General features: G+C 59.6%; 38 protein-coding genes and 18 pseudogenes. 37 read left to right on the top strand and 19 right to left on the bottom strand.

Annotated elements, in window-relative coordinates; genetic code table 11:
* Together BFD71_RS36420 and BFD71_RS39925 are read left to right on the top strand one after the other, a co-directional pair.
* Positions 1 to 1180 (top strand): dihydrolipoyl dehydrogenase family protein (locus tag BFD71_RS36420; protein WP_069269044.1); only part of this gene is annotated, 1180 nt, incomplete at its 5' end.
* Between the two features lie 200 nt (positions 1181 to 1380).
* Positions 1381 to 1596, top strand: a pseudogene (locus BFD71_RS39925) (HTH-type transcriptional regulator ArgP); the annotation flags it as partial.
* On the opposite strand, the pseudogene BFD71_RS39920 reads toward BFD71_RS39925, so the two are convergent.
* Positions 1586 to 2008 (bottom strand): annotated as a pseudogene (locus BFD71_RS39920) (helix-turn-helix domain-containing protein); the annotation flags it as partial. The pseudogenes BFD71_RS39925 and BFD71_RS39920 sit on opposite strands and share 11 nt — an antisense overlap.
* 217 nt (positions 2009 to 2225) lie before the next feature.
* Here BFD71_RS39920 and BFD71_RS36405 point away from each other — a divergent pair.
* Positions 2226 to 2510 carry a type II toxin-antitoxin system Phd/YefM family antitoxin gene (locus BFD71_RS36405; RefSeq protein WP_069269038.1) on the top strand — a complete coding sequence of 95 codons (285 nt, stop codon included), beginning with the start codon at positions 2226 to 2228 and terminating at the stop codon, positions 2508 to 2510.
* Positions 2510 to 2848, top strand: a complete 339-nt coding sequence (locus tag BFD71_RS39915) for a type II toxin-antitoxin system RelE/ParE family toxin (RefSeq protein ID WP_083245687.1) — start codon at positions 2510 to 2512, stop codon at positions 2846 to 2848. The genes BFD71_RS36405 and BFD71_RS39915 overlap by 1 nt, the downstream gene beginning before the upstream one ends.
* A gap of 285 nt (positions 2849 to 3133) precedes the next feature.
* Here the strand turns inward: BFD71_RS39915 and BFD71_RS42535 are convergent, their stop codons facing one another.
* The 3 genes from BFD71_RS42535 to BFD71_RS36385 all read right to left on the bottom strand — a co-directional run bounded on the left by BFD71_RS42535 (position 3134) and on the right by BFD71_RS36385 (position 5167).
* Positions 3134 to 3412, bottom strand: coding sequence for a hypothetical protein (locus BFD71_RS42535; RefSeq protein ID WP_069269037.1), 279 nt, complete (start codon positions 3410 to 3412; stop codon positions 3134 to 3136).
* Between the two features lie 855 nt (positions 3413 to 4267).
* Entirely contained in the window at positions 4268 to 4606 is a 339-nt protein-coding gene (locus tag BFD71_RS36390; protein WP_069269036.1) for an integration host factor subunit alpha, read from the bottom strand.
* 132 nt (positions 4607 to 4738) lie between these two features.
* Entirely contained in the window at positions 4739 to 5167 is a 429-nt protein-coding gene (locus BFD71_RS36385) for a hypothetical protein (RefSeq protein WP_069269035.1), read from the bottom strand.
* 349 nt (positions 5168 to 5516) lie between these two features.
* Here BFD71_RS36385 and BFD71_RS42975 point away from each other — a divergent pair.
* Both BFD71_RS42975 and BFD71_RS41075 read left to right on the top strand, forming a co-directional pair.
* Positions 5517 to 5805, top strand: a pseudogene (locus BFD71_RS42975) (DDE-type integrase/transposase/recombinase); the annotation flags it as partial.
* 42 nt (positions 5806 to 5847) lie between these two features.
* Positions 5848 to 6528, top strand: a pseudogene (locus tag BFD71_RS41075) (nucleoside transporter C-terminal domain-containing protein); the annotation flags it as partial.
* 10 nt (positions 6529 to 6538) lie between these two features.
* Here BFD71_RS41075 and BFD71_RS36370 read toward each other — a convergent pair.
* Positions 6539 to 7546: pseudogene (locus BFD71_RS36370) on the bottom strand (IS630 family transposase).
* 229 nt (positions 7547 to 7775) lie between these two features.
* On the opposite strand from BFD71_RS36370, the pseudogene BFD71_RS36365 reads away from it, so the two are divergent.
* From BFD71_RS36365 to BFD71_RS36355, 3 pseudogenes are all read left to right on the top strand, one after another.
* A pseudogene (locus BFD71_RS36365) lies at positions 7776 to 8148 on the top strand (transposase); the annotation flags it as partial.
* A gap of 442 nt (positions 8149 to 8590) precedes the next feature.
* Positions 8591 to 14028 (top strand): annotated as a pseudogene (locus BFD71_RS36360) (AAA family ATPase).
* Positions 14029 to 14793: 765 nt separating this feature from the next.
* Positions 14794 to 15356 (top strand): annotated as a pseudogene (locus tag BFD71_RS36355) (IS6 family transposase); the annotation flags it as partial.
* 530 nt (positions 15357 to 15886) lie between these two features.
* On the opposite strand, the gene BFD71_RS36350 reads toward BFD71_RS36355, so the two are convergent.
* On the bottom strand, positions 15887 to 16375 hold the full coding sequence (locus tag BFD71_RS36350) for an Lrp/AsnC family transcriptional regulator (RefSeq protein WP_069269032.1): 489 nt from the start codon (positions 16373 to 16375) through the stop codon (positions 15887 to 15889).
* Between the two features lie 159 nt (positions 16376 to 16534).
* On the opposite strand from BFD71_RS36350, the gene BFD71_RS36345 reads away from it, so the two are divergent.
* From BFD71_RS36345 to BFD71_RS43105, 4 genes and pseudogenes are all read left to right on the top strand, one after another.
* Positions 16535 to 17671, top strand: coding sequence for a branched-chain amino acid ABC transporter substrate-binding protein (locus BFD71_RS36345; RefSeq protein ID WP_069269031.1), 1137 nt, complete (start codon positions 16535 to 16537; stop codon positions 17669 to 17671).
* Positions 17672 to 17868: 197 nt separating this feature from the next.
* Entirely contained in the window at positions 17869 to 19098 is a 1230-nt protein-coding gene (locus BFD71_RS36340) for a diaminopropionate ammonia-lyase (RefSeq protein ID WP_069269030.1), read from the top strand.
* Between the two features lie 34 nt (positions 19099 to 19132).
* Positions 19133 to 20296, top strand: coding sequence for a M20 aminoacylase family protein (locus BFD71_RS36335; RefSeq protein ID WP_069269029.1), 1164 nt, complete (start codon positions 19133 to 19135; stop codon positions 20294 to 20296).
* Between the two features lie 71 nt (positions 20297 to 20367).
* Positions 20368 to 20524: pseudogene (locus BFD71_RS43105) on the top strand (IS110 family transposase); the annotation flags it as partial.
* A gap of 277 nt (positions 20525 to 20801) precedes the next feature.
* Here the strand turns inward: BFD71_RS43105 and BFD71_RS36330 are convergent.
* The 8 genes and pseudogenes from BFD71_RS36330 to BFD71_RS36295 all read right to left on the bottom strand — a co-directional run bounded on the left by BFD71_RS36330 (position 20802) and on the right by BFD71_RS36295 (position 29512).
* The gene (locus tag BFD71_RS36330; RefSeq protein ID WP_069269028.1) at positions 20802 to 21800 is read right to left on the bottom strand and encodes an AraC family transcriptional regulator; all 999 of its coding nucleotides are present in this window, start codon (positions 21798 to 21800) and stop codon (positions 20802 to 20804) included.
* A gap of 96 nt (positions 21801 to 21896) precedes the next feature.
* Positions 21897 to 22937, bottom strand: a pseudogene (gene antC / locus BFD71_RS36325) (anthranilate 1,2-dioxygenase electron transfer component AntC).
* Positions 22938 to 22952: 15 nt separating this feature from the next.
* Positions 22953 to 23450, bottom strand: a complete 498-nt coding sequence (gene antB, locus BFD71_RS36320) for an anthranilate 1,2-dioxygenase small subunit (protein ID WP_069269027.1) — start codon at positions 23448 to 23450, stop codon at positions 22953 to 22955.
* A gap of 3 nt (positions 23451 to 23453) precedes the next feature.
* Positions 23454 to 23970: pseudogene (locus BFD71_RS42970) on the bottom strand (anthranilate 1,2-dioxygenase large subunit); the annotation flags it as partial.
* Between the two features lie 376 nt (positions 23971 to 24346).
* Positions 24347 to 25459 (bottom strand): cupin domain-containing protein, encoded by a 1113-nt coding sequence (locus BFD71_RS36310; protein WP_176733015.1) that lies wholly within the window; start codon positions 25457 to 25459, stop codon positions 24347 to 24349.
* 140 nt (positions 25460 to 25599) lie between these two features.
* Positions 25600 to 26745: an aminotransferase class V-fold PLP-dependent enzyme gene (locus BFD71_RS36305; protein WP_069269026.1), complete on the bottom strand. Its 1146-nt coding sequence runs from the start codon at positions 26743 to 26745 to the stop codon at positions 25600 to 25602.
* 19 nt (positions 26746 to 26764) lie between these two features.
* Positions 26765 to 28051, bottom strand: coding sequence for an MFS transporter (locus BFD71_RS36300; protein ID WP_069269025.1), 1287 nt, complete (start codon positions 28049 to 28051; stop codon positions 26765 to 26767).
* A gap of 48 nt (positions 28052 to 28099) precedes the next feature.
* A complete protein-coding gene (locus BFD71_RS36295) occupies positions 28100 to 29512 on the bottom strand; it encodes a M20 family metallopeptidase (protein WP_069269024.1) in 1413 nt (470 codons plus the stop codon).
* Positions 29513 to 29532: 20 nt separating this feature from the next.
* Between BFD71_RS36295 and BFD71_RS36290 the strand changes: the two genes are divergently transcribed.
* The 7 genes from BFD71_RS36290 to BFD71_RS36265 all read left to right on the top strand — a co-directional run bounded on the left by BFD71_RS36290 (position 29533) and on the right by BFD71_RS36265 (position 36022).
* Complete coding sequence (locus BFD71_RS36290) at positions 29533 to 30555, top strand: LysR family transcriptional regulator (protein ID WP_256095076.1); 1023 nt, start codon at positions 29533 to 29535, stop codon at positions 30553 to 30555.
* Positions 30556 to 30699: 144 nt separating this feature from the next.
* Positions 30700 to 31854, top strand: a complete 1155-nt coding sequence (locus BFD71_RS36285) for a porin (protein WP_069269022.1) — start codon at positions 30700 to 30702, stop codon at positions 31852 to 31854.
* A gap of 95 nt (positions 31855 to 31949) precedes the next feature.
* Positions 31950 to 33509 (top strand): methyl-accepting chemotaxis protein, encoded by a 1560-nt coding sequence (locus tag BFD71_RS42755; protein WP_069269021.1) that lies wholly within the window; start codon positions 31950 to 31952, stop codon positions 33507 to 33509.
* Between the two features lie 129 nt (positions 33510 to 33638).
* On the top strand, positions 33639 to 34889 hold the full coding sequence (gene kynU / locus BFD71_RS36275; RefSeq protein WP_069269020.1) for a kynureninase: 1251 nt from the start codon (positions 33639 to 33641) through the stop codon (positions 34887 to 34889).
* 300 nt (positions 34890 to 35189) lie between these two features.
* Positions 35190 to 35357 (top strand): DUF4158 domain-containing protein, encoded by a 168-nt coding sequence (locus tag BFD71_RS41065; protein ID WP_141710932.1) that lies wholly within the window; start codon positions 35190 to 35192, stop codon positions 35355 to 35357.
* Between the two features lie 29 nt (positions 35358 to 35386).
* The gene (locus BFD71_RS36270) at positions 35387 to 35596 is read left to right on the top strand and encodes a hypothetical protein (protein ID WP_141710931.1); all 210 of its coding nucleotides are present in this window, start codon (positions 35387 to 35389) and stop codon (positions 35594 to 35596) included.
* A gap of 75 nt (positions 35597 to 35671) precedes the next feature.
* The gene (locus tag BFD71_RS36265; RefSeq protein WP_141710930.1) at positions 35672 to 36022 is read left to right on the top strand and encodes a hypothetical protein; all 351 of its coding nucleotides are present in this window, start codon (positions 35672 to 35674) and stop codon (positions 36020 to 36022) included.
* Positions 36023 to 36480: 458 nt separating this feature from the next.
* Here the strand turns inward: BFD71_RS36265 and BFD71_RS36260 are convergent.
* Positions 36481 to 37146 (bottom strand): annotated as a pseudogene (locus BFD71_RS36260) (IS110 family transposase); the annotation flags it as partial.
* A 261-nt stretch (positions 37147 to 37407) separates the two neighbouring features.
* Between BFD71_RS36260 and BFD71_RS36255 the strand changes: the two are divergent.
* The 11 genes and pseudogenes from BFD71_RS36255 to BFD71_RS43100 all read left to right on the top strand — a co-directional run.
* Positions 37408 to 37632, top strand: a complete 225-nt coding sequence (locus tag BFD71_RS36255; RefSeq protein ID WP_069269017.1) for a hypothetical protein — start codon at positions 37408 to 37410, stop codon at positions 37630 to 37632.
* Between the two features lie 80 nt (positions 37633 to 37712).
* On the top strand, positions 37713 to 38228 hold the full coding sequence (locus tag BFD71_RS36250) for a transposase (RefSeq protein ID WP_069269016.1): 516 nt from the start codon (positions 37713 to 37715) through the stop codon (positions 38226 to 38228).
* Entirely contained in the window at positions 38204 to 38557 is a 354-nt protein-coding gene (tnpB, locus tag BFD71_RS36245; RefSeq protein ID WP_069269015.1) for an IS66 family insertion sequence element accessory protein TnpB, read from the top strand. The genes BFD71_RS36250 and tnpB overlap by 25 nt, the downstream gene beginning before the upstream one ends.
* A 32-nt stretch (positions 38558 to 38589) precedes the next feature.
* Complete coding sequence (gene tnpC, locus BFD71_RS36240) at positions 38590 to 40170, top strand: IS66 family transposase (protein ID WP_069269014.1); 1581 nt, start codon at positions 38590 to 38592, stop codon at positions 40168 to 40170.
* Between the two features lie 540 nt (positions 40171 to 40710).
* Positions 40711 to 41058, top strand: a complete 348-nt coding sequence (locus tag BFD71_RS36235; protein ID WP_069269013.1) for a hypothetical protein — start codon at positions 40711 to 40713, stop codon at positions 41056 to 41058.
* A gap of 870 nt (positions 41059 to 41928) precedes the next feature.
* A pseudogene (locus BFD71_RS39900) lies at positions 41929 to 42256 on the top strand (DDE-type integrase/transposase/recombinase).
* Between the two features lie 331 nt (positions 42257 to 42587).
* Positions 42588 to 43715 carry a phosphoribosyltransferase domain-containing protein gene (locus BFD71_RS36230; protein ID WP_069269012.1) on the top strand — a complete coding sequence of 376 codons (1128 nt, stop codon included), beginning with the start codon at positions 42588 to 42590 and terminating at the stop codon, positions 43713 to 43715.
* The gene (locus BFD71_RS36225; RefSeq protein ID WP_069269011.1) at positions 43705 to 44463 is read left to right on the top strand and encodes a trehalose phosphatase; all 759 of its coding nucleotides are present in this window, start codon (positions 43705 to 43707) and stop codon (positions 44461 to 44463) included. Before BFD71_RS36230 ends, BFD71_RS36225 begins: the two co-directional genes overlap by 11 nt.
* The gene (locus tag BFD71_RS36220) at positions 44456 to 45550 is read left to right on the top strand and encodes a cysteine protease StiP domain-containing protein (RefSeq protein WP_069269010.1); all 1095 of its coding nucleotides are present in this window, start codon (positions 44456 to 44458) and stop codon (positions 45548 to 45550) included. The genes BFD71_RS36225 and BFD71_RS36220 overlap by 8 nt, the downstream gene beginning before the upstream one ends.
* Positions 45551 to 45740: 190 nt before the next feature.
* A complete protein-coding gene (locus BFD71_RS36215) occupies positions 45741 to 45950 on the top strand; it encodes a hypothetical protein (protein WP_069269009.1) in 210 nt (69 codons plus the stop codon).
* Positions 45947 to 46470: pseudogene (locus BFD71_RS43100) on the top strand (ATP-binding protein); the annotation flags it as partial. The gene BFD71_RS36215 and the pseudogene BFD71_RS43100, both read left to right, overlap by 4 nt.
* 400 nt (positions 46471 to 46870) lie before the next feature.
* Here BFD71_RS43100 and BFD71_RS41855 read toward each other — a convergent pair.
* Complete coding sequence (locus BFD71_RS41855) at positions 46871 to 47287, bottom strand: hypothetical protein (protein ID WP_069269008.1); 417 nt, start codon at positions 47285 to 47287, stop codon at positions 46871 to 46873.
* Between BFD71_RS41855 and BFD71_RS42965 the strand changes: the two genes are divergently transcribed.
* The 4 genes and pseudogenes from BFD71_RS42965 to BFD71_RS43095 form a co-directional block, all read left to right on the top strand.
* Positions 47286 to 47798 carry a tyrosine-type recombinase/integrase gene (locus BFD71_RS42965; RefSeq protein WP_218108691.1) on the top strand — a complete coding sequence of 171 codons (513 nt, stop codon included), beginning with the start codon at positions 47286 to 47288 and terminating at the stop codon, positions 47796 to 47798. The two genes, BFD71_RS41855 and BFD71_RS42965, sit on opposite strands and share 2 nt — an antisense overlap.
* Positions 47795 to 48769, top strand: a complete 975-nt coding sequence (locus BFD71_RS36200) for a tyrosine-type recombinase/integrase (protein ID WP_069269007.1) — start codon at positions 47795 to 47797, stop codon at positions 48767 to 48769. The genes BFD71_RS42965 and BFD71_RS36200 overlap by 4 nt, the downstream gene beginning before the upstream one ends.
* Positions 48766 to 49794: pseudogene (locus BFD71_RS36195) on the top strand (tyrosine-type recombinase/integrase). Before BFD71_RS36200 ends, BFD71_RS36195 begins: the two are co-directional and overlap by 4 nt.
* 105 nt (positions 49795 to 49899) lie before the next feature.
* A pseudogene (locus tag BFD71_RS43095) lies at positions 49900 to 50183 on the top strand (ATP-binding protein); the annotation flags it as partial.
* 608 nt (positions 50184 to 50791) lie between these two features.
* Here BFD71_RS43095 and BFD71_RS36185 read toward each other — a convergent pair.
* From BFD71_RS36185 to BFD71_RS43090, 3 genes are all read right to left on the bottom strand, one after another.
* Complete coding sequence (locus BFD71_RS36185; protein ID WP_141710929.1) at positions 50792 to 51421, bottom strand: cytochrome b; 630 nt, start codon at positions 51419 to 51421, stop codon at positions 50792 to 50794.
* Positions 51422 to 51637: 216 nt separating this feature from the next.
* Positions 51638 to 51916, bottom strand: a complete 279-nt coding sequence (locus BFD71_RS42950) for a DDE-type integrase/transposase/recombinase (RefSeq protein WP_425469718.1) — start codon at positions 51914 to 51916, stop codon at positions 51638 to 51640.
* On the bottom strand, positions 51810 to 52271 hold the full coding sequence (locus BFD71_RS43090) for a hypothetical protein (protein WP_441830792.1): 462 nt from the start codon (positions 52269 to 52271) through the stop codon (positions 51810 to 51812). Before BFD71_RS43090 ends, BFD71_RS42950 begins: the two co-directional genes overlap by 107 nt.
* A 421-nt stretch (positions 52272 to 52692) precedes the next feature.
* Between BFD71_RS43090 and BFD71_RS43085 the strand changes: the two are divergent.
* Both BFD71_RS43085 and istA read left to right on the top strand, forming a co-directional pair.
* Positions 52693 to 53395, top strand: a pseudogene (locus BFD71_RS43085) (IS6 family transposase).
* Positions 53396 to 53912: 517 nt separating this feature from the next.
* Positions 53913 to 54797 (top strand): annotated as a pseudogene (istA, locus tag BFD71_RS36170) (IS21 family transposase); the annotation flags it as partial.

Genomic DNA, 54797 nt, shown 5'->3' with positions numbered 1-54797 from the left:
CAAGTTGCGCGACTTCAAGTCGGGCGTCGTCAAGAAGCTGACGGGCGGCCTCGCCGGCATGGCGAAGGCGCGCAAGGTCGAAGTCGTGACGGGCGTGGGCGCGTTCCTCGATCCGAACCACATGGAAGTGGTGGGCGAGAACGGCAAGAAGATCGTCAAGTTCAAGCAGGCGATCATCGCTGCGGGTTCGCAGGCCGTGAAACTGCCGTTCATGCCGGAAGATCCGCGCGTGGTCGATTCGACCGGCGCGCTGGAACTGCGTCAGATTCCGCAGGAGATGCTGGTGATCGGCGGCGGCATCATCGGTCTGGAAATGGCCACCGTCTACGCGACGCTCGGCGCGCAGATCGACGTCGTGGAAATGCTCGACGGTCTGATGGCCGGTGCGGACCGCGACCTCGTGAAGGTCTGGGAGAAGTACAACGCGAAGCGCTTCGCGAACGTCATGCTCAAGACCAGGACCACGAACGCCGAGGCGAAGGACGACGGCATCTATGTGTCGTTCGAGGGCGAAAAGGCGCCGGCCGAGCCGCAACGCTACGACCTCGTGCTGGTCGCCGTGGGCCGCTCGCCCAACGGCAAGAAGATCGGCGCGGACAAGGCGGGCGTAGCGGTGACGGACCGCGGCTTCATCGAAGTCGACAAGCAGATGCGCACCAACGTGCCGCACATCTTCGCGATCGGCGACGTGGTCGGCCAACCGATGCTCGCGCACAAGGCCGTGCATGAAGGCCACGTGGCGGCGGAAGCGGCGCACGGCGAGAAGGCGTACTTCGACGCGCTGCAGATTCCTTCGGTGGCCTACACCGATCCGGAAGTGGCGTGGGCCGGCAAGACCGAAGACCAGTGCAAGGCCGAAGGCATCAAGTACGGCAAGGCGGTGTTCCCGTGGGCCGCTTCGGGCCGCGCGATCGCCAACGGCCGCGACGAGGGCTTCACGAAGCTGATCTTCGACGAAGAGACGCATCGCGTGATCGGCGGCGGCATCGTCGGCCTGAACGCGGGCGACCTCATCAGCGAAGTCTGCCTCGCGGTGGAAATGGGCGCGGATGCGACCGACATCGGCAAGACGATTCACCCGCACCCGACGCTGGGCGAGTCAATCGGCATGGCCGCCGAGCTGTACGAGGGCGTCTGCACCGATGTGCCGCCGAAGCGCGGAAACGCAAGTCCCAAGTAAGTCTAGGTCTTGGTGGCGCTATCAACCGCGTGTTAACGACTGTTGATCTTCAGGGGCGCAGTACCGTCGCCGTCGAAATGATGGAGGAACTTATGGCGATTTCGGGAGTGTCGTTGAGACGTATGGTCCAGGACTGGCTGGCACCCGACCCGAGGAGAGGATTTCGAGTCAGCCATTACGGACGGTACGGGACGTTATGTTTCGCGCACGAATATTTCGCCGGTGGCCTGACCTTGCCGGGCGCGCTCAAGGCCACCGCCATCCTGTTTGACCGGAAGGACGCCCTGCATGACGTGTTCTTCCGTTCACATTTCGGTGTGACGGTCGGCCGGTACCCGAGGCACTATTTTCCTTCGCCGGTGGCGTTGCTCAATGCGATCCTAGACGATCTCGGCTATGGGCTGGTGCACGCCGTGCCCTTGGCTGATACACCTTCGGTGGCCGCTGCCGGCGAGGCACCCACAGTCCGGCGTCCGTCATGAGCTTCCTCACCGTTTCCTTCGCGAGCCGCAGGCCGTGGCATTCCCACAGCTTCTCGGCAGCCAGCGTCGGTCCAAAATCGGCATAGCGCTCACGGATGATGGTCAGCGCGCGCAACGCCAGGCCTTCGTCGAGCTTGCGGTTGCCTGGCCGTCCGCGTCGGCCCGAAGCCACACCGGCTGGTCCGTGCTCGCGATACCGGAGCACCAGCCGCTCGACCTGGCGCACGCTCAGGCCCAGCCGTTCAGCAGCGCGCCCAGGCTTCAAACCGGTTTCGGCCACCGCCTGGATCATCTTGAGTCGGTCTAGCTCTCGCATCGTTAGTGTCACCAGTTCGCCTGGTCGCATCGCCGGCTCCGTAGTTCGCACGAGCCGCCCAGCATGCCAGTGGTCAAAAACGCGACATCTGTAAATAGCCAGAACACGACATTAGGATATAGCTGCCACACATAAAACTGCGATAATGTTAATTATGTTAAATACGCCGGCTGCCAGCCTCGTAGCCGGTTGCGATGTGACCGATAACGGTCTATATTTAGTCCTATTAGACCCAACGGAGCGCCCCATGCACCTCGCCGATCACGTCAAGCCGATCAGCTACCTCAAAAGCGAAGCCGCCCAGATCGTCAAGGACCTCACCGACTCGGGAGAGCCGCTCATCATCACGCAGAACGGTGAAGCAAAACTCGTGGTCCAGGACGTGCGAACCTACGACGCGACCCAGCAGACCATCGCGCTGCTGAAGATCCTGGCCATCGGCCAGAAGCATATCGAGCGCGACGACCATGTCGACGGCGACGAATTCTTCGGGGAGCTCAACGAACTCGACCGCCAGGAAAAACTTCGCTGATGCCGGCCTCGCCGCTGAAGTACCGCGTCCTGCCGACCGCGCGGATCGGCATCGACGAGCTGAGAAGTTACATTGTCCGAACCTTCGGATGGGAGACCTGGCGTCAGACATCGGCGCAGATTCAGGAAACCATCACGCAGATTCGCCAGTATCCCAACAGTGGCCATATTCCTGCCGAACTCGAAGGCTTCGTCGATGAGCGTTTCCGGCAGGCCCTATGCGGCAGGAACCGGATCATCTACCAGGTGCGGGACGACACGGTTTTCATTCACCTCGTGGTCGATACGCGACGCGACCTGCCGGCCCTGCTCCAGAGGATCGTCCTTCGACTCATGTGAGCGTCAGGATGACGCAACAATTATCCGCCGGTGACGGCAATGACGACATCTTCGTCCTCCTGCCTTCCTGTAGATTATTGTGACCGTACCGGAATGCGGGAGCCCGGCCAGCGAGCCGGGGTTGTAGCGCAGTAGTGCCCGGGCGGACGCGGGATTCCTAATGGCCGTCGTTATCAGTTATCCCTCTTTGCCGCGGTGCAGCCCAGCGCCCTATTTTCGTTGCCTTTTCTTGCACCTGATATGCGCGACTGCCGTCGCGGTAGTCGTCATTCGGGACACCAGTATTCAGCCTCCGTCTTGCGGCATTGCGGAATCCGTCGCGGCGAACACTGGCCTGGGAACTCCGTCCCTGGCATCGCCGCCTGCGTTAGCCCCGGGTGCGCGATTTCGCCGCTCAACGCTGTCCGGATGCAGCACGTCGAGGACTGGCCGCCCCCTTTCCGTCAGGTGCGCGCGACGCCTGCCCACGGAGCCGTGTTCCAGCATCACCAGTTGCCGTTCGAGGAGCGCGTCCAGTTCGGCGCGGTTCATGTCGAGCTGATCCGCTGCGTGGCGAACCAGCATCAGGGTTGCAAATTCGTGTGGACTGAGCGTTGACTTCTCCCGTCAAGAATGGAACCGTGAACCGGGGCACGGTGCGGAAAAAAGAAACTTGCTGAATAGCCGACGCGGGCATTGCTACCCTGCAGAGGGGCGTCTTCACCCGGATGATTCCTGTCGCCTCGTTGATCTCCTTGCCCGTCGCCGGATTGCGTGCCAATTCCATCCGCTGGGCGATCAAAACAACGGGACTGGTTGACTGAGCCCCGTCCCTCAAAGGCTGTCTCGCGCCGCCGTCAGGGTGCCTTGCCTGTTTTCCCACCGACTTCTCCCGTTTTTTATGAAGGCTCTCCATCTTCCCTTCGTGCGCCTCCACTTGAAAACGTCACGTTCCTGTACTGTGGCCGAAAACCGGCCGGGATGTACTTGCCTGTCCTGACAGGGGCGGTGCAATACGTTCGCATTTCTGGGGGGGAGTTTCACGCGCCGAAGCAGTGGCGATCAGTCTTCAGTGCGCCTGCCGGGTCATGCCTTCAGCCAAGGGCGGCGTTGCGCGTGCGCGCCACCCCCGCTGCCTTGCTGGGTAAGACCCGATGGCCTCAGGCGTGCTGCCGCCCAGCATCACCGAAGCGAACGTGCCGTCGCGGTACACCATGAGTGCGTGCGCTGTGGCACCCGGCCTGCCCGGTACGCTTCCACGAGCCCAAGGTAGCGCTCAAGCGTGGCGCCGAGCTCAGACGGGTTTCGTCCGGCTGCCAGTCATTGATGCTGCCCCACCACCGGGTCGTTGCACCGTCAATGAACGCGATCACCCACACAACGGTTCGCCTCAGCACGGGGCTGCCCGAATCAGCGCGACCTGGGGGGATCTTTCATTCTTCATGCGTCATCCCGCTCCACGCGCGCCTGCAGCTGCGCGCTGGCGCGAAACTTTACGATGCGGCGTGCCGCAATGGGCGCAGCGACGCCGGTCTGCGGATTGCGTCCGGGGCGCGGTGGCTTGTCACGCAACGCAAAGACCCCGAACCCGGCAAGCTTGACCGTTTCGCCGGCAGCCAGCGTGGCGCGTAGGGTCTCGAAAAACGCCTCGATCATTTCAGTCGCCTCCTCCCGGCTTAGCCCCGCACGATCACACAGCGCCGCGATCAGATCAGCTTTCCTGAACGTGCGAGTGCGCGCCGCGTCGGCCGTCCGCATGACGGGCCAGTCGCGCTTCATCGACTTGCTTCGGACTTGAGTTGGCCCGGCCGCGCCGGACGGCTCATTCGCTCCGGCTCGGGCTGAGCGAGCAGTGGATTGGCTGCATGCCCGGGGCGACTTGAAGACAAAACCCCGCGGAACCCATCGCTGCTACTTCGTGCCTGCACTGCAGCAATAGGCGAGCAGGAATGTAGGAATCCCGGGCGTCTCTGCCACGATCGTGCGGATGTCCTTGTTGAGCTTGGCCATCGCTGCGGACACATAGTCGGGAGCCGGCAACTTGTCCGTATTGAAGTCGTGGACAGCCACAACAATGGCCTTGTTGTCTGCCGTCATGGGGTGGGCAAGAGCCCGATCTTGTTCCGAAAACCTTTGCTCGCGCATTGCGACAGCACCGACTCGCCCCACGCAACAGCCGTGGGTGCCTGACATCACGTGAATTGTATGCCCGTCGCCCTTTAGCCCCGCAGCGATCTCCTCAACAGCCGCCGCGACGTCCCTTACGTTGCATTCTCCATGGAACCCCCAAATTTGCACAGCACCAAGGGTGTCATCGGTAATTTTTGCGAGCTCTGCCATATAAATTTACGAAGGAGATATTGGAAACGCGATGTGATGCACCGCCTAACATCAGCAAGGTGCCGAACCATTCCTGAGCAGCTAGTGGCTCAACGACCATACCTGATCCTACTGATTTAAGAGGTGCCGCCCACTACTCTGAATCAATCTTTCAACCGTTGGCGAGCCCGCTTGGTTACCGCACACTGCCCGCGCGAGATAAAAGTTTCGCCTCCTAGGGGGAGAGACACAAGACAATTAACATCAAAATAATTGATATGCAGTTCAGCCAGAACAAACTGTGTGGAGCAGCAGTTTTTTTCATGCGGCCCAGTGCAAACATTTCCACTGGCCGCCCCGGCAAGAGCTGGCGGTGGACGAGACGTACGCCAAGGTGCGTGGCCAGTGGAAATACCTTTATCGCGCTGCGGACAAGGCCGGAAAGACGGTGGATTTCCCAAATACCTGAACAACGTTGTCGAACAGGACCATCGCTCCATCAAACGGATTGTCAAACCCATGATGGGCTTCAAGGATTTTCGTTGCGCCCGCATCATCCTGCCTGGCATCGAGTGATGCATATGATCAGGAAGGGGCAGATGAAAGCCGCTGGGATCCAGTTGACTGCTGCCGAGCAATTTTATTCGCTGGCCATGTAAGTAATCCTCATCATATCGGGGCTTTCTCGTCCCGCCAACCTGATCGCGACAGAGCCTCTGATCGCGGCGTCTTTCATGGCGGGACCGGGCGGTATTCTTTTCGGGAAGATAATCTGCCCGGTTACCGAGATGAATCACAATGAAGTCGACTCACTGGAGTTCGATAAGAAGCTAGCTGCCAACGTCATCGATGCAGTTGCCGCGGGCGGTGCTGTTGGCGTGAAGATCGCAATGCACGTGGCGGCGATGCTGATCACTTTCATTGGTCTCATTGCCCTGCTCAATAACATGGTCTCAGGCATCGCAACCTTCATCGGGTTCCACGATGTAACCTTGCAGTCGCTGCTTGGGCTACTCTTCTTACCACTTGCGTGGCTGATCGGCGCACCTTGACACGACGCATCGATCGCCAGAAACTTCATTGGCGTGAAATTGATCTTGAACGAGTATGTTGCTTATACAGGTTTGGCACCGTACCTGCAAACTACAGCTCAGGTTGCCGCAAGCGGGCTGCAAATCTTGACGCCTAAAACATTGGCGATTGTCTCATTCGCATTGTGCGGGTTCGCCAATTTTTCCTCGATCGCAATCTTGACCGGTAGCTTCGGCGCGATCAACCCGGACATCCGCGGACGCGTCGGCCGATATGGTCTGCGGGCGCTGACTGCGGCCACTTTGTCGAACCTGATGAGCGCGACCATTGCTGGCCTTTTCGTCTCGCTAGTCAACTGCGTCATTGAAATGGCACTCGTCGAATTCGCCGCGATGGATCGCCGTACTTCCATTTAATCGGCTTGGGATTCTTGTTGTGCTCGCGGATACAGCGCATCAGCTTGCGCTCCAGATCCTTTACCGTGGTGAAGATGCCTCACGCAATCACGTCGCGCTGGATGCGCGAGAACCAGTTCTCCACCTGATTGAGCCAAGAGGTATAGGTCGGCGTGTAGTGCAACCGCACGTTTCGGTGTTGCCGCAGGAACTCTTGCACGCGCGGGGTCTTGTGGCTGCTGACGTTGTCGCAGATCATATGGATCTCTTGTTTGGGCCGCTGGCTAACGTCGGCGAGAAAGGCCACGAACTGCTCGCTAGTATGGCGCGGCGCCGTCTTGCCGATGACTTCCCCCGTCGTCGTGTTGAGCGCGGCGATCAGGCTCAGCGTGCCGTTGCGCTTGTATTCGATGCCGTGGCTCTCGGCGCGTCCGGGTGACAGCGGCAGCATCCGGTCTTTACGATCCAGGGCCTGAATGACCGTCTTCGCATCTACGCAGAACATCGCCGCGCGTGCGGGCGGGTTCAGATACAGCCCGATCACGTCTGCCGCCTTGGTCTCGAAGTCAGGATCATTTGAAACCATGTGCGTATCGAGCCGATGGGGCCGCACGCCGTGCTTTCGCCAGATGCGCTGAATCGTCGAGGCACCCACATCGCCCAAAGCAGCAGCAAGCTTATAACTGCTCCAATGCGTCGAGCCGTCCGCAGGTCGATGCTTGAGCGTGAGATTCAGAACCCGCGCCTCCAGCTTGTCAGGCGGATGCACCGGAGCTCGTCCCGGATGGCGCGCGTACAGGCCTGCCAGCCGCTCGGCCAGGAACCGGCTCGACCAACGACTAATGAAGCGGGAGTCACAGCGCAGCCGCCGCATGATCGCCTCACGTGTCTCTCCGTCGTCAAGCATCAGGATCAACCGGGCACGCCGCGTGTCCGCTGCGCGCACCGTTTGGCTACGAGCCGCCGACAGCAATTGTTTGCGCTCAAGCGGGACTAGTGAGTCGCGCGATCACGTCGTAGGCATTGGGTTCGTCAGTCGTGGCGGCCTCACGCGACAAAGTGATGGAGCGCTCGAGACAGGTGGATCAGTTTATAGCTTCCCTAACAGGCTGTTGAATTTGGATCCCGTGTAAACGGGGTTTGAGGGACGAGCGTTATGGATATCGTGTTCATGATCTTTGGTAGCGGATGCGACGCGCGGAATGGATGAGATGCAGGGTCAAGCTGGAGGACCTCGTCCCGGCAGATCACCCATTGCGACCGATCCGGTTGCTGGTGAATGATGCGTTGAAACGACTCAACGGGCTGTTCAGCGTCATCTATGCGGACACCGGCCGTGTCTCGATTGCGCCTGAGAAGCTGATGCGGGCGCTGCTGTTGCAGGTGTTCTACTCAGTGCGCAGCGAGCGCATGCTGATGGAGCAGATGCGCTACAACCTGCTGTTCCGCTGGTTTGTCGGGCTGGGGATTGAGGTCGCCGTGTGGGACCACTCGGTGTTCTCGAAGAACCGCGACCGGTTGCTGGAGCATGAAGTCGTGGAAGCGTTCTTCACCGAAGTCATGAGCCTAGCGGACAATTGTAACAACGTAGTCCGTCGACGTCGCCGGGGCTGACGCGCCTCGGTGCGTTACCGTGCTACGCGCCGCCGGGTACTGGTCTTTCTCAATCAGAAGCCGGTCGACGCCGTAGACGTGAACGACTTGATACCGGGGCTGGCGACGACGTAGTCGATAGCCCTCATCGAGCCCCTTCAGGTTCCGCCGTTGGAAGGGACGGCTGTGTCGACCAAGGCCGCGCCACATGGGCTAGCTAGCCAATAAATGAAAGTACTGATTCGGCTCCAGCACGGCCGACTTGAGGCGGTTGTAGAGGAGAACGCCTGGCTCTACACGCGTTGCTGACTCCACAGATGTTGCCGTGTAGTGTGCTTGAAGGGCACGTCCGCCGCTGTATGAGCAGACGAATGAGTTGCCTCTCTTGATTGACGGGCACGAGCGCGACGATAAACTACGTCAGATGAACTCCCTACACGGTACCGACGTAAATCGCGCAAGCATACTGCGGGAGGATGGTGAGCTCACGCTCTACCGGGTCCAGCCCACCGGCGGCACCGGCAGTGTGCTGGTGGTACGTCCCGCCGACGAACATCCCCCAACCGCCCTTCTCGAACGCCTCGCTCACGAGTTCGCGCTGAAGGACGTACTCAACAGTGGGCAGCGCGCCCTTTGAAGCTGGTGCGCGATGACGCACGGATGGTACTAGTGCTCGAGGATCCGCTTGGCGAACTGCTCGAGCGGCAAATCGGCGGACCTGGCGAGGTGGGACATGTGTTGTCCCTCGCTGTGGGCATTGCAGCGGCGCTGGGTAAAGTCCATCAGCACGGCCTCGTGCATAAGGACATCAAACCCGCGCATATTCTGGTGGACTGCGTCGACGGCCACGTGCGGCTCACTGGCTTTGGCAGCGCCTCTCGACGCACGTATGAACGGCAATCGCCGGAACCGCCGGAAACGATCGTCGGTACCCTCGCCTATATGGCGCCCGAGCAGACTGGGCGGATGAGCCGCTCGATCGATTCGCGCAGCGACCTCTACGCATTCGGAGTCACGCTCTATCAGATGCTCACAGGAACCCTGCCGTTCACCGCGGCCGACCCGATGGAGTGGGTACATTGCCATGTTGCACGCAACCCGGTACCGCCCGGCGCGCGGGTAGCAAGTGTGCCGGCTGTCGTCTCGGAACTTGTCATGAAGCTGCTCGCCAAGACTCCCGAGGAACGCTATCAGACTGCGGCCGGTGTCGAGCATGATCTGCGGCGGTGCCTGTCCGATTGGCAGCGCCAGCACCACATCGATGCCTTCGTGCTGGGCGAACGTGACACATCCGACAAGCTTCGCATCCCCGAGAAGCTTTACGGGCGCGAGCGCGCGATAGAGGCCATGGTCGCTGCGTTCGAGCGCGTCGTCACGAGCGGCACGCCTGGGCTGGTGCTGGTGTCCGGCTATTCCGGCATCGGCAAGTCCGCAGTCGTCAACCAATTGCACAGGGCGCTTGTACCGCCGCGGGGGCTGTTCGCGTCGGGCAAGTTCGACCAGTACAAACGCGACATACCGTACTCGACACTGGTGCAAGCCTTTCAGGGGCTGGTGCGACCGCTCCTTGGCAAGCACGACAGGGAACTGGCCATCTGGCGCGACACGTTGATCGGGGCACTAGGGCCGAATGCGCGCCTTATGACCGAACTGATCCCGGAACTGAAGCTCATCATCGGCGATCCGCCACCCGTCCCGGAACTCGAACCTCACGAGGAGCGACGCCGCTTCAAGCTCGTTTTCCGGCGCTTCATCGGTGTCTTCGCCCAACGTGAACATCCGCTGGCCCTGTTTCTCGATGACCTGCAATGGCTCGACGCCGCGACGCTGGACCTAGTGGAAGATCTCCTCACCCGGCCAGACCAGCGATACCTGATGCTGATCGGCGCCTACCGCGCAAATGAAGTTGATGCTGAGCATCCACTAATGCGCAAACTTCAAACCGTCAGGACCACAGGCGCAAGGCTCGACGAAATTGCCCTTGAGCCGCTCGCCCGCGAGCACGTGGAGCAACTGATTGCCGAAACACTTTGCTGCGAGCGTGAACGCGCCGCACCGCTTGCCGCGCTCGTGCATGAGAAAACGGCCGGCAATCCGTTTTTTGTGATCCAGTTCGTGCACACGCTTGCTGATGTCGATCTGGTCACCTTCGACCATGACACGACCTGCTGGCGCTGGGATCTGCCCAGCATTCACAGCAAGGGATATACCGACAACGTGGTGGACCTGATGGTCGCGAAGCTCGCACGCTTGCCCATCGAAACGCAGCGCGCGTTGCAACAGCTCGCCTGCCTTGGCAACGCCGCCCCCGTCGCGATGTTACCGAAGGTTTTGGGGGTCTCCAGGCAGGCGGTCCGGGCGCTACTGCAGCCAGCGGTCGATCAAGGGCTGGTCGAGCAACTGGAACTTGCCTACCGGTTCGCACACGACCGCGTACAGGAAGCGGCGTATTCATTGATCCCGGAGCACTCGCGCGCCGGCGTCCACCTGCGTATCGGACGCCTGCTCGCGGCGCTAACGCCCGCTGACAAACGTGAAGCGGCGATCTTCGAGATCGTTACACAACTGAACCGTGGCGCAGCGCTGGTGACCTCCCGGCAAGAGCGTGAGCAGCTGGCCGGGTTCAACCTGAGCGCCGGCCAGCGGGCAAAAGCGTCAACAGCCTATGCATCGGCGCTCACCTATCTGAGCGCCGGTGCGGACCTCATGCGGGACGATTGTTGGGAACGCAGGCGCGATCTGGTCTTTGCGCTGCAGTTGAACCTTGCCGAATGCGAATTCCTCACCGGCCGGTTATCGGTCGCGCAAGAGCGACTATCCGTGCTATCAAGCCGTGCCAGGACCACGGTCGAACAGGCGCAGGTCACGTGTCTGCAAATGGATGTCTATCTGACCCTCGACCAAAGTGGTCACGCAGTCGACGTCTGTCTCGAGCATCTCCGGCGCGTTGGTATCGACTGGTTAGCGCATCCGGAAGAGAGCGACGTACAACAGGAGTACGAAAGCATCCGGTCACGGCTCGGCGGCAGGACGATCGGGACGCTCATCGATCTGCCTCTGATGAAGGACCTGCCGTCTCTCGCGACCGCCAACGTGCTGAGCAAGCTCCAGAGGCCGGCCTGGTTCTTTGACGCGAACCTGGCTTCCCTGGCCATATGCAAGCTGATCAGCCTTAGCCTGGAGCATGGCAACTGCGATGCGTCGTGTTTTGCGTATGTCATGTTCCCGCGGATTGCTGGACCACGCTTTGGCGATTACCTCGCTGGAATCCAGTTTGGCCAGCTTGGCTTCGATCTGGTCGAGCTCCGTGGGCTCAAACGCTTCGAGGCGGTGACATATCTCTGCTTCGCCCTGTATGTCGTGCGCTGGACAAAACATGTGTGCGCTAGTAGCGAGGTGCTGCGCCGCGCATTCGAAGCAGCGAGCCGGATCGGCGACGTCCCGTCTGGCGCCTATACGTGCTGCCATATCGTATCAGACCTGCTTTTCGCCGGTGCACCATTGATCGAGGTCGAGCGCGAAGCCGAACGGGGCCTCGCGTTCGCCAGCAAGGCGCATTTCGGTCTTGTCGTAGATAACATCACTACGCAACTCGCGCTGATCCGGATGCTCCGGGGCTCGACGCTGAAATTCGGTCACTTTGACGACGACGAATTTAACGAACTTCGTATGGAACAGCATTTGTCCGGAAACCCCGCGCTCGCAACGGCCGCGTGCTGGTACTGGATCCGGAAACTGCAGGCACGATTCCTTGCAGGCGACCATGTGGCCGCCATCAACGCGGCGTTGATGGCGCAGCAGCTACTGTGGAGTTCGTCATTGCACCTGGAGGAAAGCGAATACCATTTCTTCGGTGCACTGGCACGGGCCGCACATTGTGACCGTGCCCCGGCCGCGGAGCGACAGCAGCACCACGACGCGATCGCCGCACATCGCCGGCAGCTGGAGATCTGGGCAGAGAACTGTCCGGAGAATTTTGCAACCCGTGCGGCGCTGGTGGGCGCCGAGTTGGCTCGCCTGAACGGCTGCGATGTCGAAGCAATGCGTCTCTACGAAGAGGCCATGCGCTCGGCGCGTACACATGGCTTCGTACACAACGAAGCACTTGCCAATGAACTCGCGTCAGGCTTCTACGCGGCGCGCGGCTTCGACAGGATTGCCCGCGTGTATTTGCAGGACGCACGCCGGGGCTACCAACGCTGGGGTGCCGAAGGCAAGGTACGCCAACTTGAAGCGCTGTATCCGCTTCTCGGGGACGAAGAGCGAGCGCCCGGCCCGGGCAGCACGATCGGCACCCCCGTTGAACACCTCGACCTTGCTACTGTCATTAAGGTGTCGCAGGCCGTTTCCGGAGAGATCGTCCTGGACAAGCTGATCGATATGGTCATGCGCACTGCGATCGAACAGGCGGGCGCCGAGCGAGGATTGCTGATTCTTCCAGACGCGGGCGGACAAAGGATAGCCGCGGAAGCCAAAATCGCGGGGGACACACTCCGCGTGCAACTACGCGATGACCCCGCGAGCCCCACCGTGATACCCGAGTCGGTCCTCTATCATGTGTTGCGAACGGGCCAGAGCGTCATTCTCGACGATGCCACACGCTCGTCCGCGTTCGCTGCAGATGCCTACATCCTCCAGCATCGAGCCCGCTCAATTGTGTGTCTGCCCCTGACGAATCAGGCCAGGCTTATGGGCGCCCTGTACCTCGAAAACAACCTAGTCACCCGTGCCTTCTCGCCAGCGCGAATTGGTGTGCTGCGGCTGCTCGCGTCGCAAGCGGCAACCTCGATCGAGAATACCCGACTGTACCGCGACCTGAAGGAGCGCGAGGCCCGGATCCGGCGACTCGTCGACGCCAATATCATCGGCATCATTGTGTGGAACGCAGAGGGCGACATCCTTGAGGCCAATGAGGCATTCCTGCGCATGGTGGGATATGACCGCGAGGATCTTGTTTCAGGTCGTCTGCCCTGGCGAGACCTGACCCCAGTGGAGTGGCGCGAAAGCAGCGAACGGGCTCTTGCGCAGATCGGGCACCAGGGAGGCATTCAGCCGACCGAAAAAGAATACTTCAGGAAGGATGGGAGTCGTGTGCCCGTCCTGGTCGGCCGCGCGGCATTCGACGGCAGTGGGAAGGAAGGCGTCGCGTTCGTGATCGATCTGACGGTGCTCAAGGAGGCGGAGCGCCGCCTGCGCGAGTCCTATGAGATGCTGCGGGAACTCACGTCACATCGCGAAATGGCTCGCGAGGAAGAGCGCAAGCACATCGCGCGTGAAATGCACGACGAACTTGGACAGCACCTCACCGCGCTTCGCCTGCAGGCGTCGGCATTACGTATGCAACTGGGCAACGATCGCCCGGAACTGGTCGAGCAGACGCAGGCGCTGATTGCGCTGGTGGACAAAACCATGCAGGTCGTCAGGGGCGTCATCGCGGCGCTGCGCCCTGCGGCACTCGACACCGGCATTGCAGCGGGGCTCGAGTGGCTCGCGGCCGAGTTCAACCGAAACGGTCGCACGGTATGCCGCCTGCACTTGCCCGACGAGAATATCGTCGTGAGCGAGCCCTGCGCTGTCGTGCTGTTCCGTCTCGTTCAGGAAGCGCTGACCAATGTCGCCCGCCACGCAGCGGCGCCCCATGTGGTCATCATGCTGGAGCGGACAGGGGACTGCTGTCTGCTCGAAGTGCGCGACGACGGTCGAGGATTCGATGTTCAGCCGGCCAAAAAGGGTTCATTCGGACTCGCGGGCATGGAAGAACGCGTTCTGATGCTGGGCGGTCAGATCAACGTTATCAGTTCGCCGGGAGCCGGCACGACAATCAAGGTGAAACTTCCGGACCATCCGGCCGCATCGACATAGCCGTGGCATCGTGGACGCGTATTCGACATGCACCCTTCCACGACCGACAACCCGGGGCGGCCATGTCTACACGGTCGCACGGGCACTCCCCCCGCACGCCCGCCGTCGTGCCCGGGCGCGCGAGTCGCCCGTCGCGGACATCGCCGGTATCAGGCCAACGGCAAAGTCGTCTTGATCGAAGTGTCGGCCGCAACCGATTAGCCGAACCCGAATCCGGCCGCGCAGACGCTCCTGCTTCAATCGCGTACCCGCGCGCTGCCCCGGGTCGCAGCGAACCTGTGGACAATCAAGGCGCCCACTCGGTACGGTGGAGGGAGGCAAGGCCTGGTTTTCGCGAAATTGCTTTGCTTTCCGCGAAATATGCACTGCAAAACGCAAGCTCGCCATTTTCGGCGATAATTCGCGCTTCGCGGTTTGCAATCTGGACGACGCAGTTTTCTCCCCACTGCTCGCGCACCGATGCAAGCCACTGGCGTTGTCTGCGTGTGAGATAGAACGGCCAGAGATCCCGCCTGTCCCCGTTGGGCTATTGTCGAAAGCGAAAGGCCACCTCGCATCTCTTCGTCATGTGTTCCCGTCCCGCCATTGGCAATGAGGGGTTTGTGCGACCGGGACCCTCGTCAGAGTAGCCGACAGACCACGTTCGCCTTTAGTCCCGCATCGGCTATCCTTTCTGGCACGCCGGACATTTGTTATTCCTTTCGGTTCTATTGCAATAGCAGAGGCTGGTATGCTGCGGGACCTTACCGAATGCTGTGAACGACAATGAAAGCCCTGAGTCCGGCGGTAGCCAAAGTGCTGCAGCGGTTGCACTATCCGCTCGAGATAATGTTGGTGTGCGTGCGTTGGTACGTGGCCTACCCGCTGAGCTTGCGCAATCTTCAGGAGATGAGGGCCGAACGCGGGATCGCGGTCGATCATTCGACCGTGCACCGGTGGTGCCATCAAGCTTCTGCCGGTACTTGAAAAGGCGTTCCGCCGCTGCAAGCGCCCGGTCGGCAAGAGCTGGCGGGTGGACGAGACGTACGCCAAGGTGCGTGGCCAGTGGAAATACCTTTATCGCGCTGGGGACAAGGCCGGAAAGACGGTGGATTTCCTGCTTCGAGCCCATCGTGACAAGGCTGCCGCCCGTCGCTATTTCGAGAAAGCCATCGACCAGAACGGCGAGCCGGAGACCATCACTATGGATAAGAGCGGCGCCAATCTGGATGCCCTGCACGCCATCAATGCCGAACGGGAAGCGCCCATCAAGATCCGCCAGGTCAAATATCAACGTTGTCTAACGGGACCATCGCTCCATCAAACGGATTGTCAAACCCATATCTGGAGGAGTTCTGTGACGCCTGCAGGCTCATGGGCTCCGCACGACGCGCTTTCGGGGGCCTACCGGCCAATGAGTCGGACAACAATGAGCCGGACAATTCCGCAGACATCCGCATGCTGGCGAGAGCACTCAACGAGGCCACGTACCGGTAGCTCACGTAACAGGTAGTCCTGCTAATGGCACAGGGATATGTTGACGCCTCGCGTGTAGTTGAGCTGCACGTACCAAGCGAGGGGCACTTAAATCTTCAATCAATCTTTTTTCAAACTTCGTCGGCCGCCTGCGTAAGCGCGCTTGGAAATCTGGTTGCATGGATAGCGCGTTGAACATCGCGTACACGCGGGAGCAGAAGCACCGTCACACCGTCTACGGACGCAAGACTAAGGGTATCGGCCAACTCAGTGTGCCAAGTGGTTGGTCGTGTTGCCGAAGCTCGTGCAGTTCGTGTTGACGGGCCTATTCGTTGCGTAGATAGCTTACCTTGAAGAAGAGATGTGCACTTCTGGGTGGCGGTTGACCAATCGGGAGACAGGCCTACTTCGTCCGACCGAGTGGCACATCGAGCGTTATTTTGACCCGCTCCATCGCGACAAAGGTACGGAAGCTTCGAACGTTTCCCTCCGCGAAGAACAGCGCCCGCGTTAGGGCCGTGTACTCCGCCATGTCCCGCGTGCAGAAAATCAGGATGAAGTCGACGTCGCCGGTCACGTAATAGCACTGCTGGACTTGCTCGCAGGCATCGAACCGTGCCTTCATCGCATCGAGCAACTCTATCGCCTCACTCTCCGCGGAAACGTGAGTGATTATCGTGACCCGGGAACCGAGCGCATCGGGATTCAGTAAGCTGCGGTCCGCAGCAATAACGCCAGCACTTCTAAGCTTCTGGAGCCTTCGCGCCACGGACGGGACGGACAGGTTCACTTCATGCCCGATCTCACGATGGGGCATCTGATTGTTCCGTTGCACGATTGCGAGGATCCGCAAATCGAAAGCGTCTAGCTCGACATCTCGAAGATTCGACATGAGAATTTTTCTCGAAACGTGGGCGCAAAAGAATAAATACTAACGGTTTACTCGCAATAAACTGTTCATGTCAAGTGCTTTCGGTCACCGCTGCTAGAGCAGCTGACGGCTGGGGACTTCGGCACCCTCCCACCCCGTTTCGTATTCCCACCGAAGATCATGAAAACCAGACAACTTTTCAACACGTTGATGGCGGTTTCAATTGGCGCATCTGCATCGGCGGCCGACGCAGACGTTACCGTCAAAATTGGCCAGGTTTCGCCTCTGACTGGCGAGCTCGCACACATCGGAAAGGATGACGAGAACGGAGTACGGCTTGCAATCGAGGACTTGAATACCAGGAAGCTGAAAATCGGCGGCCACTCGATCACCTTCGAGCTAGATTCGCAAGATGACGCCGCCGACCCGAAGACCGCAGTGACGGTCGCGCAGAAGCTAGTAGACGACCGTGTTGCCGGCGTCGTGGGGCATGCCAACTCCGGCACATCGATTCCCGCTTCGAGGATTTACGCAGGCGCTGGAATTCCGATGATTACCGAATCGGCTACTAATCCATTGCTGACCCAGCAAGGACTCAAGTCGGTGTTTCGAATGGTCGCAAACGATGTCCGCCAAGGCTCGGTCATCGGAACTTATCTGGTACGAGACCTGAAAGCTCCCAGGGTTGCAATCGTGGACGACCGTACAGCGTACGGCCAGGGCCTCGCTGACCAGATTGAGAAGGCGGTGCAGTCCGCCGGCGGTACCGTCGTCGACCGCGAATTCGGGACCGACAAGACAACCAACTGGATGGCGGTTCTCACGACGATCAAAAATCGCAGACCTGATGCCGTTGCTTTCACGGGTGGCGACACGCAGGCGGCCGCCTTTATACAACAAATGCGTCGGCTCGGAATGAAGGTCAAGTTCATTGCCGGCGACGAAGCGTGCACGCCGCAGTTCATTGCCCTCGGCGGCTCATCAATGACCAACGATATGTATTGCACACTCGCCGGCGTACCGCCTTCTCAGATGCCACAAGGCCCGGCATTCTTCAAACGGTTCGAACAAAGGTTCAAGACGCCGGTTCAGCTTTACGCTCCCTATGCATACGACGCAGTCATGACCATGGCAACCGCTATGCAAGCAGCCAACTCTACCGACCCGAAAGTTTACCTGGCGCAATTGCGGTCGGTGAAGGTTGACGGGGTGACCGGCCCCATTCAGTTCGATGAAGCAGGTGACATCCGCAACGGTGCAATCACGGTACGGCAGTTTGACAACAACGTCTGGAACGACAAGTCGGTAGTCCGCTAACCCGAACGCGCAGTTGGGTGCGGCGGTGCCATAATGCCTCCAGCACCCCATGCGAGAAATTTTCTCGATTTGTGCCGAGTTTTAGATCTCAAATAAACAAAGCATTGCAATATTATTCCTGCTGTTCCACCGAGCCAGCACTTGGACGTTGGCAATAGAAATACGGCATATCGGATGCCTCCCTGGAGCTCTTCTCAATGTTGACTGCAAATTCCCGCGCGTCCAAAGGGCCGTACCCAGATGAACTCAAAAGCATTCTGAACATTCGGGCGGCAGACGAAAGCGGCGCCTGGCTAGCCGATTGGGACCAGATCTCTCGTTCAGCGACGCCGCTCTGGGACCTCCCGGACGCCGCGGCAGCATTGGGCGTCGCACGCATCAGCCTGAAGGACGAAGGCTTCCGCTCGCCGCTTGGCAGCTTCAAAGCGTTAGGCGCGCCCATCGCACTCGTGCGGTTGATTCTTCGGCACTGGCACACTCATAGCCTGAATCCGGCCGGTCTTCTTCGCGGGCAATATGCCGGGATGTTTTCGAACCTGACTGTTATCAGCGCCACCGATGGTAATCACGGAAAGTCATTGGCAGCCGCCGCACGCGACATCGGTTGTCGGTGTGTCATCGTCCTTCACGCCAACGTCAGCGTAGAACGGGAGCAGGCCATCGCTTTGTACGGCGCGAAGATTATTCGCATCGCGGGTAGCTACGATGAATCGGTTGAGCATGCGGCAGCACTGGCGGCCCAAAATGGTTGGCACGTTGTCTCAGACACGTCCTACGAAGGCTACGAAGCGATTCCTCGGGATGTGATGCAGGGATATGGCGTGATTGCCGCTGAAACAATACGGCAGCTCGGCAGTTCCACCCTTTCGCAACCAATCACCCACGTATTCCTGCAAGGAGGCGTCGGTGGTCTCGCAGCAGGCGTCGCGAGTTATCTCTGGGAGCACGCCGAAGCGCGGCGGCCCCGATTCGTTGTCGTCGAGCCTCAGCAGGCAGACTGTCTTTATCAAAGCGCCATCGCAGGCTACGCCACGAAAGCGACTGGCTCCGTTGATTCGGTCATGGCCGGCCTCGCCTGCGGAGAGACATCCCCCTTGGCCTGGAAAATTCTCGAGCGGTGCGTCGACCATTTCATGACCATCAGTGACGATGACGCGGTGGCAGCAATGCGTTCACTTGCCGCTGGCAGCGACCGTGACGCTCCTTTAGTGGTTGGAGAGTCCGGTGCCGCGGGATTCGCGGGCCTGAGCGTGCTCATGCAAAACCCGGCCCTTGCCCAGCAGGTAGGACTTGGACCCGACTCACACGTGCTGGCCATCAATACCGAGGGTGCCACGGCGCCCGCAGTGTATCGAGACCTCGTTGGCGAGTCGGCGGAAGCCGTTCTTGCGCGCCAGAGCGAGTGGCAAAAATCGCTCGAGCACTGACATCCAATCACCGCCTCAAATCGAGGACCGCACCATGGAAATGTCCCTACAAGAGCGCCTGAAGAACTGGCGACATCAGTTCCACAAGAATCCCGAAACAGGCTTCGAAGAAGTACAGACATCGGACTACGTTGCCAGTGTTCTGAAGACACTCGGCCTCGAGGTTCATCGCAACATTGGCGGAACCGGGATGGTCGCCAACTTGAAGATTGGCAACGGGAAACGGGTTATCGGCCTTCGCGCCGAAATGGATGCACTAAACATCACCGAGAATGCGCCCGGCAGACCTTACGCATCGTGTATTCCGGGGAAAATGCACGCATGCGGTCACGACGGACACATGGCGATGATTCTCGGCGCAGCGCAACTTCTCGCGGAGCGAAAAGACTTTGACGGCATGGTTCGCTTCATTTTCCAGCCCGCCGAAGAACACGGACGTGGCGCGAAAGCGATGATGCAAGACGGGTTGTTCGAACGGTTTCCTGTCGACGCCATTTTCGGCGCGCACAACATGCCCGGGATGCCCGCAGGCAGCTTCGCAACACGTCCGAACGGCATTATGGCCAGCGAAGACAACTTCGTCATTCACATCAAGGCAAGAGGCACGCACGCAGCACGGCCTCATATGGGCGTCGACCCCATTGTCATTGCCTCGCAAATTGTGCTCGGTCTCCAGACGATTATTTCGCGCAATTTGGACCCAAGCCTGTCCGCAGTCATCTCGTGTACTGAGATAGTTACGGACGGTCTTAGAAACGTCATTCCTTCGAATGTCATCATCAAAGGCGACACGCGCAGCTACGCCCCAGAAGTGCAGAAGCTGCTGATGATCCGGATGAGGGAAGTCAGTGAGGGCATCTGCCGTACACACGGAGCCGAGTGCGACTTCCAGTACACGCATGAGTTCGTCCCGACCGTGAATACACCAGAGCTTGTTGATGTAGCGGTTTCAGCCGCTTCGCATGTCGTTGGCGCGGAGAATGTGGACGCCAACGTTCAGCCTATGATGATCTCGGAGGACTTCGGTGCGTTTCTGCAGGTTGTACCGGGAAATTTCATCTTCATCGGCAACGGAACGGAGCCCCAAAACGGCGGCGTTCCTCTGCACAACGCTACCTACGATTTCAACGACGACATACTGTCAGTCGGATCGCGATACTTTGCTGAGATTGCGCGACGGCAATTGCCGGCACGCTGACAGCTCGCCACGCGCGGTGGCCGCTAAACACATGTTAGCGGCCACACGTTGGGACGTTTCTCGAAGGGCCGAATCCGCAGTCGTCATGCATCTGGCTTCAAGAGCTGATGGCTCGACGCGGGCCATAACTGCGCAGCAGCGGTCGCACTGGCCAACAGGAACGCGCGGATCATCCAGGCACTGCTCAGCAGCGAAGCGACTTATATGACGAGAACCGCGGCAACATAACCTCCCAAAGCCGCCGGTAAGGAGCCCCCACCCAGGTTTGCGAAGCTTCTCAAAGTGATGACGAAATAGGTTGAACCAGCATCCTGAAGCCTGTTTTTCGTGCCGGCTGCCACTCGTGGCAAGCCGCGATTTTGCTAAGGACGGGGTGCTCGGATCTCATCAAGGCTGCGGGCGTGCTTCGGCAACCGCCCATCCCACGGCGCTGTATACGTCGGAGCGACGTCTCTACTGTCTCCCAGTCATCATAGTTGGCAATCTACACGCAATTAATATTCACTTAGCGTCTTGTCACCCGCTTGAGTGTTTGCGACGGTGTTTCGCCGAAACGGGCCTTGTAGTCGTTGGAAAAGCGTCCGAGATGCGAAAAACCCCAGCTCATCGCAATGGAAGAAACGTTACGCTCGGAGCAGTCGGAAAGAATCTCACGCCGCACTGCTTCGAGCCGATGCCACTTCAGATATGCCATGGGCGCATGCCCGAAGTGTTGCCGAAAGCCACCAAACAGCTTGTAGCGCGACACACCGGCCGCGCGCTCGATGTCTTCGAGCGCAATGTCCTCACGGGCGTTGTCGTGGATGAACTGCTTCGCTCGCAACAGATAGTGCGGACATGAGGGGCCCATGGCCCCCGCGAGCGCCTGCGAGTAGTTGTGCGACTGACAGAGCAACAGCCCCTTGATCAACGCTTCCTCTAAATTTCCGACCATCTGCTCATGATTGAGCAACGGCGCGGCGTGGCCCATCTCGTTCAGCAGAAACTTGACCATGCGCCACCAGGCTGCCTGATCGCCGTCGGCGGCATTCATCTGCGGCTCGAACGTCAACGGGACACCAACCGGCCGTCGCAGAAGATCTTCAAGCACCTGACGCAGGGCCTGGCTCGGGATCGCAACGATGATCTTCCGGCAGTTTCCCATGATCGTAAGGTCCTGCCTCTCATGCGGCGACAACACGAGGCCGTTGTCCTCGTCCGATAGCCACAAACGACCATGCGCGGCCAGTTCCTGCTGCCCGGTAAGCGGCAGACTCACGCTATAGCAGTTGAGCGGCGCCTCGTTATGTATGGAAACGGTGACATCGGTGCCGTATTCCACGTACCCCAACGAGCTCGCCGTCGACCGCAACACCGTGCCCGAATGGTGGAACTGCAGTTTCTTCGGGCTCCGTACCTGCAACCGATGCGGTCCGCAGATCGACGCCATCCATTCCTGCGCGCCTTCGAGGTCGTGACGCAGCGCGTCAATACCTTGGCTGTCGTTGAGAGCAGGCGCGTACATGGCGTGTCACTGAGGGCTGATGGTCACTCGATAGTAAACCACCCCGGGCGCGGAAAAGAATACAAAAAGACCCTGAATGGGTGCTGCGCCGCGACCTCACGGGACCTGCTGGGCGCCGTTGCTATCCGCGAATTTCTCGTAGTAGAGGCGGTGGTCGCCTACGCCTTCGCGCGCAAGCCATGCCCTGATGGCGTCCACCATCGGAGGCGGACCGCACACGTACATGTCGAAGGGGTTTGATTCGAGCATCCCGCGGTCGAAATGCTCCGGAATGAGGCCAGTCCTTCCCTGCCACCCGTCAGAAGGATTCGTCACCACGATGTCGCACGCGAAGTTTGCGATGCGTTGCGTGTAAGAGGCCAAACGATCGAGTTCGCACAGGTCGCGCGCGTTCGTCACACCATAGTAGAGATGCACCTTCTGGTCGCAATTACCCTTGTGAGCGAGACCGTCGAGCATACCGAGAAATGCGGACAGGCCAGTTCCACCTGCTACCATCACGAGCGGCCGCTCCACCTGCCGAAGATAGAACGTGCCGAGCGGCGCCTCGAAATCAATCGTCTGCCCCGGCGTGCAGCGCTCACGCATGTAGTTGCTCATCGCGCCGTCGGGCAGCAGACGAATCAGGAATTGCAACTGGTTGTCGTCGCCGGGCCGGCTGGCGAACGAATATGAACGCCACACGTCCGTGCCCGGCACCTTCAGGCGGGCGTACTGCCCCGGCAGAAAATCAAGGCGGCCCGCGTGAGCGCCTGCGTCCAGATCCAGGATCGCCGTCGTTTTGGATACCTGCCTGACGCCAGAAACCTGGCCCGTGAGCAACCGCTTTCCCCCCGCGCCGCATAGGCTCGAATCGAAGTCGAAGTAGAACGAGGCGTCGGACTGCACGCGCGTCTGACAGGACAAGATCTTACGCGCAGCCAGATCGTCGGGAGACAGTGCTTCTTCATCGACATAATCCTGCGTGTAGCTGCCCGACTCGCAGCGTCCCTGGCAGGTCCCGCACACACCTTCGCGGCAGTCGAGCGGAATGTTCACGCCGCTGCGGAGGGCGGCGTCGAGGAGGATTTCGCCTTAACGGACGTCGAAGAACACAGTTTTGCAGTCGGCAAAACTGAACGCGATCTTATGGCTCATTGTCCGCACTCCCGCCTACAGATGATAGAAGTCGAGCACGGCGTTGATCGTGTCGTTCAGCAGCAGCACGTGCTTGCGTGCGATCTTCCAGCTACCGCCCGCAGGCTGCAGCTGGTAGGTAGCACGCCCGAAGAAGTGTTCAGCCACGCCGTGCCGCGCGTAAAAGGTCGCCCAGTTGGCCTTCACTTCCAGTTCCCCGTGTTCACATTCGGCGATACGCACGTTGGTGATCTGATGCAGTGTACGTGGCAGCGGCGTGGAGGCCGCAGACTTGCCAGTGCGCAGCCGAAACACACGGTCCTCGAGCCACGTTCGGTTCGCGTAGTAGATCAGCGACATGCTGCGCTTCGGGTCGGTCGTGTACACGTGCTCGGAGCCCCGTTGAGGCACGTGAAATGTGCTGTTTTCGTCGAAGAGCTCGAGGTACTCGTCCCAACTCTGCGCATCGCAAAGCTCGGCCTTGCGATACAGAAATTGGTCGACCGATTGCTGCAGCGTTTGCGTGACAGCCATGATTCATGCCTCCTTCCCGACGTTCGATTGTTGTGCGAGGCCGCTCATGAGAAATGCCTGCCAAGCGCCATGCTGATTGACGTAAAGCCCCTCCTGCGTCAGCTCCGTGCCGCAGAGCACAGGTGCAATGCCGAGCAAGCGCGTATTCGCCGTTTCACCCGACACCCACTTGTGGTAGCCGCGCGAGATGTCGCTCCAGCGCTCGAGGCGCGCCTGGAAGCCCCGCTGCTGCTCACGGAATTCCACGAGATCGTCGGGCGTGCCCATTCCCGAGACATTGAAAAAATCTTCGAACTGACGAATGCGGTTTTCGCGATCCTGATCCGATTCGCCTTTTTATGCCGATGCACTGGCTGATGACTTCAGTCTTGTTCCAGGCGACTGGACGTACGATGCGCAACTGAGAGCTGATCTGATCCATGAAAAAGAGGCTCGGATAGACGTTCAGGTTGCGCAGCCGATGCATCATGCACTCGGCATTCTGCTGGCCGTACACCTCGACGAGGCGCGGCATGACGGTGGCATCTTCCTCGCCGTCCGGATGCCAGAGACGGTCGGCCGCTCGTATCGAGCACGCTCCGCAATAACGCCAAGGTGCGCGAAGGGGACACCGTCGCGGCGAGCATGTCGGTCATGAACGCGTGCGGCGCAGTGAAAGCGTTTGGTGTCGCAACGCCGAAGTAATTGACTTCCATTTCGGCCCGCGCATCGTCAGTGTTCTGCACCGCGATAAACGACCGCAGGCGGTTCATGCGCGCACATTGTTGACAGGCAACGCGAGACCCGGGGCGGAACGCGCAGCGTGGCCACACCCTCCCCCCCGGTCACATCGAGCGCGACGGGAATCACGCGCTCGAACTAAGGCGACGATCTCGTGCTCGAACACGAGCGACTGCTCACGCGAGTGAGAAGTCGGCTGGCAAGGTCACTTCGAGCAGTTCCAAATCGGCGCTGCAGTGCTTGAACGCATAGGGAAGCATGCCGGGGATCGCAATGCTGTCGTCTGCTCGAAGATGCCATTGGTCGTCGCCTTGCACGACATCGAGAGTTCCTGCGAGCACGAAGAAAAAGCAGAACTCCGTATCGTGCATGCGCGAAACGGCCTTGCCCTCGCCTTGCGGGCGCACCACGCGCACGCCCGCGAGGCCGTTCGTTGCCGCACCGATACCCGTGTCCGTTACGACGAAACCCGGCGATTTCCACGGACTCCACGTGCCGTTCTTTGCGACATGCCGAACAAAGCGCTGACCGTTGAAATCGTGGGCGGGATCATAGACAGCCGAAGGAAGCGCCATATCGTGGTCGGCCATCGTGATATGTTCGGCCGGACTACCGATTTCGATCACCTCTGCCCCGGCCGAACTTTCCAGCACGCGGTGCCGGATCTCCGGCGGCTGAAGCACGCAATCGCCCGCTTCCAGAATGAACGGATCGCCTTGCCCCTCGTAGACGACCCGAACCCAGCCCTTGCGGCAGAAAATCGTCTGAAAACGGATCTTGTGGAAGTGCACGTAATCGGGAACGGGGCCGCCACCGAGGATCCGAATATGTGATGCGATAAACGCACCTCCGTGCCGGTTTGGCAGCAGGTCGCGGTAACGCAGGCCCGCACGACCGACGGTCCACGGTGCCCCATCCTGCGCACGAGAAAACACGAGTTCCTGTCTGTTGACAGGCTGCTTCATGCGAGGCTCGGCCGGGACGAGCCTGACCTCGACGCCGTTCGGCGCGGTCAGTGTTCGCGTATCGTCGCCGAGTTGAAACTCGTCGTCGCACAGCACGTCGAGCTTCGTCACCCCGCCGACGAGGTCTACACCGAGGCGCAACCTGATATTGCAGCCCGACAGGATCGCCGTGCGAGGACTGTCAGCGGGAAAAATGGCATCGATGCGGAAGCCGAGACGTTCGATAAAGAACTGCGTCGTCGCGGCCAGATCGGTACACGACATCGGGACGAGAAAGCCGCGAATACCGGTCAGCGGAGCGGGAAGAAACGATGGACTGGTCATGATCATGATCCTGAGCTGAAGAGCGGGGTTTCACAAATGCAGCGGTGCAGCAACTGGCATCCGGGGCGGCCCCGTCAGGACGCACGACACGCCTTCTGCGCGCGGCGCATTTGACCGCACTACATGCGGCGCTTTCGCTTTCATCGCGGCAGCCGCGCAGCGAGACGTTCGATGCCCGCCACCGTCGTGCACGCACCGGGCGACAGCCGCAACGTGCGGCCGCGCGAGTCGACCAGGATATGCTGCGAAGCGAGCTTCGCCACGACCTCCTGAGGATCCAGATGTGCGGGCGTCCGCACCATGACACTGCCACCGCGAGATGCATCGTCGCGTGGCGACAACAGCGCGTAGCCGAGACCGCCGGTGATTTCGACAAGTTGATGGCACAACGACAGGTTCTGCGCGCGCAGCTTGCCCGGCGGCTGCGCAAGCAGCCAGTCGAAGCCCGGCTTCGATGCGACGAACGGCAGCAGCGACGGTGTGCCCGTGTCGAACCGGCGTGCGTCGGGCGCATACGAAAACGCATCGAGGTTCCAGTTGAACGGGTCGGCCTGACTGAACCAGCCGCGCACGCAAGGTGTGACGGCGGACGTCAGCAGATGCGGCGCGACATACCCAAGACCCGATCCCGGCGCGCCGCACAGCCATTTGAGCGTGGAGCCGCAGACGAAATCGAACGGTATCTCACGCAGATTGAACGGCAGGATGCCCGCGCCCTGCGTGATGTCGACCGCGACAATGCTGCCCGTGGTTCGCGCGTGCGCAGCGAGCGCGGCCAGATCGACGCGTTTGGACGTCAGCGACGATACCCACGTGATCAGCGCGAGCCCAACATGCGCATCCCACGCCGCGACGAAGTCCTCGTCGCGAACGTAGGCTTCACCGGCGCGCACCGGCACCGTTTTCAACGTGAAGCCGCGCCGTGCCGCAACACCGTTCAACAGGAAGTGCAGGCTCGGAAAACAGTCGGCGGCAATCAGTACCGTGCGTGCGCGCAAGGCCGCATCGTCGAGACCGTCGATGAAACGTGCGAAGACGTCGGTGACATTTTGCGCGCCGAATACGTGCGCGGCGTCTGCGCCGATCAGCGTCGCCCAGTTCGACAGCAGCGCGTCACGCGCACCGAGCCCGACGCTCCAGCGTCGTTCGTCGGGTGCATACCAGTCGGATGTGAAGCGTGCGAGCGCCGCCGTCACGGCCTCCCGTTGGCCGGGGAATACACCAACCGAGTGGTACATCATCCAGCCACTGAAGTCGCTGTCCTGCGCGGTAGAAAATAAAGTCATGTCAGCGCTTCGCTTCGAACTAGATGTGTTTGACGATGAACCGATGATAGATGCCGATGCATATGAGGCTGAGCACGGCGCAGCCCATCAGATAGATGCTCGGCGATACGGGATCGTGCGTCCAGCCGATCATGGCCGTCACGAGCCACGGCGTGAATCCTCCAAACACCATGACGCCGATGTTATAGCTGAAGCCGAGTCCCGTGCTGCGCAGCGAGGCGGGAAAGAGCGACGACAGCACCGCTGCGAGCGGACCGAAGTAGATTGCCTTCAAGACGCCCGCCAGCATCATTATCGACATCAGCACTGACAGAGAGGGCGCCGCCAGTAGCCATCGGAAGCAGGGATAGATGGTCAGCAGCGTGAGAATCGCGGAGACCGTCATCATCCGGCTGCGTCCATATTTGTCGGCGAGATGCCCCATGAACGGCGTTAACACCATCAGGATCGCGCCCGTCAGCACCGTCGCCGCAAAACCCGTCGACGCTGGCAGATGCAACTGCTTCACGGCATACGTCGGCATAAAGAGAATCATCAGATAACTGGCCGCCGTGGACACCGCCATGATGCCTGCCGCAAGCAGGACGCGCCCCTTGTGACTCACGAGCAGATCTCGAATGGGCGCTGCATGTTTCGCCGCTGAAGGCTGCAGCGTGTCGTCAATGTGACGGCGAATATAGAGACCGACGGGCGCTACCAAAAGGCCGAAAGCAAACGGAACGCGCCATCCCCACGCTTCGATCTGATCCGTCGAAAGCTGGCTGCTGAGTGCGAGGCCCGCGAACGAAGCAAGCACTGTGGCCATACCCTGGCTCGAAAACTGCCAACTTCCAAGGAAAGACTTTCGTGTGGACTTCTGTTCGATCATCAGCGCGGTGCCGCTGCCGAACTCGCCGCCTGTCGAAAAGGAGATCAGCACGCGCGCCAGCATGAGGCCAATGGGCGCGCCCAGGCCGATGCTTGCGTAGGTCGGAATCAGCGCACAGATCAGCGTGCCGAGCGTGGTGAGCCAAAGCGATGCGAGCAGTCCCGCCTTGCGGCCGTGCCGGTCCGCATAGCGTCCGAGAACCAGCGCGCCGAGCGGACGGAAAATATACGAAAGCCCGAACGTGCCGAAGGTCAGCAGCAGCGACACCGTTTCGTCATGCGCGGGGAAAAAGAGCTTCGACAGCGTGACGGCGAAGAAGCCATACGCTGCGAAGTCGAACCATTCGAGCGCGTTGCCGACGCTGCTCGCGACGATAAGGCGCTTCAGTGGCCGGTTGTCCTGGCGCACAGCACGTCCTTCAGTAGCAACAGATTGCATGATCTTGAGACCCGGAAGAAAGACTGCTTGAGAGTGGGACTACTGCCATTAGCGCTTCGTCGAAGCCCGGAGCGTCTCGCGAACCGTGTGCCCCGATTCCCCCATATCCCAGAACAGGCCGGCCATGATTTGCAGCGACTCGTGCGCAACACTCCCCAGCAGATGTTCATCGGGAGCGTGCTGGCGGCAGTTCGGATAAGAGTGCGGGATCCAGACGGTCGCGAGCCCCAGCGTCGTCGCGAAGCACTCGTTAGGGATCGTGCCGCCGAGATTCGGCAGGATGGTCACCGGCTTGCCAGAGGTTGCTGCAATCGAGGCTTCCGCCCACTTCGACCACGGATGATCAGGATCGAGCCGCGTCGCGCTGCCCGACGCTTCGATCGTCACGTCGACGTTCTCGAAACCTTCGCGGCGCAAATGCGCGATCAGCAATTCGCGCGCGTTCAACCAATCCGTGCCGACCACGAAGCGCAACTGGCACACCGCTTCCGCGCTGCCCGGAATCGCGCTGACTGTCCGGCCGACGTTGCCTGCCTGCATCGCCAGCACTTCCAGCGTGTTCCATGCGTACACCCGCTCCGCATCACTAAGACCGGGTTCGCCCCACCCCTGTGACAACGGCGGATCGCCTTCGTCGGCACCCACTTCGAGACTCGCGACGAGCTCGCGCACGCGCGGCGGAATCGGCGGCGGCAACAGGCCGTTGACGCGAATCCGGCCACTGCCATCAACAAGGCTCGCAAGCGCATTCGCCAGCACGGTCGCGGGATTGGCCAGCACGCCGCCCCAGTTGCCCGAGTGACGCGCGCCAAATGCATTCGACACGCGCAGCCGGAAATGCAATGCGCCTCGCGACCCAAGAAACATCGTCGGTGCAGCAGCGCGTTGTCGCGGTCCGTCGGAGGCGATGAGCAGATCGGCAGCCAGCCGGTCCGCATACCGCGCGCATACCGCGTCGAGTCCCGGCGACCCGACTTCTTCCCCCATTTCGATGATCACCTTCGCGTTGAAGCCAAGCCTGCCGCGCGTGGCAAGTACCGACGCAAGAGCCGCCAGATTGATCGAATGTTGCCCCTTGTTGTCTGCCGTGCCGCGGCCGTACCAGCTGTCCCCGTCTGTGCACAGCTCCCACGGGGAACGCGCGTCTGTCCAGTTGGCTGCGTCGCCGTTGACTACGTCGCCGTGACCGTAGATCAGCACCGTGGGCAGTCCGACCGCTTCCACGCGCTCGCCGATCAGCATCGGCGGCATGCCTGCTTCAGGGTTTTCCACGATGTCGCACGTGAATCCCATAGCGCCTAGCGCGGGAGCGATCTCATCGGACAAATAGCCAGTCAGCGCAGCCTGTGCATCCGGGTTCTGGCTCTCCGTGCGAAGGCCGACGCGACGGCGCAATACCGCTTGGAACGCTCCGCTTTCGAAGTGACGGGAGACGTGCGAGATGGCTTCTGAGCGGCTCATGTTCTGGAATCAAAGAATCGATGTCCCCAGAGTACCCGGGTAAACAATCTTTTGTATTCGCAATCAATCAACGTATATTTGCGGAAATCGCAACCCTGTATGCCAGGTCCGAAATGCGCAACCTGCTGGATTCGTCGCTGTATTACTTCTCAGTCGTGGCACAGAGTGGATCGCTGACGGCTGCCACCGAAAAGCTCGGCGCAACTGTGTCAGCGTTGAGCCGCCATATCGCGAAGCTCGAAGGCGACGTCGGCGCGCCGCTTTTCGAACGACACGCGCGTGGCATGGTGCTGTCTGACGCTGGCCGAATGCTGTTGCGCTATGCGCAAAATAGCCTTACGGATGCCGAGGCCGTGATGAGCGCGATTCACGGCGACCAGAGGCGGCGACAGCGCAAGATCAAGATTGCATGCACCGAAGGCTTTGCCCTCGATTTCCTGCCGAACTCGCTCGCAGCGTTCTACAAGCTGTACCCAGAGGCCGTGGTCGTGATCGAGGTCACATCGTCTGATAACGCAAGCCGCATGCTGGTCGATGGGGATGCGTCGATCGCGCTTTCGTTCAGCCTGAAGCCCGAACCGGATGTGGTTGCTCGTCTTACGCTTCCCGCGCCCGTCATGGCGCTGATGTCGAGAGACCACCCGCTTGCGGGTCAAAAATCGCTTACATTGCCAGACCTCCACCTCCACCCGGTTTTGTTGCAGGACACCGGTACGACGGTTCGCCAGTTGTTTGACATCGCCTGCAACGTTGAAGGATTTGAGGTTGTGACACCGATCACGAGCCGCTACGTTGCGTCACTGTACCGGTTTACCCAGGTGATTCCGAACGCCATCATGCTGACTGGCTTTGTCTCGGTCGCGAACCGCATGGATTCCGACGGTCTGGTCGCAATCCCGTTCGCCAATGCACTGCTGCAACAGCGTCGCCTGCAGGTCAAAACGTCATCGACGCGCCCATTGACCGGGCTCGCCACCCTCTGTCTCGATCATCTGGTCGCAGACCTGCGGCGGACAAACGATCGGCATCCCCCCTCGGCATAGCAAAGCTTTGCGAAAGGCGCAAAGCGAGTTTGTTTGATTTCGAATACGCCAGGAGAACAGAGGCAGTAGAGTGCGCCAACGCTGACATCGCGGGTCACACGCGAAGCGTCTATTCCGTCTGTTCAAATTCACCTGGAGATCACTGTGAGAAAGAGTCTGCTTGCCGGCGCGGCAATGATGTCCTTATTTGGTCACGCCTACGCACAAAGCAGCGTATCGCTGTATGGCATTGTCGATGCGGGCTTCGCTTTCAATAATAATTCCGGCGGTCAAAAGCTCTACACGCTGGCGAGCGGCAACATGCAAGGCAGCCGATGGGGGCTGCGTGGCGTCGAAGACCTCGGCAATGGACTCAAGACGCTGTTCACCGTCGAGAACGGCTTTAGCGTGATCAACGGAAAACTGCTGCAAGGCGGAGACCTGTTCGGTCGCCAGGCCTACGTCGGACTGGCATCGGATCGCTTCGGCTCCGTCACACTGGGGCGCCAGTACGATGCGGTAGTGGATTACACGGCGCGCTTTGAATCCGCTGCACAGTGGGCAACGGGCTATGGCGCGCACCCCGGTGATCTTGACAACCTCCAGAACACCAATCGGGTGAACAACGCAATCAAGTTCAGGAGCGTCGACTACGCAGGCCTGAAATTCGGCGGACTGTACAGCTTGGGTGGCGTTGCCGGCCACCTTGGCACCAACCAGATCTGGTCCCTCGGCGCAGGTTACGACAACGGTCCGCTTTCCCTCGGCGCAGCATACCTGAATGTGCGAGACCCGAACTTCTCGTTCTTCGGCAACAATTCGACGTCCAGCACGACAGCGTCGAACATGACTGCCAGTACCGTCTATTCGGGCTATGCGTCAGCGCGCACGCAGCAGATCATCGCAGCGGGCGCAGCGTATCAGCTAGGACGGGCCACGCTTGGTGCGATGTACACCAACACCCAGTTCCGGGGTCTTGGCGCACTAAGTGCCCTGAATTCGCTGCACTATCATGGCAACGCCGCGTTCCACAATGCTGAGGTCAGCTTCAAGTATCTCGTGACCCCCGCGCTGAATCTGGGTGTCTCCTACGACTATACGAAGGGCTACGGCGTCAATCACGCGACCTATCACCAGGTCGACGCAGGTGTCGATTATTTCCTGTCGAAGCGGACCGACGTCTATATTTCCGCGATTTACCAGCATGCGACGGGAACGGACTCTACTGACAAATCGGCGGTCGCGAACATCACGGGTTTCTCAGCGTCCTCAACGGGTAATCAGTTCGTGGCGGTAACGGGAATCCGGCACAAGTTCTAGGATGTCTTCCGCGGAAGCTGGAGGAATCGACCAGGAATGGCACCATCGGTCGTGAACTCCAGCGCTTTTGCATTTTCGCTCAGACAGATCCCGTTATGCGAAACCTTCTTGCAAACGTCCGAATTGGCGTCCGACTTGGCGCTGGCTTTGCGCTCGTGCTAATCCTTCTTTGCGCGACAGGCTCCGTCGCCCTGTTCCAGACAGCTCGGGTGCACAACGGGGCAGTTCAGTTTGCCGATAGCTGGCTGCCGAAAGTCGCCGTGCTTGGGGACATTCGTACATGGGCAAACAACGTTCGCAAGTCAACGCTACGAAGTGTGCTTGAAACGGATCCCGTGCAAAAAGCATCCCAGCGCATCATGAGGGACTTTGCGCTTCGCACACTCGACGCGAAAATCGAAGCATATGGGCGACTCGTCTCGTCAGCGAAAGAGGATCAGCTCAACCAGCAAACCCGGAAGGCGTGGAAATCCTATCTGGAGATGGATAACAGACTGCTTTCGCTTTCCGAACAGGGTGAGGGAAGTTTTGCCTCGGCCCGCTCGCTCGCGACGGGAAGGTCTGCCGATGCGTTCACCGCTGTCGCCAAATTGATCGAAGCGGAAGTCCAGCTCACCAGAAGCGGAAGCCAAATTGCTCGAACCACTGCAGCAGAGGACTACCGGCTGGCCGTAGAAGTCACAATTGGGTTGATTGGATTAGCGCTTGCGGCGGGCTCTCTCACCGCACTCCTGATCACGAGGACCATTGTCCTTCCACTGCGCAAGTCAGTCTCCGTGGCGGAGACCGTCGCGTGCGGAGACCTGACCTCACGTATCGAAAGTTACGGCCGGGATGAGGTCGGACGTTTGATGCAATCATTGCGGAAGATGAACAGCCAGCTAGCGGAATTCATCACTGGCATCCACGCGACCACCGATGCAGTAACGGTAACGTCGCGAGAGATCGCTAGTGGTAATGCTGATCTATCTGCACGTACCGAGGCTCAAGCGGCGTCGCTCGAAGAAACGGCTGCCAGCATGACGCAGCTGACGGAGACAGTCAGACAGAATGCTGACAACGCGTCGCAAGCCAATCATCTCGCAATGAAGGCAGCCGTCATAGCAGACGAGAGCAACGATGCTGTGCAGGATATGGTCCGTGCGATTGGAAAGATGAACAGCAGCTCGACGCAGATTTCGGAAATTACGGCTGTTATAGAAGGGATTGCCTTCCAGACCAATATTCTTGCGCTGAATGCTGCAGTGGAGGCGGCGCGCGCTGGTGAACAGGGTCGGGGCTTCGCCGTCGTTGCGAGTGAGGTGCGCGGCCTTGCACAGCGTTCGGCTGCAGCCGCGAAGGAAATAAAGGAGTTGATCGATTCATCGGTCCAATCGATTGACCACGCGGCGAAGCAGGCAAGCGCGGTCGGTGTGACGATGGATGATGTCAAGCAGGCGATCAGGCAGGTCTCAGGCATCGTCGGTGAAATCGCTATCGCATCGGAGCAGCAAAGCCGAGGCATCGAGCAGGTGAATCAGGCGGTCCTGCAGATGGACGAGGTTACCCAGCAAAATGCTGCGCTGGTGGAGCAGTCCGCTGCGGCGGCATTTTCCCTCGATGAGCAGGCCACCAGGCTGCAGGACGCCGTGTCGGTATTCAAGATTGCGAAGTGACGTGGATGGTGTTTTTCCGGCGTCATTCGTGCAACAAACCTGCGGTACGCAGGCATTGAAACCGATGCAACCGTATCACCGCGTTCCGCACGAACGCGCTTCTCTTTCGGATGACAAGAGCGAACTATCATGAATCAACGTGAAGAAGCACTCGCACTCGATGCGGCCGACCCTCTCGCACTCTTGCGCGACCAGTTCACGCTCTCGCCGAACGTCATCTATCTGGACGGCAACTCGCTCGGCGTGCCGCCCGTCGCGGCTGCACAGCGGGCGCAGACCGTCATCGGCGCCGAATGGGGCGAAGGGCTAATCCGCAGCTGGAACGCGGCTGGCTGGTTTTCGCTGCCGCGGCGACTGGGCGACAAGCTTGCGACACTGATCGGTGCAGCGCACAACGAAGTCGTCGTCACCGATACGATTTCGATCAACCTTTTCAAGACGTTGTCGGCGGCTCTGCGGATGCAGGACAAGCGCGACCCGAAGCGCCGCGTGATCGTGTCGGAACGCTCGAATTTCCCGACTGATCTGTATATCGCGCAAGGGCTCATCAAGCAGTTGGATCGCGGCTATGAACTTCGCCTCGTCGACGATCCGTCCGAGCTGTCCGCGGCGATCACCGACGACGTCGCCGTCGCGATGATCACTCACGTCAACTACCGCACTGGCTACATGCACGACATGGCCGCACTGACGAAGCTGGTTCACGACAGGGGCGCGCTAGTGCTGTGGGATCTCGCGCACTCGGCGGGCGCCGTGCCCGTCGATCTGAACGGTGTCGGCGCGGATTGCGCGGTCGGCTGCACATACAAGTATCTGAACGGTGGTCCCGGTTCGCCTGCGTTCGCGTGGGTGCCGCGTCGTCATCAGAGTGAGTTCGAGCAGCCGCTGTCAGGCTGGTGGGGGCATCGTGCGCCGTTTGTGATGGGCCCGACATATATCGCCGACGACGGCATCGGCCGCTTTTTGTGCGGCACGCAGCCGATGGTTTCGATGGCGCTGGTCGAATGTGGACTCGATGTATTCCTGCAAACCGACATGCTGGCGATCCGCCAAAAGTCGCTTGCGCTGACCGACCTTTTCATCGAACTGATCGAGACGCGTTGCAAGGAATTTCCGCTCACGCTCGTCACGCCTCGCGCGCATGCGCAACGCGGGTCACACGCGAGCTTCGAGCATCCGCACGGCTACGAGGTGATGCAGGCGTTGATCGCGCGCGGCGTGATCGGCGACTATCGCGAGCCGCATGTGTTGCGCTTCGGTTTTACGCCGCTGTATACGCGCCACGTGGATGTGTGGGATGCCGCTGAGCGTCTGCGCCACGTGCTTACCGAAGAAACCTGGCGTGCGCCTGAATTCGCCAAGCGCGGTGCCGTGACCTGAGCGACGGCTACGTCGTCGAGATGACGCCCGTAAGAGTTGCATTGCCAAGTCGCGGTGTGGGTGGCGGCACGTCTGCTGTTTTGATGCATGGGTTAATTAATTTCGGACAGGCAGATAGCTTCTTTCGCTGTCGGTTTCGCCTCGCAGGCGGCGGGCGACAGATAACCCAGCGTGGAGTGCAAGCGCACTGGATTGTAGAAAGCGATGACGGAGGCCCGCAGTGCCTCGCCCCCCAACTGCCAAGGCGATATTGTTGGCATACGCTGAGCGGTTTCCTTTTCGGCTGCGGAGCGGACGGCGATGGAACACTGGCGGCAGACCTATCTCGGGATGCGGTCCATCCCGCACACGCTCAACGAGTTCGAGCTCGCCACGTTCTTCACGCTTTCCGCGAAGGAATGCGCGTTGATCAACGCGCGTCGCCGACACGTCTATCGCTTCGCGCTGGCGCTTCACCTTGTTGCATGACCGGTCGCACGCTCGATGCTTGCCGGTACGTGTCACGTAATCTCTGGCAGCACCTGGGGCAACAGCTCGGCATCGAACCGCCCGATCTCGGGACGATGACGTCGCTGTACGACGGCCATACCGACACGCTGGTCGAATATCAGGCCTGCGCGTACCAAGCGCTCGGCTTCGGCTCCGTGACCGAACACCAACGCCGCTACGTGATGCGCTGGCTCAAAGCCGAGCTCTCGGGCCGGTAGGATCGTAATGGTCTGCTGCACGAACTCAAACGCTGGCTCTACGAACACGGGATCCTGTTGCCGCGCGATCGCACCTTGCGGGAACTGATCGTGCAGGCCATCCGGGACGTCGAAGCCACGCACACGGGCGAGCTTACGCAGGCCGCCTTTGGCGAAGCCACACTGGATCGTTGGGGCAAGCTGCTGCCGAAGCCCCATGGCGAGGCATCGAGCCTGCAGAAATGGCTGTGGCCGGTGCCGCTGCGCAATTCGACGCGACAGATGAGCGAACTCTTGCACAAGCTCGACTATCTGGTCGAGCTCGGTGTACGGGTGCAGTGCCCCAACACATGCAACGAAGCTATCGTCCGGCAGTATGCGCTGCGCTGCGCGGACCGCAAACCCTCGGTGAGCCACCGCATCCAGCCGGCCATACGGCGGCTCTAGGCCGCCTGCTTCATGCGCTACGCGTTGTGCTCGGCAACCGACCAGCTCCTGTCGATGCTCGGCGACTGGGTCCGCAAGGCGATCAGGATAGCCAACGATCGGGGCGCCGCCTCGCGCCCGGATCTGAAGGCGCAGCTGCGCGAATTTGCCACGGCAGTCAAGGCGCTCGCAGGCAACAGGGACCTGACACGCGATGTGCTTGCCAGGCAATTGTGCGAATTGGCGGACACAGTCCTCAAACAGGATGCGCCCAGTCGGACCCGCCTGATGCGGGCACAGCTCGTCTCGAAGCGGCGCGTCGCGCATGCACTGATTGCACAGCTGCTGGACCTGCCTTTCCAGGCGCAGACCGCCCATCCCGTCATGGATGCGCTCGCCTTGCTGCGCGAGCGCTACCCGAACAAGGCGGTCGATCTGCCGGCGGACACGCAGATCCCGCTTGGACGGGCCTGGCAGCGGATGATCGCCATGGCGCGCTGCGCGCTGCTGTCTTGCTTCACGTGCGTGGCGACCTGCGCGTCGCACCAGGCGATTTGCTGGTCGAGGGCCTGCAGGTGCTCCCGGCCTCGTGCCAGCGCTGTGCGCGCGACACCGTTCAGTTCAGTGGCCCCGTCCTCCAGTGCCTCGACGAAGCGGGCACGAAATGCATTGATGCCTTGCGGCAGGAACACGCCGAACTCGACGAGTTCACCGCGCAACCGGCTGACGAGCGCGGTACGCTCCTCGACGAAACCGTTCCGCATCCGGTGCAGCAACAGCACGTTTTGCTGGTCTGCCGTTTTGACGGCCACGAAGCGCATATGCGGTCGCCCCGCGGCCTCACAGATGGCCTCGGCATCCAGCCTGTCGTTCTTCACGTGCTTGCCGCCCTTGCGGTATGGCGCAGCGAATTGCGGCGCAATCAGGCGAACCTCGCGACCAAGTGCGCGCAGCTTGCGCCCCCAGTAGTGGGCAGCGCTGCACGCTTCCATTGGGACCAGACACGGCGCAAGGTTGGCAAACCATTCGAGAAACTTCTGCCGTGAGATGGCTTTCCTGACCACCACGCGTTCCATGCTGTCCACGCCGTGCACCTGGATCAGGTTCTTGGCCAGATCCACGCCGATACGAGTAATCTTGTCCATGACTTTCCCCTTCTCAGATGGGTTGTCCAGCACCAACCATCCTGGCATATCGCTATGCCACGAGATCGGGAAAGTCCTTACTAATTCGGGTCATGTACCTGCTCGACGACACGCCGGAGAACCAGCCCGAGCCGGAAGAAGATGATGTTGCCATGCATTCGGACGACGATGCCGATAACTGACACTCGCCGGGCCTGACACGGCGACTGCGCCCGCTACGGAAGTGTCGCCGGGGCTTCTGCCCCCTCCTTGAGAACAACAATGAACAACACACCAACAACCGTCAATCTAGATTTAGGCACTCTTCTCGACGCAGATACCCTGATTCTTGCGGCAGAAACGGAAGATGATATTGGGTGCATCCTGCGTCTTCATCTCCAGGTCGAGCAGATGCTCGACTTCTATCTCAACAGAAAGCGCACGGCCGACATCGCTCCATTTGTCAGGGAACCTCGCGACTTCAGCGGAAAGCTGTCTATTTCGTAAGCGATCCATTATCGACGTCTACCCAACAGTACTCTGAGCGGGGAGCATAGGTGTCCACCTACCGTTGAAGGTGGACACCTATGGCCGACAAAGACTCAGAGTTAAAAGTAGTTCGCAAGAGTGCCGACGGCCGTCGGCGCTACGACGAGAAGAGCAAGCGGGTACTGATCGAGGCGGCGTTGCAGCCGGGCGTATCCGTGGCCCGGTTGGCGCAGGAGCACGGAGTCAATGCCAACCTGTTGCGCAAGTGGATCACGAAGTTCTTGATGGAGCGCGAGCAAGGCATCTTGCCAATACAGCACGCCGGTGATGACACCGCCTCGCCGGATGAGGTTGATGGCGTGGCCATCAACCAGTCGGATTCGCGTGAGCTCGTCGCCACCGCTGCTGCACTTGCCGCGTTCGTGCCGGTCGTTTCGATACCGACTGCGCCGGTGCCGACACCGCCGCCTTCGTCCATGGCGCTCACGCTGCATGTGCGACTGGCCAACGGTGTCGAGCTCGAGATGGGCAAAGCCATCGCGACCATCGACGAACTGACCACCCTGGTCCAGATTCTGGGGAGGATGCCGTGTTCCGGTTCGACGAAAACCTGAAGGTGTACTTGCATCGCGATCCTGTCGATTTCCGCTACGGCATGAACAGCCTCTCGATTCTCGTCGAGCAGGCCATGCATCTGAACCCGATGGATTCCTCTCTTTATATCTTCGGAAACCGCCGTCGTGACAGGGGCAAGATTATCGGCTGGGATGGAAGTGGTTTCTGGTTGATGACAAAACGCCTTGAAACAAGCCATTTTATCTGGCCCGACAGGAAGACCGAAGTCGTGGCATTAACGTCGGCGTCGCTGCACGCGCTGCTCGATGGCGATGACATCACTGCGATCCGCCGACATCCACGGGAGGAATATCTGCGCGTGAGCTGAACATGGGCAGGGCATGCGTGGTCTAATCTGGCATGCCCGCCCAGATCACGATCTCTGCCGAGGAACTCAATGCGTTACTCGCCATGCGCGAGGCGTATGCCACCCTTGAGCGCGAGCACGAAGAAACCCGCAGCATGCTGCGTCTGGTGAGCGCGGAGCGCGACCTGGCCGAGGAACGGCTGCGTGCCTACCGGCGTGAGCTGTTTGGTGCAAAGAGCGAAGTACGGGACTCGGAACAGTTCGGGCTGTTCAACGAAGCTGAGGCGCTTGGCGCGAATGCGGCACCCGCCCAGGAAGATACACTCGAAACGAAGGTCGGTGCGCATACACGCAAAAAGCGCGGCCACCGCAAGCCGCTTGACCCCAGTCTGCCCCGCGAGATCCAGCGGCACGAGCTCCCGGAAGCCGAGCGTTTCTGCAGCAACGACGGCCATGCACTGGTCGAGTTCGGCGTGGAAATCAGCGAACAACTCGACGTGATTCCCGAGCAGTTGCGCGTGATCCAGCACCAGCGCGTCAAGTATGCCTGCCCGTGCTGTGATCTGGATATCAAGGTCACGCCGGCGCTGCCGCGCATCATCCCACGAGGACTACTGACCGAATCAGCGCTTGCCTGGATCGCGACGGGAAAATTCCAGTTTGGCATGCCGTTGTATCGCCAGGCTGGCCTGCTTCGCCGCTTCGGCGGCGATATCTCGTCAAACACGATCGCTGCCAGCATGGTCAAGGTCGGCCTCGCAACGCAGCCCGTGATCAACCTGATGCGCGACGCGCTGCTTGAGGCAACGGTGATCCTCACAGACGAGACGACCTTCCAGGTGCTCAAGGAGAAAGGGCGCAAGCCACAGACGAAGAGTTACCTGTGGTGTCAGATGACAGGCACGGGAATCCCGATCTGTTGCTATGCCTATACGCCGGGTCGTGGGGCAAAGCTGGCCGACAAGCTGTTCGCCGGCGTGCAGGAAGGCGCTGCGCTGATGACCGATGGCTACGAGGCTTATAACGGTATCGCCGAGCGGTACAAGCTCGTGCACCTTGGTTGCCTCGTTCACGCGAGACGTTACTTCGTCAAGGCAGAGGAAAATGTTCCCAAGGCAGCACGTACGCCAGATCTGCTCGCAACACGCTTCATCAAACTGTTTGGCAAGTTGTTTGCCGCCGAGGCACGCAGTAAAACGTGGAATGCAGGGCGGCGTCAGCGCCTGCGGCAACGCTATAGCGCCCGCGTACTCCAGGTCATCAAGGATCTCATGATCGAGCAGTCTCCGGGAGTGCTGCCCCAGAGCCTGCTCGGCAGGGCACTGAGCTATCTACGTGAGCAGTGGCCGAAGCTTGTGCGTTACCTCGAGAACGGCGACTGGCCGGCATCGAACAATTTCTGTGAAAATTCCATTCGCCCGTTTGTCGTTGCACGCAAGGGCTTCCTGTTCGCAGATACGGTTGCCGGCGCACATGCCAGCGCAAATTTCTTTAGTCTCGTTGAAACATGCAAGGCCAACGGTATCGATCCATACCGTTACCTGACCTGGCTGTTCGAGCGCCTGCCTCTGGCAAAGACCGCCGACGACTACGAGGCGCTCGTGCCTTGGCGGATGCCGGCCCCCCGGAACTGATTCGCAGCATATCCACTCCACGAATCAACGCGCCTGTCCACCACTCAGAGGGACGGCGATAATGGATCGCTTACTCTATTTCTGTCGCTTTGGGCTTGCTTATACCCTTTGCATTCGAATGGCGCACTCTTTTCGCCGCACTAAGTAGTGAGGAGATCGTACGGCTAAGAGTTGGCTGTGTACGTGAAGAAACATCGATAGGGCAACCAGGTACACAATGCCGGATGCTCGACGTTCCGGTTCACAAGACCGGAACTGCATTTCCCAAACCGATTGACTCGGTCGTCGGAGAAGCAATATTGGCGTGGGAGCGAGTACGTCCCGTACAACCGGCTGCGCTCGACGTCAAAACCGGAGAGCAGGTTGACTTCCTCTTCTCGTATCGTGCAAGGGCGATACCACGCCAGCACCTGAACCGACATCTCATCCCCTTGCTTTGCCGGAGGGCAGGCATTCCTTGCGTGGATGCTCGCGGACAGATCAGCAGCCACAGGGGCACGCTCGACCATCGGGAGCCTGCTCTTTAACGCGCGGGAACCAATGTCCCTGTTCGAACTGCAAGCTTGGCTTGGTCATCGGTCGCCAGCAACGACCCAGCATTACGTCGCAATCACGCCCACAAAGCTGGCCAGAGCTCATTCTGAAGCACAGTACTTCCAGCGCAACCTTCGAATGATGGAGGTGCTCATTGACCGGCAGGCGATCGACGATCGGCACACGGACCAGCCGTGGAAGTGCTATGACCTTGGTCACGGGCTGTACTCATATGAGTTCTTCGATCAATGTCCACACCGCATGGCGTGTGTGCGTTGCGACTTCTACGTTCCGAAGAAATCGTCCCAAGCCGACTTGCTCTCTTCGAAGACGGGCATGATCCGGATGTTGTAGGAAACTCCTCTCGCTGATGACGAACGCGCTGCAATCGAGGGCGACCAGGAAGCTGTCGATCGTTTGCTTCGGTACCTCGAGGGGTACCGACACCCGACCGGCGCACCGCCCCAAAGAGTAAGAAACAAAGGTAGAAAAAAACGCTCAATTCCATACAACCTGAACGATTTCCTGCCGCTGCGAGCAATGACGATCGGTTTTTCATCCTCATTGCAATCCTGCGAATTTGGTTCCGTTATGCTGTCGCCTTGCCTGCAGGGCCGGATATCGCACCCGTTTTCTCAAGCGGGTTGCGAACCGCATCGCACCAGACACCCATCGGGTTCAAGGACGCAGTGATGGAACTCACGCCTGCCCTGGCGGTTAGCCGCCCCAGAGAAACGTTGGTGCCGAACAAGGTCCAAGGGGATTTCGCAGAACCATGGCTGTTGCGTGCGCAACGCCAGTCAGGAATGGCTCGTTGTCTCGTCCATTATGGTGCCGCCATAATTTGGATAGCAAATACCAATCGACTCCATCAGCTGTCGAGAAGGGGCTTCGCGAGTTGCTTACCTCGCAGGTCCCGGCCTATTCGGCGATTTCCTGGCGGATGATGAGGAGAGTAGCCCCGTGCTGAACCGAAACTAAGCAACAATGCACCCATGCAATCAAGCGTTCATTGGTCACCTTACCTTATCCCGTTGAATTGCGTTGCAATATCTCCGAAATTGTCCGATGCGCGACAAATGTTGGACATTTGCAACAGGCAGTTCGGAATTGTGTTGTGACTATATGACCGTCCGTCCGGCGCGAAAATTGCATCGGTCATTTTCGGAAGTCCATATCACACGGAGGTGAGGATACGAGTCCCAAAGACGGACGATCTGACCAATGAGGCAGAACCTGAATCCCGCAGTGGCGAAGGTGCTCAAGCGCCTGCATTATCCACTTGACGTAATCCTTCTATGCCTGCGCTGGTACGTTGCCTATCCGCTGAGTCTGCGCCACCTCGAGCAGACCGCCAGAAAAAATGCCTGAACAATGTTGTAGAGCAGGACTACCGTGCCATGAAGCGCCGCACTCGTCCTATGCTGGGATTCAAAGATTTTCGCTGTGCACGCATCTTATGGTTGGCATTGAAGTCATGCATTGGCAGATGAAATGCATTCGCGGCACTCAATCGTCTGCCGTTGAGCAACTGTATTCGCTGGCGAAATAAGCAATCCCGTGATATCGCGCTTTGCTATGACCGTTGCCATTATCGCGAAAAAATCCTTCAACTGACAAATGCTGCTAGCAACATGAGCCAAGTGGCCGGAATAGTGACGGCGGTGCCGCAAGGACAGCGCAATGAGTCGCCCAGGCGCCGCCACCGCGCGAAAATGCGCCGGCTGGCGCACTCGCCTGTGGTGCAATCCGGACGCTCCATCTACAACTCAGCGACGAATTGCATACCATCATTTTAAACAGTGCCGCGGTTGTCACACCGGGGCAATTTTCAACAGCCAGTTAGGTCCTCGACGACCTCGCATCAAACTAGGAAGCAGTTCATGGATAGCAATGTAGTACCCACGTTCCTACGCGCTAAACTGAAGCGGGGACTGCTCGAGGTCAAAGTCGACGCCGCCACCTTGCCTGCGGCTAACCTGTTCGGTTTCGCGGAGCGCCGGAATCCAAAGCGGGCATTTCTCTTTGTATCCAAAGTTCTGGGACGCTACATACCGGCGCGCCCATCGATCATGGCTGCCAGTTTCGAGAGCCTCGTCAGCGAGATCCCAGCGAACCTGCCCGGCCCAGTGCTAGTAATCGGCGTGGCCGAAACCGCAGTTGGCCTCGGTGCCGGCGTGTACCGTGCTTATAGTGCAACGCGTTCCGATAGCGTGTACCTCACCAGTACCCGTCATCCTTTGGGTACCGACCTCTTTGCTCGATTCGAGGAAGAGCACAGTCATGCCAGCACCCACTTAATCCACCTGCCGGTCGATCCCGAGGTTCGTGATTTGATGCTTCAGGCCCGATCTTTAGTCCTGGTGGACGATGAGGCTTCTACCGGCAAGACCTTTCTCAACCTGCACCGCGCATTAATCGAAGCCGGCCTGAAGAAGATCGAGCGAGTGGTCACGTGCGTCCTGACGGACTGGTCTGCGGGTGCTGTGAGTAAGGCCATCGGAGAGTCGACCACCGCCGTATCCTTGTTGAGCGGGTCGTATCAGTTCCACGAAGATCAGTCCGCGCCCCTGCCGGATATGCCAGGCGTCGGTGCCGTTTCTATAGGCGAATGGCCTCTCTCACCCCGCAATGACTGGGGGCGCTTGGGCGTTCGCCGCGTGGAGGACACGCTCGCACCGGACATTCAAATCCGGCCCGGCGAGAACGTCGTCATAGTTGGTACCGGTGAGTTCGTCTGGCGTCCCTTCCTGCTGGCGGAGCGTGCGGAGCGAGCCGGGGCAGACGTCTACTTCAGCTCCACCACGAGATCCCCTGTGGCCCTGGGCCACGCGATCGAGCACGTGCTGTCGTTTCCTGACAACTATGGCCTCGGTATTCCGAACTTCCTCTACAACGTGAAGCCCGGTCAGTTCGACCGAGTTCTTATCTGCACGGAAACCCCGGCGCAAGCGCTCCCTGCAGAACTGGTTGATGTCCTGAATGCGGAGATAATTTTCGATGAGCAGTAACCGTCCGCTGATATTCGTCGATCTCGACGACACCCTGATCCAGACCGCAGGCAAGATGGAGGAGGCCACACCACGAATCATCGCCACTCTGGACGTGCATGGGCAGCCCAACGGGTACATGAACCCGGTCCAGAACTTCTTCATCAACTGGCTGCTGGCCTCAGCCGATGTCGTTCCGGTTACCGCACGCAGCGTGGAGGCCTACAACCGCGTCAAGCTTCCTTTCACCGAAGGCGCAATTTGCTCCCATGGTGGAGTGATACTCCGCCCTGACGGATCGCCTGACCAGACCTGGCACGGCCAGATGGCCGCGTCGCTCCGGACCTTTCAAGACCGGCTGTCGACACTGAGCGAAGCCACCCTGCAAATCGGCAAAGAACTGGGCTACTCCGTGCGCAGTTGGGTAGTTGGAGAGAAAGGTCTGCGCCACTACGTCGTGACCAAGCACAACGAGTCCAACGACTCGGTGCTCACCGAGTTGCTGACCGAAGTTCAATCTCGAAGCATGTTGGAATGCATGCACACCCACGTTAACGGCAACAACCTCGCCTTCCTGCCTGAGGGTTTGGAAAAGCGCTTCGCCGTTCAAGAATGGTTGCGTCGCGACCGTGAGATCCACGGCGAGCGGCCAGTCCTAGGCTTCGGTGACAGCATCTCCGACCTGGGGTTCATGGACCACTGTCATATGTGGTCGACGCCGGCGCACAGTCAACTGGCGACCGTAGTGAAGGGGCTCATCAATGACTAATCTTCTCGCCACACTGAGCACCATCGGCAGCGGCAGCTACGCCCCTGAAGATGTGCATTTCCTTTTGCAGCGCGTGCCGCTGAGCGTCACTAACGTTGACGAAAAGGAACTTCTGATCCAGACGAATCAGAAACATTACTCCGAGATGATAAGCTTGGAGCAGGCTCCTACCGACGTGCACAAGCGTTTCCACACCCATGTCCTGGCGCAGAACGGCGCTCGTATGGCTTCCAATATTCAGTCCCTGGCCTTGGCATTGAGTGCCGCTTACACCGGGCCGAGCATCGCCCTGGTTTCATTTGTTCGCGCAGGCGTACCCCTCGGCGTCCTGCTGCGCCGGGCACTCGTCGAAATGGGCCGCGATGCTCACCACTACGGCGTCAGCATCATTCGCGATCGCGGTATCGACACGGTGGCTCTGGAAGCCGTCATCCAGCTGCACGGTCCCGAAAAGATCGTCTTCGTGGATGGTTGGACCGGAAAAGGCGCAATCTCCGGTGAGCTCAAGCGCACCTTGGACGACGACATGCGCTTCCCAGAAGATCCTCGCCTCGTTGTTCTGGCAGACCCCTGCGGCCGCGCTTGGCTAGCTGGCTCTGCAGAGGACTGGGTAATTCCGTCTGGCATCCTCGGCGCGACCGTGTCCGGCCTAGTATCCCGCACCATCTGGCCGACTCAAGGCGGGCTTCATGGTTGCGTGACATACGACCACCTGCCTAAGCATGATGTAACCCGAGAGTTCATCAATAAGATCGAGGCCGAACGCGGGGCGCTGGGCGAGGTTCATCCCGCAACTCCATGGACCAACGAACAGCGATTGGAACTCCAAGCGTCCGCTGATGACGCGGTGTCCTCGCTGGCAACTCGCTTTGACATCTCCAACTTGAATCGCGTGAAGCCGGGTATCGCTGAGGCAACCCGAGCGGTTCTACGTCGTGTGCCTGATCACGTTCTGGTACGTGATCGCAACGACAGCGACGTGCAGTTGTTAATTCATCTCACTGACCGCGCGGGCGTGGCCGTAGAGGAAGCTGGCGCGGACCTGGGTCCGTATCGTGCCGCGACAATCATACGGTGTCTGATCTGATGGGCACCATTTCTCCGTTCGCCGTCTGGGCGACTCTGTACATGCCGACCCGCGGCATCCTGGACGTGGATTTCGGCACCAAGATCTCAGAATTGCGCTCACCTGTGGTGTGCCTGGAAGACGCGCGGCTTACCGCAGAAACTGGGAGCAACTCGATGCCCGCCTGTCACAACGCGACGCATGTAAGACGATGGTCGGCCTGCTTAAGCTCGCGGGCCTGCATGGCGCGCAGGCCGTACTGGCCGGGCAGCTTGATGCGATGCTGGAAACCGGCGAGCTTCCCGATCTCAAGGCGCTGCGTGACCGATACGCACCCCGTGAGGCGCAATGTCCCGATGTCGAGGTTCAGATGCCGCCCGTTGCCGTCTATCACGAACTGCTCGAAAAGGTGGTAGCGTGAACGCGCCCGCGCATGATGGTGGCCGCCTGGCCCTGATGCTCAACGAGGTGCGTTTGCCAACGATCGGCAGGTTGTGGCCCGAGTTTGCTGAGCGCTCGGATAAGGAAGCCTAGCCGGCCGCACGCCTGCTCGGCGCACTGCTAGAGCACGAGCTGGCCGAACGCGCTAAGCGACGCATCGAGCGGCACCGTACCGAGTCGCATCTGGACCCGACCAAGACGCTCGCCGCCTTCGACTTCGGCGCCGTGCCGATGTTCTCAAAAGTGCATGTTACAGCGCTGGCCACCGGAGAGTCATGGCTGGAGAAAGGCGCCACGGTTCTCTTGTTCGCCCCCCCCTAGGATCGGAAAAAGCCACGTGGGATCGGCTATCGGTCACGCATTGATCGACGTCGGCTACCGCGTGATGTTCACGCGTACCAGCGAGCTCGTTCAGAAGCTGCAGGCCGCGCGCCAAAGCCTGCAGTTACCTTCCGCGCTGGCCAAGCTCGATCGCTCCGATTTGATCATCCTCGACCTATGTGCAGGACCTCGTTATGTAGAGTCAACTGCCTGGACCCTCGGCCGATGGGATTTTGAGGCGGCGGAACTACACATAACTGGAACGAGCTATTGTGATTCCTCCGTTCACTTGAATGGGAGATTCACATGCTGGAATTTCTCTTTCCCCGCGATTGGCCGCTTTATGCTGCCGGCCCGCAAGGACCGCTAGTCCGCAAATTTTCGGCGTGGGTCGTCGAGCCCGGTTATACGCGCATTTGCGCACGGCACCACGTACGCCGTTTCCGTGAGGTTCTTGTCTATAACCATGTAGCGGCTGGCACCAGCCTACCGATTACTTCGACTGCGCTGTCCCGCTGGTTCGCACCGTGGTCGCACGACACCTTATACCTCGCCACGCAGCGAGCGGCAGAACGCTTTTTATGCGATCGAGGTCTCTTCGTTCCGGTGGCTAAACCGAGCCAGTTCGACTCGCTCATTTCGCAATACCGATCCCATCTCATTGATCTGCGCGGACTCGCTCCTGATACAGTCGAGCACCACCTGAGGACGGTTACCGGCGTCCTGTCGAGCGCCTGTTCGAAGCGCCGCCTTGAGCGCTCTGTCGACCAGACCAGCAAGCATCTTCGCCGCCAGACTCTTCAGCATACGATTGCGCACCTGCGCGCCTTTCTGAGGTTCTGCGCCAATCAACGCTACACGAGGGATCGCCTTGATGTTATCGACACACCGCGTACCTATCGCGGAGAACTTCCACCACGGGCATTGGATTGGAAGACTGTAAGCAAGTTTCTGCATTCGATCGACCAATCGAGCGTTGAAGGTTGCCGTGATCATGCGATCCATCTACCTGATGGCCTACTATGGGTTGCGTCCAGCAGAAGTCGTCAGCTTGACGCTCGATTCGATAGACTGGAAGAACGATATCCTGCGGGTGGACCAGTGCAAGACACGGTCGGTATTAGTAATGCCGCTCACTGGCCGAACGCGACATGTGCTCGATCGCTATCTACGCCGTCGACCACCCCTGACGAGCACACACCAGCTATTCCTGAGAGTGCGGTGCCCGGCCGGTCCGATCAAGGCAGTAACGATCGAACACATCTATGCCAAGCGTGCACGCCTCAGTGGCCTGCCCATTCTACAGACCAGTCCCTACTGCCTGAGGCATAGCTTCGCCATGCGCTTGCTCGAGCGAGGTGTCGGAGTAAAGATGATCGGCGATCTGCTCGGTCACCGCTCCCTCGAGAGCACGTGTGTCTATCTTCGCCTGCATGTGGAGGCGCTGCGCCAAGTTGCCCTACCGGTACCTGGATGTGGTCGCGTCTCAATGAAGGGGGCATCATGAAGCACCAACTCGGCTCAACCGCACTTGATCCGCTCATCAGTCGATACCTTGCGCACCGCCGAGCGCTAGGGCGTCAGTACGGCGAACAGGAGCGCACCTTGCATTCAATGAGGGACTTCATCGTCCGAGCTGGTGAATCGGACCCGAACAACACGCTGTTCGAATCGTGGTGCAAGGCCTTCAATTCCCTCACCTCGAACGTGCGTCGGGCCCGCGAGGTTGCCGTGCGCAATTTCTGCCTCTACCGGCAACGTACCGAGCCCCGGTGTTTCGTGCCGGGCATCAACCGGTTTGCGCGCCCGCAACCACATGCCGCACCAATTGTCCTGACTCCCGCGCAGGTTGGTCGGGTACTCGAACTTGCAGACACGCGTCAGGCCACGGCGACATCGCCACTAAGGCCGTATGTCCTCCGCCTGGCGCTTGTGCTGCTGTACACCGCCGGGCTGAGGCGAAGGGAGTTGCTACGGCTAACGTTGGCCGATGTAGACGCGCACGCTGGAGTCCTGCACATACGCGAATCAAAGTTTCACAAATCGAGATGGGTTCCGCTTTCGTGCGGTGCCCGGCTAGAACTGCGCCGCTACCTCACGCGCCGCCTCGCTACCCCTCTCGACACTACGCCGTCGTCACCGTTACTGTGCAATATGCACCATGGTCTGCGGGGCTACCCTGGAACGGGATTGCATGAAGGTATCACGGGATTACTGCAAGAAGCAGGCTTCCGGGATGCCGACGGGCGGGTTCCCCGTATTCGCGACTTTATGCATTCCCTTGCAATTGAAGCCCTGATGCGATGGTATCGTCAGGGGGCGGACGTCCAGTCCAACCTGCCAAAGCTCGCACTCTACATGGGTCATGTATCAATCGTATCGACTGCCTACCATTTGCGCTGGATTCCGGAACTCCGAGAGCTGGCGAGCGATAGGTTCGCGAAACGATTTGGCTATCTTGTTCAGGGAGAGCAATGATGAAACGGCGTCCTTGCTCCGGTGAGCTCGGACGGAGTCTTGTCCGATTCTTCCAGGATTATCTACCTACGTTGCGAGGGATGAGCCGGCACACGATCCATAGCTATCGCGACACGCTGGTGCTTCTGATGCGATTTCTTAGTGCGAAGCGACACTGCGGCATTGAACGTCTGGATCTTGCGGCGATCACCGCCGAATCGGTCGGACAGTTCCTGACACCTCTCGAGCGAGACCGGCACAACGGCATTGCCACGCGTAATGCCCGGCTTGCCGCGATTCATACATTCGCGCGGTTCTTGGCAACTGAACGTCTTGAACATCTGGCGGTGGCGCAGGCAATCCTCAGCATTCCATTCAAACGCGGGGCGCGGTCAGCGCCGATCGAATATCTCGAGCAGGACGAGGTTGAGGCGCTGCTGAATGCGGTCGATCGAACGACCGCCGCCGGTCGGCGTGACTACGCGTTGTTTTCACTGATGTTCAATACCGGCGCAAGGGTGCAGGAGGTACTCGACCTTCGTTTATGCGACCTGCGCATGCAGCGGCCGTGCCAGGTAAGACGAAGGCAAGGGAAACAAGGTCCGCGTCTGTCCGATCTGGCCGCAGACTGCCAAGTTGTTGCAGCGACTCGTCGAAGAACGCCCGTATCCGCTTAATGCAACCACAGCACTGTTGTCAATAATCGCGGCGACAAGCACACCCGCTTCGGGGTGTACTACCTGCTTCGCAAGCATCTGGTCGCCGCCGGAGCGACCGTACCTACCCTCCGGGAGAAACGCATCCACCCTCATTCTCTGAGGCATACGACAGCGCTCTCCTTGTTAAAGTCAGGTGTAGACTTCCCAACGATTAGCCAGTGGCTTGGTCACGCGAGTCTCGATACAACGATGCGCTATGCGCAATCAGACATCGACATGAAGCGCCATGCACTCCCTCAAGTGTTTCCAGACATATTGACGAAGGTATCGGCCGACCGAGGAACATTCGGACGCTTGCCGATTATCGACTGGTTGAAGCGGCTCTGATACTTATGTGGAGTTCGAATCACGGCTGCCGACTATCACTATGCCTTGACCCACCGGACTCCACATAACGGTGCACTACACATAGATCGAGTAACGTTATGCAAAACGTTACTGGACGACCTGTCGTATGCTCGCAAGGATCAGGCCGAGGCCAGCGTTCTGTTCGAGCGGATTGCAGAGAGGTATGAGCGAAAAAGTCTTCCGATAACTGCAAACGAAACATTCTCGGACTGGAATGACGTGCTCCCCGACCCCGGCATGACATCGCCGCCATCGACCGGCTTGTGCATCACTCGACGACCTTCGAACTCAACGTCGAAAGCTACCGCCGCCGCAAGGCCGGCGACAAACAAAATGCACTGCGACGTCAATTGCACGACGACAACCCTGCCAATCCGTTCAGCGCCCAGTTGCCTGACCACGACAACGTTGTCGCAGTAACGATGTGCGTCAACTACACGATCACGCAACGACAACTACGAAGGAGAATGAGCTGATATCGAACGACAACTACCCCGTTGACCGGCCAAAATAGTTGTCGCTGACCGGCCGTGCTGGTTGATGCTCTCTAACGCAAGGAATCCAGTACACCTGTCGCGGGACGTTGAGGGCTTCGAGCTGGAGTGTGAAGAATTGAACAAATAGGCGCACGCCTTGGAAACGAACTGCTCGCGACGGGTGCCCAGCCGGTCCAGCAGCGCGAGATTGAGCAGCCGTAGGGCGCTGAGCATGCGCTGGCGGCACTCGGCCGGTTCAAAAGGGTCTTTCGGGCGTGCCTGTCGATGGCGGCTCAATTCCAGGCTCGGGTGCCGTGAAATACGCATTGATGGCGCCGCGTTTCGCGAATCCATGCCATGCTGCGCGGCAACGCCGTGCGGAAAATTTAAGATGTGCTAACCTCCATGAGGTCGATGTTTTGGCCCACCTTGACCGGCGGGTCTTTTCCCAGATACAGGCATCAATGAAAAATGCAGCGACCATGAAAGACAAACCGTATTTAAAGCATCCTTCGCAGCACGTCGTTACGCGAGATCAGTTGGTGCTTGATTACCGCTGCCACGTGCAACATGACCAGTCCAACCAGCAGTGCGCAACTTGCGCGATGCACCGCGAACAATTCGTCGGTTAGCGGGCCTTTCTGGAACGGAGTATGGATTTCAACCAGTCCGAAAAACGGATAGCCATTCGGCACCATCAGGAAGCCACTCGCCAGCACTGCAAAGATCATGACGTAAATCAAGACATGTACTACGCGTGCCAGTAGTTGCTGTTCGACGGACACATCGGGCAGCGCAGGTGGCGCGATTCTGACCAGCTTCCAACCCACCCTCAGCGGAAAAAGCACAATCAGAACCGTTGCTATCGACATGTTCAGTCGCGACAGGAAATCATGCACAGGTCCATTGGCGACCCGGGTGAGCGAGTAACCCGCTACACTGGCGTAAATAATCCAGACAGCAAATGTCCAATGGAAAAATCGTGCGATACCGTCGTAGCGGCCCCGCTCGATCCCGGCCGCCAGCTCTGACCAGTCGCGCAGGCCAGATTGGCCGTCTTGCGGGATCGCGGTTAGCGGCTCACCGGCACGCGAACTGGATCGCTTAGCCGCTCGTGACATCCGGTTCATAACCTCTTCCAGTCCGAAGTCGTTAGGCTGTATCGGGACGCCGCCACGCGTTCCGCCCTTTGCTGATTCAATGCCGGGGTCGGGCGGGTTCTGTCGCAGTAAGACCGAGAGGCCGTCCAAGACCGGTATGGTATGGATTTCCTTATCCAACCAGCGAACATAACTGCTGTGCGGGAGTTTGCACCAACGCCGCCATCGTTCAATTTCCCTTGACGATCATGTGTATGACTTCGATGCCACCCAGGAGAATGCGGACGCAACGAGATTCTTAAACCCGAGCATCGGGCGGGTCCCGCGCTTGATCGCGCGGTGGTCCTGCTCGACGATGTTATTCAGATACTTCGACTGACGGATACTGATCGGCGTCTCCCGCCCGGCGTTGATAGACTCAAACGCAGCGAGATTTGCCCCACTCTTGTCGTTCGGTCTCCGCCTCGGGTGCGCCGTTGCGCTCGATCGATTTTTCAAAGTGGCGCTTCGCGGCAGCCTTGTCAGAAATCGATCGCGTCTCCCGCTTTGTCCACGGCCCGGTACAAGTACTTCCACTGTCCTTTGACCTTGATATCAGTCTCATCCACGCGCCAACTCCTGACGACTTCGCGCTTGCGACGCCAAATGGCTTTTCCCGAACGGGCAGCAACTTGATCGCCCACCGGTGCACGGTTGAATGATCGACATCGGTGCCGCACTCAGCCATCATCTTTTCCAGATTTCGCAGGCTCAGTCCATAGTCCACATACGAGGGCACGCACATCAGCAGCATGACATCGAGCGGATGGTGCAGTCGCTTCAGAACCTTCGCAACTTCTGGGGCAAGGGCCGTTCGTGGCGTCAGTGCCTTCTTATTCATCGGGTCAGTACCAGTTCGTCAGACGCGCATTCTAGCGTTCCGGCACTAACGCGACACAACCATATTCGCGTCGACAACGCCAATTGCGTTCAGGCAGGTCATGAAAATTTGCATTCGTGACGCCCAGTACATCGCCGAACGCACTATGCGGCATTTCCATGTCGACTAAAAAATCGATTGTTTGGATAACACAGATCCACGTAACGAATGCATGCGAGAAATATGCGCGCTGATGGCTTCGCCAAATCAGCTTTCAGCCGGTAGCTTCAGCAATGTCACGTTGCTGACAGCGGCGTCGGGTGACAACTTGCAATGCAAAATACCGAACTGCTTTTATCACGGCGATCGCTTCTCCGCGACGGTAGGGTGCAATTTGGGTGCGCTGGTCTGTTACGCTCGGGATTTTGACGAGCACGAGCCAATGCGTAAGCTAAAAGACATTGACGGATTGCTCAACGGGCGCCACTTCGCTCGCGAAGTTATTGTCCTCTGTGTGCGCTGGTACCTGCGTTACAATCTCAGACTTCACCTCGCTGAAATGATTGCCAAGCGTGTCTGTCGATGTCGCACACGACGATCATGCGCTGGGCCCAGCGCTTCACGCCGGAATTCGTCAAACGCTGGAATCGGCTGGCCTTGAAAGCCGGTCAGTCGATCGACGAGACCTATGTGAAGATCCCTGCCAAATGTGTCTATCTTTACCGCGGCTTGACCGGGCGGGAAAACGATCGACTTTGACTCCCGCCAAGCGAAATGTGGCTGCGGCCCAGGCGTTCTTTGCGAAGACGATCAGAAGTCAGGGGCGCCCTCGGGCTACGATCACGCTGGACGGTTACGCGTCTCACCGCGCGGTGTGCGAAATGAATGCCGATGGGACCTTGCCTAAAGACGCGACGTTGCGGTCCTTGAGATACTCGAATGATCTGATCGAGCAAGATCAGCGCAACATCAAGTCCAGGGTCAACGCGATGCTCGGCTTCAAATGCTTCAGAAACGCGACCGTCACGATCTCGGGCATCGAGTTGATGCATCGCATTCGGAAGGCGCAATTTGACCTTACGAACCTGCGCCTCGAAGATACAAATGCGTCCGCTATTTGGAAGGCAGTTCTTTCTGCTCAATGAGGTCGCCGCAAACACGCTGCTTCTCGCTGCTATTAAAATTGCACCAAAGCCGGAGTGTAAGGCCAACGCGCCTCAGGCGTCCGCGATCGAGCCGCGCGACACGCAGCTTTAATCGGCGACCGCCCGGCGTCGGACCACGGTGCTGCGGATCGAGAGCACTCGTCACAGGGTTCGCCAAAAATCGCTGCCGCAGCCGATAGGCAGTTGTCCGGACGTCAAGCAACTGTCCAGCGCGCTTAGACTGAACTCGAGTCAGCGGCCCCCTCCGAGCGGTCGCAACACCTAACACCGCCGCCACCTTCGCGGCACGGCTGTCTATCTCGTCAGAGGACGCCATGGTGCCCCCTCGCCCGCGCTCTTGATCGCGCTAGCTGAATTAGGGGGAGCGGACGAGGCCGGCGGGAGTCGACGGCAACGACTACACTGGACCGTTGAGCGGCGCTGGGGAGACGGTCATGGAACTACGTTGGAAAATCTATCTGGAGCGGCGGGGAAAGGGAGAAAGGGGCACTGTTGGTATACCGGCAGTTACGACGCCGTGAAGCGCATGCTGCGCCGGCTTGCGGCAGAACGCGTCGTCAAGGCAACGACGACCCTCGAATTCGCGCCCGCCGAAGCCACCCAGGTTGATTTCGGCGCCGGCCCCGTGCTCACGCACGAGTCCGGCATCCCGCTCAAGACGTGGATCTTCGTCATGACCCTGTGCTGGTCCCGGTATCAGTATGCCGAGGTTGTGCTTGACCAGACCGTCGAGACGTGGCTGGCCTGTCATCGCCGCGCCTTCGAATGGTTCAGGGGTTGTCCTTCCCGGGTGACGATCGACAACGCCAAGTGCGCGATCATCCGGCACTGCATGCATAGCCCCGAAGTCCAGCGTTCCTACGCGGGGGTCGCCGAAACGTATGGTTTCCGCATCGAACCATGTCCGCCGCACGACCCAGCCAAGAAGGGAATCGTTGAATCCGGAGTCAAGTACGCCAAGAAGTCCTTCGTACCACTACGCGAGTTCCGCGATCTGGCCGACGCGAACCGTCAGTTGCGCGAGCGGATCCTGCAGCAGGCCGGCGTGCGCGATCACGGCACCACGCACGAGCGGCCGCTGCCCACGCGCCTGCCCGATGTGCCGCCAGTGCTGGCCGTGTGGTCCGAGGTCAAGGTGCATACGGACGGCCACGTCGTCTACAAGAAGGCGCTGTACTCAGTGCCCTTCACGCTGGTCGGCAAGCAGCTGTGGCTCAAGGCCACCGACACGGTCGTGCAGGCGTTCCACCGGCACGAGCTCGTCGCAACCCATCCACGGCTACGCAAGCCGGGGGACCGGCACACCGTGCGCGACCACCAGCCGCCCGAGGCACAGGCCTGGCTCGAGCACGATCCCCAGTGGTGCCTCGCGCGTGCGAAG

Origin of the sequence: Paraburkholderia nodosa, from assembly GCF_001718195.1 — a bacterium.
Classification (GTDB): domain Bacteria; phylum Pseudomonadota; class Gammaproteobacteria; order Burkholderiales; family Burkholderiaceae; genus Paraburkholderia; species Paraburkholderia nodosa_A.
This window is presented reverse-complemented; position numbering and strand designations above follow the sequence as displayed.

What these genes read in the sequence shown, in the direction of transcription:
- BFD71_RS36405 (WP_069269038.1), top strand. Translation starts at nt 2,226, where the DNA reads ATGCACCTCGCCGATCACGTCAAGCCGATCAGCTACCTCAAAAGCGAA.
- BFD71_RS39915 (WP_083245687.1), top strand. Translation starts at nt 2,510, where the DNA reads ATGCCGGCCTCGCCGCTGAAGTACCGCGTCCTGCCGACCGCGCGGATC.
- BFD71_RS42535 (WP_069269037.1), bottom strand. Translation starts at nt 3,412, where the DNA reads ATGCTGGTTCGCCACGCAGCGGATCAGCTCGACATGAACCGCGCCGAA.
- BFD71_RS36390 (WP_069269036.1), bottom strand. Translation starts at nt 4,606, where the DNA reads ATGAAGCGCGACTGGCCCGTCATGCGGACGGCCGACGCGGCGCGCACT.
- BFD71_RS36385 (WP_069269035.1), bottom strand. Translation starts at nt 5,167, where the DNA reads ATGGCAGAGCTCGCAAAAATTACCGATGACACCCTTGGTGCTGTGCAA.
- BFD71_RS36350 (WP_069269032.1), bottom strand. Translation starts at nt 16,375, where the DNA reads ATGTCGAATCTTCGAGATGTCGAGCTAGACGCTTTCGATTTGCGGATC.
- BFD71_RS36345 (WP_069269031.1), top strand. Translation starts at nt 16,535, where the DNA reads ATGAAAACCAGACAACTTTTCAACACGTTGATGGCGGTTTCAATTGGC.
- BFD71_RS36340 (WP_069269030.1), top strand. Translation starts at nt 17,869, where the DNA reads ATGTTGACTGCAAATTCCCGCGCGTCCAAAGGGCCGTACCCAGATGAA.
- BFD71_RS36335 (WP_069269029.1), top strand. Translation starts at nt 19,133, where the DNA reads ATGGAAATGTCCCTACAAGAGCGCCTGAAGAACTGGCGACATCAGTTC.
- BFD71_RS36330 (WP_069269028.1), bottom strand. Translation starts at nt 21,800, where the DNA reads ATGTACGCGCCTGCTCTCAACGACAGCCAAGGTATTGACGCGCTGCGT.
- antB (WP_069269027.1), bottom strand. Translation starts at nt 23,450, where the DNA reads ATGGCTGTCACGCAAACGCTGCAGCAATCGGTCGACCAATTTCTGTAT.
- BFD71_RS36310 (WP_176733015.1), bottom strand. Translation starts at nt 25,459, where the DNA reads ATGACCAGTCCATCGTTTCTTCCCGCTCCGCTGACCGGTATTCGCGGC.
- BFD71_RS36305 (WP_069269026.1), bottom strand. Translation starts at nt 26,745, where the DNA reads ATGACTTTATTTTCTACCGCGCAGGACAGCGACTTCAGTGGCTGGATG.
- BFD71_RS36300 (WP_069269025.1), bottom strand. Translation starts at nt 28,051, where the DNA reads ATGCAATCTGTTGCTACTGAAGGACGTGCTGTGCGCCAGGACAACCGG.
- BFD71_RS36295 (WP_069269024.1), bottom strand. Translation starts at nt 29,512, where the DNA reads ATGAGCCGCTCAGAAGCCATCTCGCACGTCTCCCGTCACTTCGAAAGC.
- BFD71_RS36290 (WP_256095076.1), top strand. Translation starts at nt 29,533, where the DNA reads ATGTCCCCAGAGTACCCGGGTAAACAATCTTTTGTATTCGCAATCAAT.
- BFD71_RS42755 (WP_069269021.1), top strand. Translation starts at nt 31,950, where the DNA reads ATGCGAAACCTTCTTGCAAACGTCCGAATTGGCGTCCGACTTGGCGCT.
- kynU (WP_069269020.1), top strand. Translation starts at nt 33,639, where the DNA reads ATGAATCAACGTGAAGAAGCACTCGCACTCGATGCGGCCGACCCTCTC.
- BFD71_RS41065 (WP_141710932.1), top strand. Translation starts at nt 35,190, where the DNA reads ATGGAACACTGGCGGCAGACCTATCTCGGGATGCGGTCCATCCCGCAC.
- BFD71_RS36255 (WP_069269017.1), top strand. Translation starts at nt 37,408, where the DNA reads ATGAACAACACACCAACAACCGTCAATCTAGATTTAGGCACTCTTCTC.
- BFD71_RS36250 (WP_069269016.1), top strand. Translation starts at nt 37,713, where the DNA reads ATGGCCGACAAAGACTCAGAGTTAAAAGTAGTTCGCAAGAGTGCCGAC.
- tnpC (WP_069269014.1), top strand. Translation starts at nt 38,590, where the DNA reads ATGCCCGCCCAGATCACGATCTCTGCCGAGGAACTCAATGCGTTACTC.
- BFD71_RS36235 (WP_069269013.1), top strand. Translation starts at nt 40,711, where the DNA reads ATGTCCCTGTTCGAACTGCAAGCTTGGCTTGGTCATCGGTCGCCAGCA.
- BFD71_RS36230 (WP_069269012.1), top strand. Translation starts at nt 42,588, where the DNA reads ATGGATAGCAATGTAGTACCCACGTTCCTACGCGCTAAACTGAAGCGG.
- BFD71_RS36225 (WP_069269011.1), top strand. Translation starts at nt 43,705, where the DNA reads ATGAGCAGTAACCGTCCGCTGATATTCGTCGATCTCGACGACACCCTG.
- BFD71_RS36220 (WP_069269010.1), top strand. Translation starts at nt 44,456, where the DNA reads ATGACTAATCTTCTCGCCACACTGAGCACCATCGGCAGCGGCAGCTAC.
- BFD71_RS36215 (WP_069269009.1), top strand. Translation starts at nt 45,741, where the DNA reads ATGGTCGGCCTGCTTAAGCTCGCGGGCCTGCATGGCGCGCAGGCCGTA.
- BFD71_RS42965 (WP_218108691.1), top strand. Translation starts at nt 47,286, where the DNA reads ATGCGATCCATCTACCTGATGGCCTACTATGGGTTGCGTCCAGCAGAA.
- BFD71_RS41855 (WP_069269008.1), bottom strand. Translation starts at nt 47,287, where the DNA reads ATGATCACGGCAACCTTCAACGCTCGATTGGTCGATCGAATGCAGAAA.
- BFD71_RS36200 (WP_069269007.1), top strand. Translation starts at nt 47,795, where the DNA reads ATGAAGCACCAACTCGGCTCAACCGCACTTGATCCGCTCATCAGTCGA.
- BFD71_RS36185 (WP_141710929.1), bottom strand. Translation starts at nt 51,421, where the DNA reads ATGAACCGGATGTCACGAGCGGCTAAGCGATCCAGTTCGCGTGCCGGT.
- BFD71_RS43090 (WP_441830792.1), bottom strand. Translation starts at nt 52,271, where the DNA reads ATGAATAAGAAGGCACTGACGCCACGAACGGCCCTTGCCCCAGAAGTT.